The organism is Enterobacter cloacae complex sp. SHL001, assembly GCF_049236825.1.
Lineage (GTDB): Bacteria > Pseudomonadota > Gammaproteobacteria > Enterobacterales > Enterobacteriaceae > Enterobacter > Enterobacter hormaechei_C.
In genome coordinates this window covers 1-57,671 of record NZ_JBMKIP010000008.1, presented here as the reverse complement: position 1 = coordinate 57,671, position 57,671 = coordinate 1, and the positions used below count along the sequence as shown (strand labels likewise).

The 57,671-nt window shown below is 54.6% G+C and carries 53 protein-coding genes, 1 tRNA gene and 1 rRNA gene (1 of these 55 running past the window's edge); 28 read left to right on the top strand and 27 right to left on the bottom strand.

Annotated elements, in window-relative coordinates; genetic code table 11:
* The 4 genes from gltB to ACOTYH_RS18790 form a co-directional block, all read left to right on the top strand.
* Positions 1-235, top strand: partial view of a glutamate synthase large subunit gene (gene gltB, locus ACOTYH_RS18805; RefSeq protein ID WP_017382722.1) — the 3' end only. 4,226 nt of this gene lie to the left of the window's left edge; 235 of the gene's 4,461 nt are visible here — the last part of the coding sequence; its start codon lies off the left edge, out of view; the stop codon is at positions 233-235.
* 9 nt (positions 236-244) lie between these two features.
* Positions 245-1,663 (top strand): glutamate synthase subunit GltD, encoded by a 1,419-nt coding sequence (gene gltD / locus ACOTYH_RS18800; RefSeq protein WP_017382721.1) that lies wholly within the window; start codon positions 245-247, stop codon positions 1,661-1,663.
* A gap of 187 nt (positions 1,664-1,850) precedes the next feature.
* The gene (gene codB / locus ACOTYH_RS18795; RefSeq protein ID WP_047733894.1) at positions 1,851-3,101 is read left to right on the top strand and encodes a cytosine permease; all 1,251 of its coding nucleotides are present in this window, start codon (positions 1,851-1,853) and stop codon (positions 3,099-3,101) included.
* The gene (locus ACOTYH_RS18790; RefSeq protein WP_015571997.1) at positions 3,091-4,383 is read left to right on the top strand and encodes a cytosine deaminase; all 1,293 of its coding nucleotides are present in this window, start codon (positions 3,091-3,093) and stop codon (positions 4,381-4,383) included. Before codB ends, ACOTYH_RS18790 begins: the two co-directional genes overlap by 11 nt.
* Before the next feature lie 89 nt (positions 4,384-4,472).
* On the opposite strand, the gene nanQ is transcribed toward ACOTYH_RS18790, so the two are convergent.
* The 10 genes from nanQ to zapE form a co-directional block, all read right to left on the bottom strand.
* Complete coding sequence (nanQ, locus tag ACOTYH_RS18785; protein WP_023295505.1) at positions 4,473-4,940, bottom strand: N-acetylneuraminate anomerase; 468 nt, start codon at positions 4,938-4,940, stop codon at positions 4,473-4,475.
* The gene (gene nanK / locus ACOTYH_RS18780) at positions 4,940-5,812 is read right to left on the bottom strand and encodes an N-acetylmannosamine kinase (RefSeq protein WP_015571999.1); all 873 of its coding nucleotides are present in this window, start codon (positions 5,810-5,812) and stop codon (positions 4,940-4,942) included. The genes nanQ and nanK overlap by 1 nt, the downstream gene beginning before the upstream one ends.
* Positions 5,813-5,900: 88 nt before the next feature.
* Positions 5,901-7,391: an MFS transporter gene (locus tag ACOTYH_RS18775; protein WP_015572000.1), complete on the bottom strand. Its 1,491-nt coding sequence runs from the start codon at positions 7,389-7,391 to the stop codon at positions 5,901-5,903.
* A 62-nt stretch (positions 7,392-7,453) separates the two neighbouring features.
* The gene (gene nanA, locus ACOTYH_RS18770; RefSeq protein ID WP_047733892.1) at positions 7,454-8,347 is read right to left on the bottom strand and encodes an N-acetylneuraminate lyase; all 894 of its coding nucleotides are present in this window, start codon (positions 8,345-8,347) and stop codon (positions 7,454-7,456) included.
* Between the two features lie 122 nt (positions 8,348-8,469).
* Positions 8,470-9,252 (bottom strand): transcriptional regulator NanR, encoded by a 783-nt coding sequence (gene nanR, locus ACOTYH_RS18765; RefSeq protein WP_017382717.1) that lies wholly within the window; start codon positions 9,250-9,252, stop codon positions 8,470-8,472.
* A 102-nt stretch (positions 9,253-9,354) separates the two neighbouring features.
* Positions 9,355-9,852 (bottom strand): ClpXP protease specificity-enhancing factor, encoded by a 498-nt coding sequence (gene sspB, locus ACOTYH_RS18760; RefSeq protein ID WP_026080566.1) that lies wholly within the window; start codon positions 9,850-9,852, stop codon positions 9,355-9,357.
* A 5-nt stretch (positions 9,853-9,857) separates the two neighbouring features.
* Positions 9,858-10,496 (bottom strand): stringent starvation protein SspA, encoded by a 639-nt coding sequence (sspA, locus tag ACOTYH_RS18755; protein WP_003860438.1) that lies wholly within the window; start codon positions 10,494-10,496, stop codon positions 9,858-9,860.
* 307 nt (positions 10,497-10,803) lie between these two features.
* The gene (gene rpsI, locus ACOTYH_RS18750; RefSeq protein ID WP_003860436.1) at positions 10,804-11,196 is read right to left on the bottom strand and encodes a 30S ribosomal protein S9; all 393 of its coding nucleotides are present in this window, start codon (positions 11,194-11,196) and stop codon (positions 10,804-10,806) included.
* 15 nt (positions 11,197-11,211) lie between these two features.
* Complete coding sequence (rplM, locus tag ACOTYH_RS18745) at positions 11,212-11,640, bottom strand: 50S ribosomal protein L13 (protein WP_003860434.1); 429 nt, start codon at positions 11,638-11,640, stop codon at positions 11,212-11,214.
* Positions 11,641-11,932: 292 nt separating this feature from the next.
* The gene (gene zapE, locus ACOTYH_RS18740) at positions 11,933-13,057 is read right to left on the bottom strand and encodes a cell division protein ZapE (protein ID WP_017693899.1); all 1,125 of its coding nucleotides are present in this window, start codon (positions 13,055-13,057) and stop codon (positions 11,933-11,935) included.
* Positions 13,058-13,246: 189 nt separating this feature from the next.
* On the opposite strand from zapE, the gene zapG reads away from it, so the two are divergent.
* The 3 genes from zapG (at position 13,247) to degS (ending at position 16,343) form a co-directional block, all read left to right on the top strand.
* Positions 13,247-13,645, top strand: a complete 399-nt coding sequence (gene zapG / locus ACOTYH_RS18735; RefSeq protein WP_003860432.1) for a Z-ring associated protein ZapG — start codon at positions 13,247-13,249, stop codon at positions 13,643-13,645.
* A 170-nt stretch (positions 13,646-13,815) separates the two neighbouring features.
* Positions 13,816-15,183, top strand: coding sequence for a serine endoprotease DegQ (gene degQ / locus ACOTYH_RS18730; protein WP_015572006.1), 1,368 nt, complete (start codon positions 13,816-13,818; stop codon positions 15,181-15,183).
* Between the two features lie 92 nt (positions 15,184-15,275).
* Positions 15,276-16,343 (top strand): outer membrane-stress sensor serine endopeptidase DegS, encoded by a 1,068-nt coding sequence (degS, locus tag ACOTYH_RS18725; protein WP_003860430.1) that lies wholly within the window; start codon positions 15,276-15,278, stop codon positions 16,341-16,343.
* A 51-nt stretch (positions 16,344-16,394) separates the two neighbouring features.
* Here degS and mdh read toward each other — a convergent pair whose 3' ends face one another.
* Positions 16,395-17,333, bottom strand: coding sequence for a malate dehydrogenase (gene mdh, locus ACOTYH_RS18720; protein WP_003860429.1), 939 nt, complete (start codon positions 17,331-17,333; stop codon positions 16,395-16,397).
* Between the two features lie 397 nt (positions 17,334-17,730).
* Between mdh and argR the strand changes: the two genes are divergently transcribed.
* Both argR and yhcN read left to right on the top strand, forming a co-directional pair.
* Positions 17,731-18,201, top strand: a complete 471-nt coding sequence (gene argR / locus ACOTYH_RS18715) for a transcriptional regulator ArgR (protein ID WP_003860428.1) — start codon at positions 17,731-17,733, stop codon at positions 18,199-18,201.
* A 375-nt stretch (positions 18,202-18,576) separates the two neighbouring features.
* Positions 18,577-18,840, top strand: coding sequence for a peroxide/acid stress response protein YhcN (yhcN, locus tag ACOTYH_RS18710; RefSeq protein ID WP_006812160.1), 264 nt, complete (start codon positions 18,577-18,579; stop codon positions 18,838-18,840).
* A 59-nt stretch (positions 18,841-18,899) separates the two neighbouring features.
* Here yhcN and ACOTYH_RS18705 read toward each other — a convergent pair whose 3' ends face one another.
* The 5 genes from ACOTYH_RS18705 to aaeX form a co-directional block, all read right to left on the bottom strand.
* Complete coding sequence (locus ACOTYH_RS18705) at positions 18,900-19,172, bottom strand: barstar family protein (protein WP_003860424.1); 273 nt, start codon at positions 19,170-19,172, stop codon at positions 18,900-18,902.
* A 45-nt stretch (positions 19,173-19,217) separates the two neighbouring features.
* Positions 19,218-20,672 carry an NAD-dependent succinate-semialdehyde dehydrogenase gene (locus tag ACOTYH_RS18700; RefSeq protein WP_017382714.1) on the bottom strand — a complete coding sequence of 485 codons (1,455 nt, stop codon included), beginning with the start codon at positions 20,670-20,672 and terminating at the stop codon, positions 19,218-19,220.
* 86 nt (positions 20,673-20,758) lie between these two features.
* Positions 20,759-22,726 carry a p-hydroxybenzoic acid efflux pump subunit AaeB gene (gene aaeB / locus ACOTYH_RS18695; RefSeq protein WP_003860418.1) on the bottom strand — a complete coding sequence of 656 codons (1,968 nt, stop codon included), beginning with the start codon at positions 22,724-22,726 and terminating at the stop codon, positions 20,759-20,761.
* A gap of 5 nt (positions 22,727-22,731) precedes the next feature.
* Complete coding sequence (gene aaeA, locus ACOTYH_RS18690) at positions 22,732-23,664, bottom strand: p-hydroxybenzoic acid efflux pump subunit AaeA (protein WP_017382713.1); 933 nt, start codon at positions 23,662-23,664, stop codon at positions 22,732-22,734.
* 7 nt (positions 23,665-23,671) lie between these two features.
* A complete protein-coding gene (gene aaeX / locus ACOTYH_RS18685; RefSeq protein ID WP_003860416.1) occupies positions 23,672-23,875 on the bottom strand; it encodes a p-hydroxybenzoic acid efflux pump operon protein AaeX in 204 nt (67 codons plus the stop codon).
* Between the two features lie 179 nt (positions 23,876-24,054).
* On the opposite strand from aaeX, the gene aaeR reads away from it, so the two are divergent.
* Both aaeR and ACOTYH_RS18675 read left to right on the top strand, forming a co-directional pair.
* Positions 24,055-24,981 (top strand): HTH-type transcriptional activator AaeR, encoded by a 927-nt coding sequence (gene aaeR, locus ACOTYH_RS18680; protein ID WP_017382712.1) that lies wholly within the window; start codon positions 24,055-24,057, stop codon positions 24,979-24,981.
* Positions 24,982-25,200: 219 nt separating this feature from the next.
* Positions 25,201-25,815, top strand: coding sequence for a YagU family protein (locus ACOTYH_RS18675; protein ID WP_047741474.1), 615 nt, complete (start codon positions 25,201-25,203; stop codon positions 25,813-25,815).
* 45 nt (positions 25,816-25,860) lie between these two features.
* On the opposite strand, the gene tldD is transcribed toward ACOTYH_RS18675, so the two are convergent.
* The 8 genes from tldD to csrD all read right to left on the bottom strand — a co-directional run bounded on the left by tldD (position 25,861) and on the right by csrD (position 38,134).
* On the bottom strand, positions 25,861-27,306 hold the full coding sequence (gene tldD, locus ACOTYH_RS18670) for a metalloprotease TldD (protein ID WP_017382710.1): 1,446 nt from the start codon (positions 27,304-27,306) through the stop codon (positions 25,861-25,863).
* An 83-nt stretch (positions 27,307-27,389) separates the two neighbouring features.
* A complete protein-coding gene (gene yhdP / locus ACOTYH_RS18665; protein WP_058689659.1) occupies positions 27,390-31,196 on the bottom strand; it encodes an AsmA2 domain-containing protein YhdP in 3,807 nt (1,268 codons plus the stop codon).
* Between the two features lie 42 nt (positions 31,197-31,238).
* The gene (rng, locus tag ACOTYH_RS18660) at positions 31,239-32,708 is read right to left on the bottom strand and encodes a ribonuclease G (protein WP_003860405.1); all 1,470 of its coding nucleotides are present in this window, start codon (positions 32,706-32,708) and stop codon (positions 31,239-31,241) included.
* Positions 32,698-33,291, bottom strand: coding sequence for a Maf family protein (locus ACOTYH_RS18655; protein ID WP_003860403.1), 594 nt, complete (start codon positions 33,289-33,291; stop codon positions 32,698-32,700). Before ACOTYH_RS18655 ends, rng begins: the two co-directional genes overlap by 11 nt.
* Before the next feature lie 9 nt (positions 33,292-33,300).
* Positions 33,301-33,789 (bottom strand): rod shape-determining protein MreD, encoded by a 489-nt coding sequence (mreD, locus tag ACOTYH_RS18650; protein ID WP_003860402.1) that lies wholly within the window; start codon positions 33,787-33,789, stop codon positions 33,301-33,303.
* Positions 33,789-34,805 carry a rod shape-determining protein MreC gene (gene mreC, locus ACOTYH_RS18645; RefSeq protein WP_003860400.1) on the bottom strand — a complete coding sequence of 339 codons (1,017 nt, stop codon included), beginning with the start codon at positions 34,803-34,805 and terminating at the stop codon, positions 33,789-33,791. The genes mreD and mreC overlap by 1 nt, the downstream gene beginning before the upstream one ends.
* Before the next feature lie 62 nt (positions 34,806-34,867).
* Positions 34,868-35,911, bottom strand: coding sequence for a rod shape-determining protein MreB (gene mreB, locus ACOTYH_RS18640; protein ID WP_000913396.1), 1,044 nt, complete (start codon positions 35,909-35,911; stop codon positions 34,868-34,870).
* A gap of 282 nt (positions 35,912-36,193) precedes the next feature.
* The gene (gene csrD, locus ACOTYH_RS18635) at positions 36,194-38,134 is read right to left on the bottom strand and encodes an RNase E specificity factor CsrD (RefSeq protein WP_032655267.1); all 1,941 of its coding nucleotides are present in this window, start codon (positions 38,132-38,134) and stop codon (positions 36,194-36,196) included.
* Positions 38,135-38,318: 184 nt separating this feature from the next.
* On the opposite strand from csrD, the gene ACOTYH_RS18630 reads away from it, so the two are divergent.
* The 14 genes from ACOTYH_RS18630 (at position 38,319) to ACOTYH_RS18565 (ending at position 51,252) form a co-directional block, all read left to right on the top strand.
* A complete protein-coding gene (locus ACOTYH_RS18630; RefSeq protein WP_058689660.1) occupies positions 38,319-39,293 on the top strand; it encodes an MDR family oxidoreductase in 975 nt (324 codons plus the stop codon).
* Positions 39,294-39,370: 77 nt separating this feature from the next.
* Positions 39,371-40,372 (top strand): protein-methionine-sulfoxide reductase catalytic subunit MsrP, encoded by a 1,002-nt coding sequence (gene msrP, locus ACOTYH_RS18625; protein WP_015572016.1) that lies wholly within the window; start codon positions 39,371-39,373, stop codon positions 40,370-40,372.
* Positions 40,373-40,972 (top strand): protein-methionine-sulfoxide reductase heme-binding subunit MsrQ, encoded by a 600-nt coding sequence (gene msrQ / locus ACOTYH_RS18620; protein ID WP_003860393.1) that lies wholly within the window; start codon positions 40,373-40,375, stop codon positions 40,970-40,972.
* 234 nt (positions 40,973-41,206) lie between these two features.
* Positions 41,207-41,659 (top strand): type II 3-dehydroquinate dehydratase, encoded by a 453-nt coding sequence (aroQ, locus tag ACOTYH_RS18615; protein ID WP_015572017.1) that lies wholly within the window; start codon positions 41,207-41,209, stop codon positions 41,657-41,659.
* A 21-nt stretch (positions 41,660-41,680) separates the two neighbouring features.
* Positions 41,681-42,145: an acetyl-CoA carboxylase biotin carboxyl carrier protein gene (gene accB, locus ACOTYH_RS18610; protein WP_015572018.1), complete on the top strand. Its 465-nt coding sequence runs from the start codon at positions 41,681-41,683 to the stop codon at positions 42,143-42,145.
* 10 nt (positions 42,146-42,155) lie between these two features.
* Positions 42,156-43,505: an acetyl-CoA carboxylase biotin carboxylase subunit gene (accC, locus tag ACOTYH_RS18605; protein ID WP_003860388.1), complete on the top strand. Its 1,350-nt coding sequence runs from the start codon at positions 42,156-42,158 to the stop codon at positions 43,503-43,505.
* A gap of 108 nt (positions 43,506-43,613) precedes the next feature.
* Entirely contained in the window at positions 43,614-43,856 is a 243-nt protein-coding gene (locus ACOTYH_RS18600) for a YhdT family protein (RefSeq protein ID WP_003860385.1), read from the top strand.
* Positions 43,846-45,297: a sodium/pantothenate symporter gene (panF, locus tag ACOTYH_RS18595; RefSeq protein ID WP_017693892.1), complete on the top strand. Its 1,452-nt coding sequence runs from the start codon at positions 43,846-43,848 to the stop codon at positions 45,295-45,297. Before ACOTYH_RS18600 ends, panF begins: the two co-directional genes overlap by 11 nt.
* 11 nt (positions 45,298-45,308) lie before the next feature.
* Positions 45,309-46,190 carry a 50S ribosomal protein L11 methyltransferase gene (prmA, locus tag ACOTYH_RS18590; protein WP_015572021.1) on the top strand — a complete coding sequence of 294 codons (882 nt, stop codon included), beginning with the start codon at positions 45,309-45,311 and terminating at the stop codon, positions 46,188-46,190.
* A 137-nt stretch (positions 46,191-46,327) separates the two neighbouring features.
* Positions 46,328-47,068 (top strand): carbonic anhydrase, encoded by a 741-nt coding sequence (locus tag ACOTYH_RS18585; RefSeq protein WP_045340025.1) that lies wholly within the window; start codon positions 46,328-46,330, stop codon positions 47,066-47,068.
* 330 nt (positions 47,069-47,398) lie between these two features.
* A complete protein-coding gene (gene dusB / locus ACOTYH_RS18580; protein WP_006812176.1) occupies positions 47,399-48,364 on the top strand; it encodes a tRNA dihydrouridine synthase DusB in 966 nt (321 codons plus the stop codon).
* A 23-nt stretch (positions 48,365-48,387) separates the two neighbouring features.
* On the top strand, positions 48,388-48,684 hold the full coding sequence (gene fis / locus ACOTYH_RS18575; RefSeq protein WP_000462905.1) for a DNA-binding transcriptional regulator Fis: 297 nt from the start codon (positions 48,388-48,390) through the stop codon (positions 48,682-48,684).
* A gap of 178 nt (positions 48,685-48,862) precedes the next feature.
* Positions 48,863-49,027: a DUF2556 family protein gene (locus ACOTYH_RS18570; protein ID WP_003860373.1), complete on the top strand. Its 165-nt coding sequence runs from the start codon at positions 48,863-48,865 to the stop codon at positions 49,025-49,027.
* A gap of 140 nt (positions 49,028-49,167) precedes the next feature.
* Positions 49,168-51,252: a putative bifunctional diguanylate cyclase/phosphodiesterase gene (locus ACOTYH_RS18565; protein ID WP_058689661.1), complete on the top strand. Its 2,085-nt coding sequence runs from the start codon at positions 49,168-49,170 to the stop codon at positions 51,250-51,252.
* Here ACOTYH_RS18565 and envR read toward each other — a convergent pair.
* Positions 51,247-51,894: an acrEF/envCD operon transcriptional regulator gene (envR, locus tag ACOTYH_RS18560; RefSeq protein ID WP_015572025.1), complete on the bottom strand. Its 648-nt coding sequence runs from the start codon at positions 51,892-51,894 to the stop codon at positions 51,247-51,249. The two genes, ACOTYH_RS18565 and envR, sit on opposite strands and share 6 nt — an antisense overlap.
* Before the next feature lie 396 nt (positions 51,895-52,290).
* Between envR and ACOTYH_RS18555 the strand changes: the two genes are divergently transcribed.
* The 3 genes from ACOTYH_RS18555 (at position 52,291) to ACOTYH_RS18545 (ending at position 57,024) form a co-directional block, all read left to right on the top strand.
* Positions 52,291-53,430, top strand: coding sequence for an efflux RND transporter periplasmic adaptor subunit (locus tag ACOTYH_RS18555; protein WP_015572026.1), 1,140 nt, complete (start codon positions 52,291-52,293; stop codon positions 53,428-53,430).
* A gap of 11 nt (positions 53,431-53,441) precedes the next feature.
* On the top strand, positions 53,442-56,555 hold the full coding sequence (locus ACOTYH_RS18550) for an efflux RND transporter permease subunit (RefSeq protein ID WP_045327415.1): 3,114 nt from the start codon (positions 53,442-53,444) through the stop codon (positions 56,553-56,555).
* 247 nt (positions 56,556-56,802) lie between these two features.
* The gene (locus tag ACOTYH_RS18545; protein ID WP_003860364.1) at positions 56,803-57,024 is read left to right on the top strand and encodes a lipoprotein; all 222 of its coding nucleotides are present in this window, start codon (positions 56,803-56,805) and stop codon (positions 57,022-57,024) included.
* Positions 57,025-57,359: 335 nt separating this feature from the next.
* On the opposite strand, the gene rrf is transcribed toward ACOTYH_RS18545, so the two are convergent.
* Positions 57,360-57,475: ribosomal RNA gene (gene rrf / locus ACOTYH_RS18540) — 5S ribosomal RNA — on the bottom strand.
* Positions 57,476-57,518: 43 nt separating this feature from the next.
* Positions 57,519-57,594: transfer RNA gene (locus ACOTYH_RS18535), tRNA-Thr, on the bottom strand.
* Positions 57,595-57,671: the final 77 nt, after the last annotated feature.

Below are 57,671 nucleotides of genomic sequence, written 5' to 3'. Positions count from 1 at the left end.
GGAGCTGGTGGAAGTGCTGGACGTTGATACGCTGGCCATCCACGAAGAACACCTGCGCGGTTTAATTACCGAACACGTGCAGCATACCGGTTCTTCGCGCGGCGAAGAGATCCTGGCCAACTGGCCGGCGTTCTCTGCGAAATTCGCGCTGGTGAAGCCGAAGTCCAGCGATGTTAAAGCCCTGTTGGGTCACCGTAGTCGTAGCGCAGCAGAGCTGCGCGTGCAGGCGCAGTAAGGAATTCAGATGAGCCAGAACGTTTACCAGTTTATCGACCTTCAGCGTGTTGATCCGCCAAAGAAACCGCTGAAGATCCGTAAAATTGAATTTGTTGAAATCTATGAGCCGTTTTCAGAAGGCCAGGCCAAAGCACAGGCAGACCGCTGCCTGTCCTGCGGTAACCCTTACTGCGAATGGAAGTGTCCGGTCCATAACTACATCCCGAACTGGCTGAAGCTGGCCAACGAAGGGCGTATTTTTGAAGCCGCCGAGCTGTCTCATCAGACCAACACCCTGCCGGAAGTGTGCGGCCGCGTGTGCCCTCAGGATCGTCTGTGTGAAGGCTCCTGTACGCTGAACGACGAGTTTGGCGCGGTAACCATCGGCAACATCGAACGCTATATCAACGATAAAGCGTTCGAGATGGGCTGGCGCCCGGATATGACCGGTGTGCGTCAAACCGACAAGCGCGTAGCGATTATCGGCGCGGGCCCGGCAGGCCTGGCCTGTGCGGACGTGCTGACCCGTAACGGCGTGAAGGCGGTGGTCTTTGATCGCCACCCGGAGATTGGCGGCCTGCTGACCTTCGGTATCCCGGCCTTCAAGCTGGAGAAAGAGGTGATGACCCGCCGCCGCGAAATCTTCACCGGCATGGGCATTGAGTTCAAACTCAACACCGAAGTGGGCCGCGACGTGCAGCTCGACGACCTGCTGAAAGATTACGACGCCGTGTTCCTGGGCGTAGGCACTTATCAGTCCATGCGCGGTGGTCTGGAGAACGAAGATGCGCCAGGCGTGTACGACGCGCTGCCGTTCCTGATTGCGAATACCAAACAGCTAATGGGCTACGGCGAGACCGCCGATGAGCCGTTCGTCAGCATGGAAGGCAAACGCGTGGTGGTGCTGGGCGGCGGTGATACCGCGATGGACTGCGTGCGTACCTCCATTCGCCAGAATGCGGCGCATGTCATCTGTGCCTACCGTCGTGACGAAGAGAACATGCCGGGCTCTAAGCGCGAAGTGAAAAACGCACGTGAAGAGGGCGTCGAGTTCCAGTTCAACATCCAGCCTCTGGGTATTGAAGTGAATGCCAACGGTAAAGTGAGCGGCGTGAAGATGGCGCGCACGGAGATGGGTGCGCCAGATGCGAAAGGCCGTCGTCGCGCGGAGATCGTGGCCGGTTCTGAACACGTGATCCCGGCTGACGCCGTGGTGATGGCGTTTGGTTTTCGTCCTCACAGCATGGAGTGGCTGGCGAAGCACAGCGTAGAGCTGGACTCTCAAGGCCGCATCATTGCGCCAGAAGGCAGCGATAACGCGTTCCAGACCAGCAACCCGAAAATCTTCGCCGGTGGCGACATCGTTCGCGGCTCTGACCTGGTGGTCACGGCGATTGCTGAAGGCCGTAAAGCGGCTGACGGGATCATGAACTTCCTGGAAGTGTAAGCCCCTCTGACTCCCCGGCAGAAGCATAAAGCGGAACGCTGGGGAGCCTGTTTTCAGTAGCCTACCCTTAAGTTAATGGTGCCTTTTTAAGCAAAAAAGCAGCGTAAATCCCGACGTAAACGTTTGCTTTCATGAAAAAAATGTATATTATGCGGCGGATTTTTTGGCCAAAATTCAAGGAGGCGTTGTGTCGCAAGATAACAATTATAGCCAGGGCCCCGTCCCTCTGGCGGCGCGGAAAGGCGTGGTTCCACTCACTTTTGTGATGTTAGGGCTAACGTTTTTTTCCGCCAGCATGTGGACCGGAGGCACGCTCGGTACCGGTCTTTCCTATAATGATTTCTTCCTTGCAGTTCTCTTCGGCAATCTCCTCCTCGGTATTTACACTGCTTTTCTTGGCTACATTGGCGCAAAAACCGGCCTCTCAACCCATCTTCTTGCGCGTTACTCTTTCGGTATAAAAGGTTCCTGGCTTCCCTCCATGCTTTTAGGCGGTACGCAGGTAGGATGGTTTGGCGTCGGCGTAGCGATGTTTGCCATCCCGGTGAGTAAAGCCACGGGCATCGACGTGAACATCCTGATTGCGGTTTCCGGCCTGTTGATGACGTTAACCATTTTTTTTGGCATCTCGGCACTGACGATTTTATCCATCATCGCCGTACCCGCTATCGTCATCCTGGGTAGCTATTCCGTCTGGCTGGCGGTGGACGGCGTGGGAGGATTGGACCACCTCAAATCCATTGTGCCGCAGACGCCGCTCAACTTTTCCAGCGCGCTGGCGCTGGTCGTAGGCTCGTTTATCAGCGCAGGCACGCTGACCGCCGACTTCGTCCGCTTTGGCCGCAATGCCAAAGGTGCCGTTCTGGTGGCGATGGTGGCATTTTTCCTTGGCAACTCGCTGATGTTTATCTTCGGTGCGGCAGGCGCTGCCGCCGTAGGACAGGCCGATATTTCTGACGTGATGATCGCCCAGGGACTGCTGCTGCCGGCCATTGTCGTTCTTGGCCTGAATATCTGGACCACCAATGACAACGCGCTGTACGCCTCTGGTTTGGGTTTCGCCAATATTACTGGCCTTTCCAGCCGTACGCTGTCGGTGGTTAATGGCATTATCGGTACGCTGTGCGCGCTGTGGCTATACAACAACTTCGTTGGCTGGCTGACCTTTTTGTCGGCAGCGATTCCGCCGATTGGCGGGGTGATTATCGCCGACTACCTGATTAATCGCCGCCGCTATGCCAGCTTCGACCACGCAAAATTTGTGTCCGTTAACTGGATTGCCATTTTCTCGGCCGCCCTGGGTGTTGCTGCCGGGCACTACATTCCGGGAATTGTCCCCGTTAACGCAGTATTGGGTGGCGTCTTCAGCTATTTGGTGTTAAACCCATTCGCCAAACGTACCCTTGCTAATCCTTCGGAGGTTTCCCATGCAGAATAATTCCCTCACTATCCGTCAGGCCCGTTTGCAGGGGCAAGAGGGTTTATGGCAAATCACGATTGAGGATGGACGCTTCAGCCGTATCGATCCTCAGGAAACCGCCTCTGCGCCAGTCGGTCAGGTGCTGGACGCCGAATGCGGGCTGGTTATCCCTCCTTTCATCGAGCCGCATATCCATCTGGATACAACGCAAACGGCGGGTGAACCGAACTGGAACCAGTCCGGCACGCTTTTCGAGGGAATCGAGCGCTGGGCCGAACGCAAGGCGATGCTTACCCACGAAGACGTTAAAACTCGCGCGATGCAGACCCTGAAGTGGCAAATCGCCAACGGCATTCAGTACGTACGTACACACGTTGACGTCTCGGACCCCACCCTTACGGCACTGAAAGCCATGCTGGAGGTGAAGCAGGAAGTCGCCCCGTGGGTCGATATGCAAATTGTGGCATTCCCGCAGGAAGGCATTCTTTCTTATCCGAACGGTGAAGAACTGCTTGAGGAAGCCGTGCGTTTAGGGGCGGATGTCATCGGCGCAATCCCCCACTTTGAATTTACGCGTGAATATGGCGTTGAGTCGCTGCATAAAACGTTTTCCCTGGCCAGAAAGTACGACCGACTGATCGATGTCCACTGTGATGAAATTGATGATGAACAATCGCGCTTCGTTGAAACCGTTGCCGCACTGGCACATCGTGACGGAATGGGTTCACGCGTGACCGCCAGCCATACCACGGCGATGCACTCCTATAATGGCGCGTATACGTCCCGACTGTTCCGCCTGTTAAAAATGTCAGGCATTAACTTCGTGGCAAACCCGCTGGTTAACACGCATTTGCAGGGCCGTTTCGATACCTATCCCAAACGCCGAGGCATCACACGCGTCAAAGAAATGCTGGAAGCGGAGATCAACGTCTGCTTTGGTCATGACGACGTTTTCGATCCGTGGTATCCGCTGGGAACCGCGAATATGCTTCAGGTTCTGCATATGGGGCTGCACGTTTGCCAACTGATGGGTTACGGGCAAATAAATGATGGGCTTAACCTGATCACTACCCACAGCGCGAAAACGCTCGATTTGCAGGACTATGGCGTGCGCGTTGGGAATACAGCAAACCTGGTGATTCTCCCGGCAGAGAATGGGTTTGATGCAGTTCGTCGCCAGACGCCGGCACGATACTCTGTTCGCCACGGCAAGGTGATTGCCGAGACGGTGCCCAGCCAGACAACCTTGCACCTGACGCAGCCGGAAGCGGTGACGTTTAAGCGCCAGAATATCGAATAACATTGCCGGATGGCGGCTGCGCCTTATCCGGCCTGCAAATTACGTTATGCCCGCAGGCCTGATAAGCGAAGCGCCATCAGGCCTATAAACTACGTATCCAGCAAGCGGGCGCGTACCTTCACCACGACTTTCTTTATCTCGCCTGGCTCAAGGATTGCGCATCCTGGCTTATGTGGCTCTCCCGGCATAAATACGGCGCACATCCCCGGCCGGAGGGTGACACACTGTTCACCTGCAATCTCACTGCACAACTGATAATCTTCTTCAGGATGAAAATCTTCACGCTGGCGTGCCGAGCCCGTCACGCCAAAGAGGATGCGCTCTTCTCCCGTCAATAACACCTGGATATCAATATATTGCTCATGCAGTTCCGCTTTCTTCTGGTCTGGAAACTGCGTGGCAAACGTCATCACGTTCATGAAGATATCCTCACCGCGAAGCTCATAACGTCCTGCCGCTTTTTCCAGCGGACGGGCAGCCAGCGCGAGGGTTAGCGCCTCCAGAAGAACGGGATGCAACCCCGTGGAGGGAAGCGTCCGAATCTCACCAAAAAACATCATCTTTCTCCCTGAGCTAACAGCGCCGCGCCCAGTAAGCCCGCATCGTGTCGATAGTGCGCGGCGGTTAATTCAACGTGATAAACAGAAGGATGCTCCTCAAGATACGCGCGGACCCGCGCCAGATACCCTCCTGCCAGCCCGATGCTGCCGCCAATCACCACGCGCTGGCAGTCCATCACCGCTTTCGTGTCGGCAATAAGCCGCGCCAGTACCTGTGCAGAACGTTGGACCAGTTCCGCCGCCTGTTTATTTCCCTCTGCCGCGCGCGCAAAAATCGTTTTTGCATCGCATCCTGCAAGCTCTCCCCTGGCTGCGGCGGCAATACCGCGACCAGACGCGATGGCTTCCACGCACCCCACGCGACCACAGCCGCATTGCGGGCCGTTTGGATCGGCGAGCGTATGCCCAAGATGCCCTGCCAGTCCGCCGCTTCCGGTCACGAGTTTCCCGTTACTGACTACGCCGCCCCCCACGCCCGTTGAAACAGTCAGGAATACCATGTCTTTAATTTCCTTCGCACTAACGTGATATTCCGCCCATGCCGCAGCCTGAGCATCATTGATCGCCAGGGTCGGCAAACCAGCAATGTCTTCGAGCGTCTGCACCAGCGGAAAATGGTGCAATCCTCCGAGATTTTGCGGGTTAATCGCCAGCAGATTGCCGTCCTGAATGATTCCGGTTGAGGCAATGGCCGCACGCGTTGCCTGGGTCTGTAACGGCTTGACCAGCTCAGCCAGCGCCTCACGCAGCGCGTCAGGCGTCTTACTGGCGGGCGTAGGGCATTCGCGTCGCGCGTGGATCTGTAAACCGTCATCCACCAGGGCGGCGGCAAGTTTAGTTCCACCTATGTCTATCGCCAGTGTCGTCATAGCACCGCCCCGCTCGGAAATGTTTTTATCCCGTTGTGACATACCTCATCCCTTACGAATGTGCCCGGTACAGGTCCGGGCAAGCGGATTAACTTTTGCTTTTCGCTAAAGCGCTTTTATCGCCGCCAAACGGGACGGCTCCGCTGAAAGGTTTACCGTCAATAGCGTCATGCGTACGCAGGGCTTCTGGCCTGATCCAGCGCTGAACGCGGGAGGGCATATCCAGACCAATAAGCAAGATCACCACAAACGTCAGGCCAAAAGAGAGCGATCCCAGGGCCGTGCCCAGCGCCATATCCTGCGACAGCAGCGCGCCAATCACCGGGGCAATCGCGCCGCCCAACGCGCCAACGTTGTAGGTAAAGCCCAGACCCGCCGCACGCTGGTCGGTATCGAAATAGCCACCGATGAGTTTGGGTAAGATCCCGGAGATCCCCTGCCCCAGCATCTGCTGGAAAAAGAGTAACAAGCCCAACACCCAGACATTGGCGCCGCCGATCGCAAAGACGGGAACAATCAGGAGCTGTGAGGCCAACAGGCTACAGACATAGGCCTTGCGGGTGCCAAGCCAGTCACCGAGAAAACCACCCACGCAGCAGCCTACTGCCGCGCCGAAGCCGCTAAAGAACAGCACCTTCGCCACCGTTGAGGGATCATAGGCCAGGTCGGTTTTCAGATAAGTGGGTAATAGCGCCTGAATCGGCCAGGAGTAGAGAAAGGCGAAGAGCACGACAACCATCAACGTGACGCCCGTCGGCCAGCGTTTACCGCTGCTTTGCACCATAAAGCTGATAAAGACGATGGCGCAAAGCAGGCCGAGAATAACGACCAGCCCCGCGTTGTTGAGTTCGCCTGCAAAACAGAACCACAGCGCCGTACCGGCAAACAGCGTCATCGCCATATTGATGACGCGGTATTTGCCGCGATACAGAATATCAACCATGGTGCGCACCGGGGCTTTGCCTTCGTGCTTCGCTTTCCAGTCCTCAGCTTCCGGAATATTTTTCCGCAGCCACAGGGCAAAGACGATGGGCAGAATGCCAATAAAGAACAGCGCCCGCCAGCCCCAGACGGGCACGACAAGGCTGTAGACCTGGGCCGCAACCACGGCGCCGACGGAGAAACCGGAAATCAGAAAACCACTCGCCTTGTTGCGCAGGTGCTTTGGCCAGCTTTCAATTACATAGGTTGCGCTGGAGCCATATTCCCCCGCCATCCCCATGCCTATCACCATGCGGGCGATAAACAGGGTGACGTAACCCGGCGCAAAACCGCAGGCCAGCGTACCGCAGGAAAAGAGCACGATGCTGGTGATCATCGCCAGCTTGCGGCCATAGCGGTCGCCCATGGCGCCCAGCAGCAGGCCGCCGAACCAGCGCGATATAAAGGCCGCCGAAATCAGGCTCGCCGCTTCCACTGTCGTCAGGGCAAACTCGCTTTTTATTTCTGTCAGGACTAAGGCTATCAATACAAAATCGAAGCCATCAAGCAGATATCCCAGCCAGGCGGCGGAGAAGGCGCGCCACTGAGGACGGGTAAGATGGCGGTACCACGGGATGCTTTGGGTAGACTTACTCATTTCACTCTCCCGACGATTTCTCTGTCGTTTTGCCGGATGGCGGCTGCGCCCCCGGCGATGTGTTAGCGTTTTTCCGCCATTAGCTGCTCCGCCAGCGCTTTCAGCGCTGGCACGAATTTTTCATCCACAGGGGCAAACGGCTTACGGCACAGCGGCCCGGATACCACGTCCATATAGTGCAGAACCGTTTTCAGACCACGGAACACCCCGGCTTTAATCAGCAGATCGATCACCGTGTTGCATTCGCTTTGCAGGCGCTGTGCGGTGGCGTTATCCCCTTCACGAACCGCTTTAGCGATCGCCTGGTAGCGCCAGCCCATAATGTTGTAGGTGCTGCCGATCCCCCCGTCCGCGCCGGCCAGCAGGCCGGAGGCGAAGATCTCGTCATAGCCGTTGTAGAGCACCAGATCCGGATGTTCGCGACGGATCTGCTCCATCTGGAAGAGATCGCCGGAGGTTTGCTTCAGCGCGCCGACGCCGGGCAGCGTTACCAGCGTGTTGATCTGATCCAGCGTTAACTTAACGCCGCTTAGCGCAGGGATGTTATAAACCACCATCGGCAACCCCTCCGCGGAGTCAATAATTGCACGGTAATGATCGCAATGTTCTTCAAAGCTAAAGGGATAGTAAAACGGTGTGACGGCGGACACAGCGTCAAAACCGACGCGGGCGGCGGCCATGGCTAACTGCTGGCTTTCCGCCGTGCTGACGCAGCCAACATGGGCGATGAGCGTGATTTTCCCCTTCGCCTCTTCCGCCACAATCTCCATCACCTGCTCTCGTTCCGAAAGGCTCTGTACAAAGGCCTCTCCCGTTGAACCGCCGACGTACAGCCCATCGATACCCTGTTCAATATTGAACCGCACCAGACGGCGCAGGCTTTCTTTATCCAGCATCTGCTCAGAGTTAAACGGGGTCAGGAGTGCGGCCATTACGCCGCGTAATTGCGTTGCCATAGTTACCTCAATCGATCGTGTGTTTGTTATAACGACATACCTTTATACCTGTTATACCAGATCAATTAAGCAGCAGTAGAATACAGAACGCTTATATTGCGATCTGCTTCACTAAAGGATCGTTATTTTTTGGCTTTTGAATGCTGGCCGAAAGCGTGCCAGGTGGCGGAGACGCTGTTAAGGTGAGTTTGCAACGCCCGATCCGCTTCATCGGGATCGCGGCGGCGGATCGCATCCACAATTGCGATATGCTGGCGATAGCTGACTTCATTATGCTGATAAAGCTCTGCGTCCGGCACTTTAGGACGCGCCGCAATTAACCAGTCAAGCAGCGCAACGTGGATCGCATTGAAGATCGGATTGCCGGGGATCTCCGCCAGCACGCGGTGAAAATCGACATCGGAACGAATAAATAGCGTGTTGTCATCCAGGGACTGGCTGTTGATCTCCAGGGCTTTTGTGAGCTGCGCAATCTGATCGTCAGTGGCATATTCTGCGGCATAACGAACAAGGCTGGATTCAAAGAACAGGCGAAGCTGCTCGAAATGGGCAATACCGCCGGGCTGGGTCAGAAAGTCTTTCGCCATTCCCGACAATTCACTGATGATGGTATCGGCAGACGGCATGGTTACGCGGGCACGTTCACCGTTGTTAATCTGCACCAGCCCTTTACGCTTTAGCGCCGCCAGCGCTTCGCGCACCGAGGGGCGACCCACGTTGAAGAACTCCATCAGTTCGCGCTCGGAGGGTAACTGCTCTCCCTGGGCAAATTCCTTCCGACGGATCATCTGCTCCAGCTCTTCTTCCACCATATCAGACAGTTTTTTGCGCGCCAGCGGCCGACGGCGCAGGCTGCGACCAATGGTTTCATCAGAGTTTTCAGCTTTAAGATCAGTCGGTTTCATTGCAGTCCGGTGCCATTGAAGGAAAACAGTTCATCATAACACAGGAAATTAGAGGGGGCGAAAAGGGACCGAAAGCAAAACAGGCCCGTCGGGCCTGTTTGTTTATTTCACAACGCGCAGTGCGGGACGACCACCGCGTGGTGGTGGCTCGTCATCCGGATCGGTGTCGTCATTATGATCGGGTTTATCGCCATCGATGACAGACATTACCGTGTCGCTTTCGCGTTCATCGGATGCCTCATCATCATTCAGGCTGGCAACCTCTTCATCATAAGCCGCTTCCGGCTCAAACATGGTGCCCGCACCGTTTTCACGGGCGTAGATAGCCAGCACAGCTGCCAGCGGCACGGAAACCTGACGCGGCACGCCGCCGAAGCGCGCATTAAAGCGCACTTCGTCGTTCGCCAGCTCCAGGTTACCCACTGCGCGTGGCGCAATATTCAGTACAATCTGTCCGTCGCGCGCGTATTCCATTGGAACCAGCACGCCCGGCAACGTCACATCCACAACCAGGTGCGGCGTGAGCTGGTTATCCAGCAGCCATTCATAGAAGGCGCGCAGCAGATACGGACGGCGTGGTGAAAGTTGTGACATTTCCACAGTCATTAGCCTCGGCCGAGACGCATTTCACGTTCCGGTTCAGTTAAAGATGCCAGGAAAGAGTCGCGTTCAAAGACGCGAGTCATATAGCCTTTCAGCTCTTTCGCGCCAGGGCCGCTGAACTCTACGCCCAGGGTTGGCAGACGCCACAGCAACGGAGCCAGGTAGCAATCCACCAGGCTGAACTCGTCGCTCAGGAAGAAAGGCTTTTGACCAAAGACTGGCGCGATTGCCAGCAGCTCTTCACGCAGCTGTTTACGTGCAGCATCCGCTTCAGAAGAGGAACCGTTGACGATAACGTTCATCAGCGAGTACCAGTCTTTCTCGATACGCTGCATGTACAGGCGGCTTTCACCACGCGCAACAGGATAAACAGGCATCAGCGGCGGATGCGGGAAACGCTCATCCAAGTATTCCATAATGATACGGGATTCCCACAGGGTCAGCTCGCGATCCACCAGCGTCGGTACGCTTTGGCTCGGGTTGAGATCGATCAGATCCTGAGGCGGGTTATCCTTTTCCACATGCTCGATCTCAAAACTGACACCCTTCTCGGCCAGCACGATACGAACCTGATGGCTATAAATGTCAGTAGGACCAGAAAACAGCGTCATTACCGAACGTTTGTTGGCAGCGACAGCCATGAAAACCTCCAGGTATATTCAGAATTTTTACTGCTACCAGCCCAACGGGGCCAGCCAGATGATGTATCGCCCATCCCAGAGAAGACACATTGTTCAAGAATCGAACAAAAATCGAGTATTCACCGATATTTGGGCAGAAAATTGGATGATAGTTTACCAGATTTTGATGGCTTTGTGGTGAGGGGATTCCGGAAATGTGGAAAAAGAGAAGATATATGAAATGTTACTGTGGATAACCTGCGCATTATCCATAAAAAAACCCGCCGAAGCGGGTTTTTCGCCAATCGTTCTGCGTAAGCAGAATGGATTAACGTTTGGAGAACTGTGGACGACGACGTGCTTTACGCAGACCCACTTTCTTACGTTCAACCTGACGAGCGTCACGAGTAACGAAGCCAGCTTTACGCAGTTCAGAACGCAGGGATTCGTCGTACTCCATCAGCGCGCGGGTGATACCGTGACGGATCGCACCTGCCTGACCGGAGATACCACCACCTTTAACGGTGATGTACAGATCCAGTTTTTCTACCATATCAACCAGTTCCAGCGGCTGGCGAACTACCATGCGGGCAGTTTCGCGACCGAAGTATTGTTCCAGAGAACGCTGGTTGATTACGATTTTACCACTGCCCGGTTTGATGAAAACGCGAGCTGCGGAACTTTTGCGGCGACCAGTGCCGTAGTATTGATTTTCAGCCATTGCCTATAATCCCGATTAGATGTCAAGAACTTGCGGTTGCTGTGCCGCGTGGTTGTGCTCGTTGCCTGCGTAAACTTTCAGTTTACGGAACATAGCACGACCCAGCGGGCCTTTTGGCAGCATGCCTTTAACCGCGATTTCAATCACACGCTCAGGACGGCGGGCAATCATCTCTTCAAAGGTCGCTTCTTTGATACCACCGATGTGGCCGGTGTGGTGGTAGTACATTTTGTCAGTACGCTTGTTGCCGGTAACAGCAACTTTGTCAGCGTTCAGAACGATGATGTAATCACCGGTATCAACGTGCGGAGTGTATTCCGCTTTATGCTTACCGCGCAGGCGACGAGCCAGTTCAGTAGCCAGACGGCCCAGAGTTTTACCGGTCGCGTCAACAACATACCAGTCGCGCTGTACGGTTTCTGGTTTAGCTGTAAAAGTTTTCATTAAAAGCTTACCCAAATAATAAGTTACACGTTGGTGAACACCCAAACGTTTAGTCAGTTGAGGTTCACACGACAAAGTCCGGCAAACCTACCCCTTCGAATAGCACATGCCGACACATAGAAAGTTTCGGGAAAAAAACCTTCTCGTAACGTGGGGTCGCAAGATTATAGAGAAGTTGAGGTCAAAGATCGACCCTTAAATGTGATTTGGAATGGGTTTTTCGGGGTCAGGTATTGTGCGGTCTGGTGCCCTCACCCCCAGCCCCTCTCCCACGGGGAGAGGGGAGCGTTTATTATGGCATATGCTCACGCTTGAGGTACTCTTCGCTCTGCATCTCTTGCAGGCGCGACAGGCAGCGCTGGAACTCAAACTTCAGGCGCTCGCCCTGATAAACCTCATATAAAGGCACTTCGGCGCTGACCACCAGCTTAACGTGGCGCTCGTAAAACTCATCTACCAGCGCGATGAAGCGGCGCGCTTCGCTCTCCATGAGTGGGGTCATAACGGGCACATCCCACAACATAACGGTATGGAACAGACGCGAAAGTGCAATGTAGTCATGCTGGCTGCGGGCGTCCACGCAGAGCGTTGCAAACGAGACGGCCAGCGTCTGGTTTTCTACGCCAAGCGTCGGCAACGGACGATGATTAATCTCCAGCGCTGGCGCGTTATCCCGCGGCGCTCCCGCCAGCGCCAGCCACAGTTTATCCATCTCGCGGGCTGTGTCGGCGTTCAACGGCGAAAGCCACAGGTGTGCCTGCGTTAATGTGCGCAGTCGATAATCGACGCCGGCATCGACGTTCATGATGTCGCAGTGCTGTTTGATAGCATCAATGGCCGGCAGGAAACGCGCCCGCTGGAGACCATTGCGATAAAGCTCATCCGGCGGGATATTGGAGGTCGCCACCAGAGTGATCCCACGCGCAAACAGCGCTTTCATGAGGCCCCCCAACAGCATGGCATCCGTAATATCGGAAACGAAGAACTCGTCGAAGCAGAGCACGTCCGTTTCCGCCTTAAAGCGATCGGCCACAATGTCCAGCGGGTCGGTTTCGCCCTGGAGCGCCGTCAGCTCTTCATGGACCCGCAGCATAAAACGGTGAAAGTGCAGGCGCTGCTTACGCGTGCCGGGCAGGCTCTGGTAGAACATGTCCATCAGCCAGGTCTTACCCCGCCCAACGCCGCCCCACATATATAAGCCACGAACCGGTGCGTTTACCGTGGGCTCTTTTTTGCCCAGTAAACGGCCGAATGCCGCCTTCAGCCCACTGCTCTGCACCGCATCGGCGGGTTTCGCCAGAAGTTCCTGATAAATCGTGTCCAGGCGGTTAACCGCTTCACGCTGGACATCATCCGGCTGGTGTGTGCCCTCGCTCAGGGCCAGTTGGTAACGCGATGAAGGGGACAGGTTTTGCATGATGTTGTTGTTATTCCTTTAGTTAAACCTCACCAGCGCGCGTGGCTGATGAAAAAAAGGCCGCTCTACACTACGCGATGATACGTCAGGATTCCACTTCTGCGGAAATAGCGGTTATAGTGGCATAATCAGGCACAGGCAGGAGCCGAGCCAACACCCTACGGAACAACAAGACAACGGGAGAAGTTCATGACCTGGGAATATGCGCTAATCGGTTTAGTCGTCGGCATCATCATTGGTGCTGTGGCCATGCGTTTCGGTAACCGCAAATTGCGTCAGCAGCAGTCACTGCAATACGAACTGGAAAAGAACAAAGCTGAACTGGAAGAATATCGCGAAGAGCTGGTCAGCCACTTTGCCCGTAGCGCTGAGCTGCTGGACAACATGGCGACAGATTATCGCCAGCTCTACCAGCACATGGCGAAAAGCTCCAGCAGCCTGCTGCCGGAAATGACCGCGGAGACCAACCCCTTCCGCAATCGTCTGGCTGATTCTGAAGCCGGTAACGATCAGGCTCCGGTTCAGATGCCACGCGACTATTCAGACGGCGCGTCCGGCCTGCTGCGCGGTGGCGTAAAACGCGATTAATCGCACAACCTGAATAAATTTTACGGGCGTACCTTATGCGCCCGTCCTTTCTTCCCGTCCCCAGCTATTATTTAGTCAAACACCTCATTGTTCAGCGGTTGAAAATTCAATAACATCAAGATGTTTTTGGGGCCGTTCTTTTTCATTCCAGGATACGAGAGTCAGCATCAATGAAGAAAAAAAACCAGCTGTTGAGCGCCTTAGCGTTAAGTGTCGGGTTATCTCTCTCGGCGTCCTTCCCCGCCAGTGCGGCACTGCCTTCGCAGGTGCCTGGACAAGAAGCCATTCCCAGCCTTGCGCCGATGCTTGAAAAAGTCCTGCCTGCGGTAGTCAGCGTTCAGGTGGAAGGGACGGCACGCCAAAGCCAGCGTATTCCTGAAGAGCTGAAGAAATATTTTGGCGAAGATGCGCCGGATCAGCAGGCTCAGCCGTTTGAAGGCCTGGGCTCAGGGGTGATTATCGACGCGGCTAAGGGCTATATCCTGACCAATAACCACGTGATCAGCCAGGCCGATAAAATCAGCGTTCAGCTGAACGATGGTCGGGAGTTTGACGCCAAACTGATCGGCGGTGACGATCAGAGTGATATCGCCCTGCTACAGGTGCAAAACCCCAGCAACCTGACCCAGATCGCCATTGCAGATTCCGATAAGCTGCGCGTCGGTGATTTTGCCGTCGCGGTCGGTAACCCGTTCGGTTTAGGCCAGACCGCCACCTCCGGAATTGTCTCCGCCCTGGGGCGCAGCGGCCTGAATCTCGAAGGGCTGGAAAACTTCATCCAGACCGATGCCTCCATCAACCGGGGCAACTCCGGCGGTGCGCTGCTTAATCTGAACGGTGAGCTGATCGGCATCAACACCGCTATCCTCGCGCCAGGCGGCGGTAGCATCGGGATTGGTTTTGCCATTCCGAGTAACATGGCGAAAACCCTGTCTCAACAGCTGATTCAGTTTGGCGAGGTTAAGCGCGGTCTGCTGGGCATCAAAGGCATGGAGATGAGCGCCGATATCGCCAAAGCCTTTAAGCTCAACGTCCAGCGCGGGGCGTTTGTCAGCGAAGTGCTTCCCAACTCAGGCTCTGCGAAAGCGGGCGTGAAATCCGGCGACATTATTGTCAGCCTGAACGATAAACCGCTGAGCAGCTTCGCTGAATTACGATCACGTATTGCCACCACGGAGCCGGGCGCTAAAGTGAAGCTGGGCCTGATCCGTGAGGGCAAACCGCTGACCGTGGAAGTGACGCTGGACAAGAGCACCTCCTCTTCCGCCAGCGCAGAACAGATCTCCCCGGCTCTTCAGGGCGCTACGCTGAGCGACGGTCAGCTTAAAAACGGCACGAAAGGCATTACCGTCACTACCGTTGAGAAGAGCAGCCCGGCCGCGCAGGCAGGTTTACATCAGGACGACGTGATCGTGGGCGTGAACCGCACTCGCGTGCAGTCTATTGCCGAAATGCGTAAGGTGCTGGAGAGTAAACCGGCGGTCATTGCCCTGCAAATTATCCGAGGCAACGACACCCTCTACATTTTACTGCGTTAACCATTTGCGACTCCGGACATCGCCGCTGCGTGTGATGTCCGGATAACTCATGTTATGCTGCAAACCGTTCCTTTTTTAACGACACACGCATCATGCTTTTAAAGCTCTTTCGTTCAATTGTCATTGGTTTGATCGTTGCCGGTCTGCTGCTGGTGGCTATGCCATCTTTACGCCAGTTCAACAAACTGTCGGCTCCTCAGTTCGACAGCACGGATGAAACGCCTGCGACGTACAATCAGGCGGTACGCCGTGCCGCCCCCGCCGTGGTTAACGTCTATAACCGCGGGCTTAACAGTTCCGCTCATAACCAGCTGGAGATCCGCACGCTCGGTTCCGGTGTGATCATGGATGACCGGGGCTACATCATCACCAATAAACACGTCATTAACGATGCCGACCAGATTATCGTCGCCTTACAGGATGGCCGCGTGTTTGAAGCCCTGCTGGTGGGGTCGGACAGCCTTACCGACCTGGCGGTGCTGAAGATCAACGCCACGGGCGGTCTGCCGACAATCCCGATTAATCGCAAACGCACCCCGCACATCGGCGATGTGGTGCTGGCGATCGGTAACCCGTACAACCTGGGCCAGACCATCACTCAGGGGATCATCAGCGCGACCGGTCGTATCGGCCTGAACCCGTCAGGGCGGCAGAACTTCCTGCAAACCGATGCCTCAATCAACCACGGTAACTCCGGCGGTGCTCTGGTGAACTCTCTGGGCGAACTGATGGGCATTAACACCCTCTCATTCGACAAGAGCAACGACGGCGAAACGCCGGAAGGGATTGGCTTTGCCATTCCGTTCCAGCTGGCGACCAAGATCATGGACAAGCTGATCCGCGATGGCCGCGTGATCCGTGGCTACATCGGTATTGGCGGGCGTGAAATCGCGCCGATGCATACGCAGGGCGGTGGTATCGATCAGATCCAGGGGATTGTGGTCAACGAAGTGGCGCCTGGCGGCCCGGCGGCCAACGCAGGTATCCAGGTGAACGACGTTATCCTTTCCGTCAACGGTACGCCAGCGGTCTCTGCGCTGGAAACCATGGACCAGGTGGCTGAGATTCGCCCGGGCTCCATCATCCCTGTTGAAGTCATGCGTAATGACAAGAAGCTGACGATTCAGGTCACCATCCAGGAATACCCGGCCACTAACTGACGGGCATAAAAAAACGGAGCTTAACGCTCCGTTTTTTTTACCGGGATAAGATCACTTGTTAACGAATTCTTCGCCCAGCGTAATGTCTTTCTTCAGCGTATCCAGCATGCCTTCCATCGCGTTTTGCTCAAACGCGCTCAGCGTGCCGATAGACTTACGCTCTTCAACACCGTTTTTACCCAGCAGCAGCGGCTGAGAGAAGAAGCGCGCGTGTTCACCGTCGCCTTCAACATAGGCGCATTCAACAACGCCTTTTTCGCCCTGCAACGCGCGAACCAGAGACAGGCCGAAACGTGCCGCCGCCTGGCCCATAGACAGGGTTGCAGAACCGCCACCCGCCTTCGCTTCCACCACTTCGGTGCCTGCGTTCTGAATACGTTTGGTCAGATCAGCCACTTCCTGCTCGGTGAAGCTCACGCCCGGGATCTGCGACAGCAGAGGCAGGATGGTCACGCCAGAGTGACCGCCGATAACCGGCACTTCCACTTCCGTTGGCTGCTTGCCTTTCAGCTCAGCCACGAAGGTATTGGAGCGGATGATATCCAGCGTAGTTACGCCGAACAGTTTGTTCTTGTCGTAAACGCCCGCTTTCTTCAGCACTTCTGCTGCGATAGCAACGGTGGTGTTCACCGGGTTGGTGATGATCCCGATGCACGCTTTCGGGCAGGTTTCAGCAATCTGCTGAACCAGGTTTTTCACGATGCCCGCGTTGACGTTGAACAGGTCTGAACGATCCATACCCGGTTTACGCGCAACACCCGCGGAGATCAGCACCACGTCGGCACCCTGCAACGCAGGACGCGCATCTTCACCGGAGAAGCCTTTGATTTTCACAGCTGTCGGGATGTGGCTCAGGTCAACCGCCACACCTGGGGTTACCGGAGCAATATCGTACAGGGAGAGTTCTGAGCCTGAAGGCAGTTGGGTTTTCAGTAGTAGGGCAAGCGCCTGGCCGATACCACCAGCAGCGCCGAGGACTGCGACTTTCATCCTAAACTCCTTATTATGGTTAACTTAAGTATCTGTAACTCCGTTGCGGCGACCATAATTCAGCACGTCATTAATTACAATTTTCATCGCTAAAGAATTTGAGGTCGCACGTCTTTCGCCTTCACCTGAATACTATCGGGATGCAGGCAACAACGAATTAAGAGGGGGTTACAATACACCCTGCCACGCCACCAAAACAACATCATTTTGATAACATTTAATTTACTTTTAAGCTTATTTGCGCGGCGTGACCCAGGCATGTTTTCCGATAACGAAATCTGATAAAATCTCTCCCTTTCATAACATTATTTCAGCCTGGTGCCAGGTAGATAATTTGCATAAAAATTCATCCACATGCATAATAATGTTGTTTCTATCGTCATATTCCGGGTGACTTATGCGAAGCTCGTCTAAGCAAGAAGAATTAGTGAAGGCGTTTAAAGCGCTACTCAAAGAAGAGAAATTCAGTTCTCAGGGAGAAATTGTTCAGGCGTTGCAGGAACAAGGCTTCGACAACATCAACCAGTCGAAGGTCTCTCGCATGTTAACCAAGTTTGGTGCGGTGCGTACGCGCAACGCCAAAATGGAAATGGTTTATTGCCTGCCTGCTGAACTTGGCGTGCCAACGACCTCCAGCCCGCTGAAAAACCTGGTTCTGGACATCGACTATAACGATGCCGTGGTCGTGATCCACACCAGCCCGGGCGCAGCCCAGCTGATTGCCCGCCTGCTGGACTCGCTGGGTAAAGCAGAGGGGATCCTCGGGACCATCGCCGGCGATGACACCATTTTTACCACCCCGGCAAATGGTTTCTCGGTGAAAGACCTCTACGAAGCGATTCTGGTCCTGTTCGAACAGGAGCTGTAATTGTCTGCCCCGTAGCGCCTGGCTGCGGGGATCATTCTGCTTTTACCGCGTTTTACCCTGCTTTTCTCTGCCTGCTACTTTTGCAAATAGTGCTTTTTACCGCCTGTTAACATTCATTCAGTGAATGATCTGCCGCAAAATCGCACAAAAAATCAAATTACCATACCCCTTTGATTTAAATAATAAAAAACCACAAACCTCGCATTGTGCCTTTTTTTATGCATTCTCGTTATAAAAAATGAATTTTTTAACGCGTAATAACAGACGAAACCATTAGTCTGGTATTAATTTTTTGCGTGATTAGTGTATACTTGATTTTGTGATGAGGGTCACAGAACAAAGACCCCAGTAAAATAATTGACGAGGTAAATAATCATGAAAATTAAAACCACTGTAGCTGCCCTGAGCGTACTGTCAGTCCTGTCATTCGGTGCGTTTGCAGCCGACACCATCAATGCTGAACAGGCACAATCCCGTCAGGCTATCGGGACTGTTTCTGTTGGCGCCATCGGTACGTCTCCGATGGACATGCACGAAATGCTGAACAAAAAAGCGGAAGAACAGGGTGCGTCATCCTATCGCATCATCGAAGCGCGCAGTGGCGACCACTGGCACGCTACCGCAGAACTGTACAAATAAACCCTCGTCGTATCTCATCATACGACTTGCCCCTGACCTCCCGGTCAGGGGCTTTTTTATCACTGGCGCACGTTGAAACGCAGTTGCCCTTCCAGCTCCTCCTCCGCTTCATCAAACAATAAAATCAATGCACCAAAGCGTCTGCGTAGTTTTTCAGGCAGATGGGTAAATTCGATTTCCAGCGGTAACGGCAGACGATCGCCGGTAACCACATCCCACAGCATATCAAGATTGCTTACGCTGCCCCGCTCCAGGTCGAACGCCCGAATAAACTCGCGATAGAAGTCTTCCTGACTCTCAATTTCGTCAAAATCAAAGGTATAAATTTTCATTGCCAGCCACCCGGTACAGGCGGGCGGCAAATGCCGCCCTGTCTATTATAATCCCCCGATATGCAGGGTTTTGACTTCCAGAAACTCCTCCAGCCCCAGCACGGACCCTTCGCGGCCCAGCCCGGACTCTTTTACGCCCCCAAACGGACCCAGTTCGGTCGAGACAGCACATTCGTTAATTCCGATCATGCCGCTCTCAATGGCCTGCGAGACGCGGAACACGCGCGAGAGATTCTGGGTATAAAAGTAGGCTGCCAGCCCGTAAGGCGTATTGTTAGCGCGCATAACCACTTCGTCTTCCGACGTGAAGCGGAAGCAAGCGGCAACGGGACCAAAGGTCTCCTCTTCTGCCAGCTTCATGCCTTCATGGCAGTCACCGAGTACGGTTGGCATCCAGAAGTTGCCGCCAAGTTCGTGCGGTTTACCCCCAGCCAGCACCGTGGCGCCCTTCGCTACCGCATCTTCGACGTGCTCACGGACTTTTTCGACAGCCGAAGGCTCAATCAGCGGGCCGACAACGACGCCCTCGTCCAGACCGTTACCCACCTTCAGCGCCTTCACCGCATCGGCAAGTTGATTGACAAACTTGTCATAGACCGTCTCCTGAATATAGAAACGGTTTACGCTGACGCAGACCTGCCCGGCGTTACGGAACTTATTGGCAATGGCACCTTTGACGGCGGCCTCAATATCCGCGTCCTCGAAAACGATATATGGCGCATTACCACCCAGCTCCATCGATACCTTTTTCATGGTCTCTGCGGAATTGCGAACCAGTGTTTTCCCGACGGCGGTTGATCCGGTAAACGAGATTTTGCGCACGTCATGGCTGGCCATAATGGCGTCACTAATTTCTGAGGTGCTCCCCGCGACCGCATTCAGCACACCATCCGGCACACCGGCCTGCTTCGCCAGCGTCAGCAGCGCAAAGGCGCTCAGCGGCGTGTTGTTTGCAGGCTTGATGACGCCGGTACATCCTGCTGCCAACGCCGGGCCGAGCTTACGGGTGAGCATGGCCATCGGGAAATTCCATGGCGTGATAGCAGCAACCACCCCGACAGGTTCACGAGTGGCCAGAATACGGGAGCCGGGTTTAACCGGAGGAATGATTTCACCGTTGGCGCGCTTGGCCTGCTCGGCAAACCACTGAATGAAGCTGGCAGCGTAGTCCACCTCACCTTCAGCCTCTTTCAGCGGCTTGCCCTGCTCGGTAGTCATCAGTCGCCCGAGCCAGCTTTTATTCTCGATAATCAGTTCATACCAGCGATAGAGGATCGTGGAGCGCTCTTTTGCCGTTTTTGCGCGCCATGCGGGAAAGGCCTTCGTCGCGGCCGCAATGGCCTCTTCGGTTTCGGCTTTCCCTGCTTTCGCCACTTTCGCGACCACCTCGCCCGTGGCCGGGTTTAGCACATCAAACGTGGTGTCGAGTGTTTTCCAGATACCGTTAACCAGATACCCGGTCTGAAAAAGAATACTGTCCTGAAGAGCCTGGGTTGTCATGTGTCCTCCCTTCCTGAATGTTTGAACCTGCAAGAATAAGTATAGCCACAAAAAAACCGACGCTTTTGGCGTCGGTTTTCTCTTCGTTAGCTGTCTGTCAGCGCATTCTGGTAGCGGTGCAGCATAAACACCAGCCGCTCTACCGGCTCGGTAACCTGCGGCGGCGCTTCCCAGATCCGCAGTTTCTCCTGGTAGATATCCAGTTCCTCCAGCAGTTGCTTAAAGTAGCGGCGACGTTTGTCATCACTCGATGCCGATATCACATGGTCCGCCGTTCGCCGTAGCTGGCGGTGGAAAGCGGACAAATCATCGTTGATCGGCACTGGCGCGTTCCGCAGACGCTGGTGCGCGATAATCATGGTTAACGCCAGGCGGAAGCGGGCGACATCGCCCGGGAATTTATTCAACAACAGGAACAGCTGCTGATAGAGCGCCGGCAGGTGGTTCTCCTTACGCCGCGCGGTGTTGGTAGTCAATGACGATACGGCGGCCGACACAAACTGATTCAGCAGCACACGCCCTGTCCGCGCCTGAGAGTTATCCCGCACCAGCAGGATCACCATCATCGCCAGGAAACAGCCCACCAGCTGACCTAATGCGCTATCCAGGAACTGGCTGAAATGGAAGGTCATCGGGTTATCCAGCACGATGATGTTAATCGTGCTCGCCAGCGCACCCAACGATCCCAGACGGCGTTTTTGTACCTCAATCCCGATAAAGAACGCCATCACCGCCAGGCTGATGCAGAGCAAAAGCATGCTTTGCTGCGTCGAGGGAATAATCACCAGGAAGTAGAGCGCACCAATGGGTAACGCCGCAATGGTGCCGTACAGAAAATCGATCGCGACCATGCGCGGGTTGGGCAGACGCATCGCCAGCGCGGTGACGACGGCAATCATCACCATCGCGCCGCTGCCGGACGTCCAGCCGGTCCACAGCCAGAACAGCGTGCCGAGTATACAGGCCAGGGTGGTACGCCAGAAATTAACCATCGCATGGTGGCGCTCGGCGGACTCCGGTTTGATCACCACTTCGCCCTGCAATACCTCTTCTTCCGCCGCACTGATTTTGGTGTTGCTAATCACGCCGCGTTTCAGGAGCAGGTAGCGCGTTGCGGCGCCAACCCAGGTATAAATGGTGACTGGCGTATCCCGTTCTCCTGTCCAGGCAATCACACGACGCATGCGTTTAAGCTGTCGATGCACGTCCTGCACCGTCTCCACGGGCTCATCAAACAGTTCGCGGAAAGTATCCGTTACCACTTCGGGGCGGGTGTTCTGAATCAGGTAGGTTTCACACGCCTGGGTGATCAGCGTTAACGAGACGGTATTGATCGCTTTCAGACGACGATTGGCCCGCTCCCAGCGGGAAGACTCCATGTTGAGATTACTGCGCATCCCTTCCAGCGCCTGCGTGCGGCGCACCAGCGCGCTCCAGGCCTTGTCGACCTCTTCGCTGTCGCCGTGCTTAATGCACAGCTGCATAAGCTGGTACTGAGCAACAATCAGCGCGTCCAGCTCACGATCGACTTCCTGCTTGATGGATCGCGGAGAGAAGAGCAGATCTGCGACAATCGCGCAGACGATACCAATGACAATCTCGCTACAACGTTCGACGGCGAACTGCGGAGCAAGCAGCGGTTCACTCTGAATGGTGATGATAATAATCAGCGCGGTATACCCCGCCAGACCCCAGGCGTACGAGTTCTCCACCTTCACCAGCGAAGAGACCCAGGTGCAAAAACCCGCCCAGATACAGCACACAATCAGCATCAGCAGCGGCGTACGGATCATCAGGATGATAATGGTCAGAGCGGCGATACAGCCGATAAAGGTGCCGATAATACGCAGCATCCCGCGATAGCGAATTGCCCCGGAGTAAGGTTCGCCACCCGCCGCGAAGGCTGGACCGGCGGCGACGATCGCGGCGGTCAGAACGGCCCAGCGCGGCGTTTCAAGCTGGAAATGGAAGCCAACAAACAGCGCCAGCACAATGGCGCATGCCAGCTTCACGGCGAAGCGGATGTGCTGGCTGGCGATGGAAAAAATGCCCATAGCGATCAACCAAACTCGCGCAGGCGATGGGCGATTTGACGGAAGATAGAATCCTGGCTGGCATCACGGTCTTTTTCACCCGTGATCACCACCGTCGCGGTGGTGCCTGCGGGCCAGAGGTTGCTCTGCTGCTCATCCAGACGAATGCGTACCGGTACGCGCTGCGCCAGGCGAACCCACTCGAGGTTAGAATCGACGGTCGCCATCCCTTTTGTATCATTGGTACTGCTGGAGTTGGTCACCCCCGCGGCCACGCTGTCCACGGTTCCCTTCAGGACCCGGTTGCTGCCGAGCGGCGTGATTTCGGCGCGATAGCCCGGACGCACGCCTTCCAGCTTGGTCTCTTCCATATAGGCGAGGACGTAGAAGGAGTTCTGTTTCACCAGCGCCACGGCAGTTGAGCCGCGCGTGATAAACTCACCCGCATAGACGTTGAGGTTGGTCACCCAGCCATCGGACGGGGCGCGGATAACGGTACGTTCCAGATCGAGCTTCGCCAGATCGCGCGTCGCCTGCGCTTTTGCCAGCTGATGCAGCACGGTTTGCAGCACGTTATTAGACTGGTCAATCTCTTCCCGGGACATAGCCTGGATGCCCAGCTTGTTACGGCGACCTGCTTCACGGCGTTTTTCAGCGGCCAGCGCGTTGTAATACGCCACGTCGGCTTCCGCTTCTTCCAGCGCTTTTTGATAGCGCGGTTGGTCGATGGTGAACAGCACCTGATCTTTTTTCACCAGTTGGTTATCGTGGACGTTGACCGCCGTAATGAGACCGGCGACATCGGGCGCTATCGCGACCACCTCCGCGCTGAAACGCGCATCGCGCGTCCACGGGGATTCGGTGTAATAAACCCAGGCGCGAAAAATAGCGATGAACGCCAGGATGACCAGCGCCATAGTGATGGCAGTGCGGGAGATTTTTCTTGTTAGCGTTTTCACATCAACCTCAGACAAACATGCGCGATATTAAATAGAACAGGCAGCAATACAGCGCGGTATTGAACAATGCAGGATGCCAGACGAAATCATAAATCCCGGTAGGGACCAGCACCTTGCGCACCAGCCAGAAGATCGCCAGTGATAAAAGAAGCTCGAAAAATATCGGTGGGAACGACAAACCGAACACCACGATAACGGGAAACAGACTCATGTTGACCTTGATTAAAGAGAGTGCAGGTTACTGGATTTTTAAGCTCGCGCCGCCGCAGGAGAGCAAGAATTGCCGGGCGAGAGTGGCGCAGCCGTTATGTAATTAATAATATATTAACGTAACTGTTATGCTGTTATCTATCATATGTGATCTAAATCACTTTTAAGCCAGAGTGAATAATGGAACGTCTAAAACGCATGTCCGTCTTTGCGAAAGTGGTTGAGCAAGGCTCTTTTACCGCCGCAGCACGTCAGCTACAAATGAGCGTCTCATCCATTAGCCAGACAGTGTCAAAACTGGAAGATGAGCTCCAGGTGAAGCTGCTCAACCGCAGCACCCGCAGCATCGGGCTGACGGAAGCGGGTAAAATTTACTATCAGGGCTGCCGTCGAATGCTGCATGAGGTGCAGGATGTTCACGAGCAGCTCTATGCCTTTAACAACACGCCTATCGGCACGCTGCGTATCGGTTGTTCTTCAACTATGGCACAAAATGTTCTCGCTGCCATGACGGCGGAAATGCTGAAAGAGTATCCCGGTTTAACCGTTAATCTGGTAACGGGCATTCCGGCACCGGACCTGATTGCCGATGGGTTAGACGTGGTGATCCGCGTTGGCGCGTTGCAGGACTCGAGCCTGTTCTCGCGTCGACTGGGCAGCATGCCGATGGTGGTCTGCGCGTCGAAAAGCTATCTGGCACAGTATGGCGTGCCGGAAAAACCTGCCGACCTGAGCAACCACTCGTGGCTGGAATACAGCGTTCGGCCAGATAACGAATTTGAACTGATCGCGCCGGAAGGGCTTTCCACTAAACTGCTGCCTGAAGGCCGCTTCGTGACCAACGATCCGATGACCATCTCACGCTGGCTGGTGGCCGGAGCCGGGATCGCCTACGTACCGCTGATGTGGGTGATCAATGAGATCAACAGCGGCGTACTGGAGATCCTCTTCCCGCGTTACCAGTCCGATCCACGTCCGGTCTACGCTCTGTATACCGAGAAGGACAAACTGCCTCTCAAAGTACAGGTGTGTATTAACTATCTGACCGAGTATTTTGTCGAAGTGGCGGAGCTGTTTCAGGGGATGCGCGGCAGAAGAAAGGAGTAATAAAGTAATCGCTATAATCATATCTGGCATGAATATTCCCCGGATGGCACTCACATTCATCCAGGAATATTTCCGCCCTCCTCTCAGGAATGGCTAATTGACACTCCCGCCACCCGCCATTTACCTTATAAGCAGTCTGAACATCAGACTGTTATATATTTGTTACCAATATGAATAATAAAATGTATTTCGCAGGATGACGTTAAACAAGGAAAAGAGATGAATATATTCGAACAAACACCGCCTTCACGCAGGCGCTATGGACTCGCCGCGTTCATCGGTTTAATTGCAGGGATCGTCTCCGCTTTTGTCAAATGGGGAGCCGAAGTGCCACTTCCGCCACGCAGTCCCACCGATTTATTCACCGGCGCATGCGGACCTGAGCAATTAATAAGAGCCGCAAGCCAGATTGACTGCTCCCGCAATTTTTTAAACCCTCCCTATGTATTTTTACGCGACTGGCTGGGCGTTACTGATCCTAACGCAGCCGTTTATACATTTGCCGGACATATATTTAACTGGGTCGGTGTGACCCATATTATTTTCTCAATCGTCTTCGCTGTGGGGTATTGCGTTGTTGCGGAAGTCTTTCCGAAAATTAAACTCTGGCAGGGTTTGCTGGCGGGTGCGTTAGCCCAGCTTTTTGTGCATATGATCTCCTTCCCGCTGATGGGTCTGACGCCACCGCTGCTTGAGTTGCCGTGGTATGAACACGTGTCAGAGATCGTGGGGCATCTGGTCTGGTTCTGGTCGATCGAAATCATTCGTCGTGACTTGCGTAACCGCATTACTCACGAGCCTGATCCAGAGATACCGCTGGGTAACTTACGTTAAAAAAAAGGCGCTACATCTGTAGCGCCTTTTTTAAGCATCCTAAGATCAGGCCGTGCCGCCCACCGTCAGATTATCCACTTTCAGCGTAGGCTGACCGACGCCCACAGGCAGGCTCTGGCCCTCTTTGCCGCAAACGCCCACGCCGTTATCCAGTTTCAGGTCGTTACCGACCATGGAAATCTGCTGCATGGCCTCAATGCCGGAGCCAATCAGGGTTGCGCCCTTCACCGCTTTGGTCACTTTGCCCTTCTCAATCAGATACGCCTCTGAGGTAGAGAAGACAAATTTGCCGGAGGTGATATCCACCTGACCGCCGCCAAAGTTTGGCGCGAAGATACCGTAATCAACGGATTCGATAATCTCCTGCGGCGTGGACTGGCCCGGCAGCATGTAAGTATTGGTCATGCGGGGCATCGGCAGATGTGCGTAGGATTCACGACGGCCGTTACCCGTCGGCGCAACGCCCATCAGGCGCGCGTTAAGCTTGTCCTGCATGTAGCCTTTCAGTACGCCGTTTTCGATCAGCACGTTGTACTGACCCGGCGTACCTTCATCGTCGATAGAAATCGAGCCGCGACGGTCGAGCATGGTGCCATCATCCACCACGGTACACAGCTCTGAGGAGACAAGCTGCCCCATCTGACCGCTGAATACGGACGTCCCGCGACGGTTGAAATCACCTTCCAGGCCGTGACCGACCGCTTCGTGCAGCAGCACGCCCGGCCAGCCTGCGCCCAGTACCACCGGCAACGTACCGGCTGGTGCAGCCACGGCAGACAGGTTGACCAGCGCCATGCGCACGGCTTCTTTTGCCCATGCATCCGCACGGGCTTCGCCGTCGACATCACCCAGGAACCAGTCATAACCAAAACGACCACCGCCACCGCTGGAGCCGCGCTCGCGCTTACCGTCGTCTTCAACCTGCACGCTGATAGAGAGACGCACCAGCGGGCGAACATCCGCCGCCAGGGTACCGTCCGTCGCTGCCACCAGGATCAGTTCATAAACCCCGGTCAGGCTGGCAGAGACTTCCTGCACGCGTTTATCCGCCGCGCGAGCCACTTTGTCCACGCGACGCAGGATGTCCAGCTTCTCCTCGCGGCTCATGCTTTGCAGCGGGTCGATGCTGGTATAGAGCGCAGCGTGCTGCACTTCACCCAGCGTTTTCACCCGTCCGTCGCCCGTATCGCGCACAATGGTTCGCGCCGCCTGCGCGCTCTGCTCCAGCGCGGCCAGGCTTATCTGGTCTGCATAGGCAAAACCGGTTTTTTCGCCGCTGACGGCGCGCACGCCGACGCCCTGGTCAATGTTATAAGAGCCATCTTTAATGATGCTGTCTTCTAAAACCCAGGATTCGTGATAGCTCGACTGGAAATAGAGATCGCCGTAGTCGAGGCGGCGTTCGGTCAGTTGACCAAGAATGGAGAACAGGTCCTGATGGCTCAGGCCGTTCGCTGCGAGCAAATGTTCACTTACCAGGTTCAGACTCATCTATTGCTACTCGTTCGTTGCCGCCAGTGGCGGTATAAAGATCGTATTTATTGAGAGTGAGGCAATTACCTGCCCACGTCAAATCATTGCTGTGCTTCTTTGCGCGGCTGGCGCAGCACCTCATTAATCTGTGGTTTATCAACCGGCCCGGTAATGCGATAGCGCAGAATCGAGACTTTGCTCCAGAGCGGCCCCAGCACTTTACTGGCCGCAAACACCGCCGCCCCGACAATAGGATTGACCACAAAGGCTGCCGCAACGCCCACGCTTGCGGAAATCTCCGGCGCCACCACGGCTTCCATATCCAGCTCGCGGCGCACGAGATCCACTGACCCTTTCATCGCGATATCCGCTTCCAGGCCGTCCACCAGCGTGTCGTCGGTGTGCAGAACGCCGTCTTTGATCCACGCCGTGCTGCGAATGGAATCGTAGTAGAAACCTTCGCTGAAGGTGTCGCTAAAGTCGAAGCGCAGCTTGCGCAGCAGCGCGTCAAAACTCAGCAGACGCAGGATCTGCCCGGCGCGCCCCGTGCTCACATCGGCAATCTCCCCCTTACCGAAGTGGGTTTTCAGGATGCCGTTAAGCGAAGCTTCATCGGGTGTCCACGGCGCTGCGCGCCAGTGCAGATCGTAATTCACATCGAAGGACGATCCGCGAAGCGGCGTGCTAATGCCGAAGAAGTTAGCTGCGGCGTCCAGCTTGTTGCCTTTAATATCGCCTTTCAGCGAGGTGCGCTGTTCACCCGGTTTGTTCACCCATTCGCCAGCGGCAGTCATGCGGCCAAAGCCGGTATCCACCAGCCCACCAGAGAGGCTCAGCGTATTGCCCTGAATAGCAAAATCACCGTCGATACGGCCATATTTTTGCCCCCACAGCCAGCACTCCGCACAGCGCAACTGGAGATCGGGCCAGCCGCTGAAATCCACGCGCGACCTCCCACTGCCACTGACAGGAGAAGCGCTTGTCGACTCTGCTTTAGACGCCGTAAAGGTCGGATTGTAATAGAGATAACGGATAGCCGCCTGCCATGGCGCGTGATCGCGCATGGTCAACGAACCGTTGATCTCACGCCCCTGCGCCTCGACCTTTGAGCCGTTTACCGTCGGCCGGGAGACAATACTCAGGTTGTTCCACTGCTGCCCGCCCAGCGTCAGCGCAGGCGTTCGCAAGGTAATGGACTGCGGGAACTGCGCCGTTTGGTCGACGTTTTGCCCGACACCTTTCTGGAACAGTGCCAGCCACTCTGCGCCATCCATCGGCGGGAGATTCAGTTCAACGCCCGCCTGCTCCGGCAGCGGCGGCGTGGTACGGCTGTCCGTCGTCCAGATCGCTCTGTCCAGCGTCAGCTTGCGGTTAAGCAGCCAGCGGCTGTTGAAGTGGTTTGTTCCACCAGCGTTTCCGGTTAAATCGAAGCTGTTAAGGTTGCCCGCAACCTTAACATTGACGGGCAATGCTTCACCGCTTTTCTTATTCAGCGGCGTGGGAAGTTGGCTGCTGAGGTTTTTCAGATCGCCCGTAATGTCGACGTTATAGCGCGCACCGGCATGATAAGGCAGGTCGATGGCGACCTTGCCATTCCATGACACCGCGCCGTCCACCGCATTCTCAATCGGCTTCGGCAGAACATCCATGCGTGACGGCTGCCAGTTCGCGTCCATATTGACCGCCACCTGGTAGGCTTTATCGCCCTCGGTGGTGGAGAAATCGATATTGACGGGTTGATTGAACCAGGTCGCTTTCAGCGGCTCACTTTTCAGCGTGCCGTTAACAAAGCTGAACTGACCGCTGAGGTTTTTCAGCGTGCTGTCCAGCGGCTTGATATAGAGGCTGTTGTTATTAAGGCTAACGTCGCCTTTGGCGGTGGTCATTTCACCGTCCAGTGGGATATCCAGATGTAAGCGAGCATTCACATCGCCATCTAACTGCAACTGCTGAAGGGTGGCTGCCAGGGAGTCATTCAGCGGCGTATCTTCAAAGTACGGGCCAACCGCTTTACCTGGCCCCTTAATATCCGCATCAATCAGCAGTTTCTCTTTGGAGTAATCCGGGATGTTTGCCGTCAGGTTGCTTGCCGTTACGCCGCCCAGCGCAACGCTGTCCGTCTTCATCCACAGGCCGTCATTCAGGAAGTTGAGTTCAATATCCAGATTCTTCAGCGCCGGCCAGTCCGGCTGGAAGGCATAGGTGGCGTTGCGTAGAGGCACCAGAACCTGGAACTGGCCTTCGTTGTGCTTATACGGGAACAGGTGCGGGTTGCCGCCGTAGACCAGCGTGGCGTTATCCGCCTGGCCGCCCTGAATAGCGCCGCTGAGATAGTCCACCAACGCTTTCCCCATCAGGTTTTCCGGGAAGTAGCGCCACGCCTGCGAACCGTCATCCGTGCTGATGCCCGCCAGAATACCCAACCACGGCTCATCGCCTTCAGGCTGTAGATAACGGAAATTACCGCGGGCATGTACCGCTTTGGCTTTCACATCGATATCGCGGCCATCGAGCTGAAAACCTTTGTCATTCTTCAGCCAGTTGAGGGTGGCATTTCCCTTTTCGATCTCCAGTGGCGCACGGAAGACCGTTTCGTACGGCATTTTCGCGTCCTGCATTTCTGCCGTCAGCCTGCCGTTTTCCACGCTTCCTTCCAGTTTACCGCTGAAGTGCTCGGCACCCGGCAGCAGTTTCCACTGTTTCCATGCGAGATTTTTCCATGCCGCCTGAAAACGCGTCTTTTCCGTAGCCTGGAGCGGAATATCCAGCGCCAGCCGGTTTATCTGCCCGCTCGGCTGCGTCGCCAGCCAGATTTCGCCCAGCTCCGGGGAGAGTTTTGCGGCCATTGAACGCAGCCCTTCGATCGCCGTCAGATCCAGGTTACTGGCGCGGATACGCAGCTCGTCGCTGCGTTTACCGTTTATCCCGCCGACGTCCTGCTCCGGCATCCACGCCAGCGTCAGCGCGCCGCGCGGCCAGGGTTTGTTATCCATGGAGATGCGCGTATCCGGTATAGCGAACTGCCAGCCGCCTTTATCCTGCGTCACGTGTGCGGTGAGGTTATCGACGGAAAGTTGATGCTGATGGTTTTCCCCTTTCCAGCTCGCGCCCCCCTGCTTAAGCCAGATATCGCCGCTGGCGAACGTCCCGTTCGTCAGGGTCATCCAGCCTTCCAGGCTGAAGCGCGCGGTCTCCAGCTGCATGTTCTGCTGTAGCCACTCACCGAGCCACGGCTTCACGTCCACGTCGTCCGCCTGTAGCCACACCCTGCCGTTGTTCAGCAAGCCATTGTCGTCACGCAGATCCATCCGCACCTGCATAACGCCGTGCTGCCCGTTCAGGCTGGAGAGATTCACCTGCCCCTCGGCGCGGTGGCGATCTTTCCCGTTTAACCAGGTCAGCTGTGGGATCGCCAGCTCAGCGCGCTGGCCGGAAAGAGTAATAAAGCTCACTTCGCTGTCGCGCAGATCGAAATGATCGAACTGCCGCAGGAACAGATCGCTGATACGGCTGGTTTCCAGCCCCCGATCGCTGTCGCCGCTTCGCAGCGGCGTGTTAGTCATCAGCTGAAGTTGCCAGAAGGTGAGATCGCGAAACTGCCAGCGCAGATGCAGCAGGCTTTGCCAGATATCCAGCGCCAGGGTGACGCGTTTGATTTTGAGGTGGCCGCCATCTTTCAGGCCAGCGCTGATATCCCGGGCATCTAGCGTCGGGCCAAAGTTCTGCCAGCTTGCCTCGATATGACTCACGTCCACCGGCAGGCCGGTGGCGGATTCGATTTTTGCCAGGATCTGCGGACGCCAGCTGTCCAGATGCGGCAAGGCGAGACGCAGCCCGCTCACGAGCAACGCGACAATCACGACCAGCGTTGCCCCTGTAAGCAGTAAAATCCCCGGCAATCGCCTCACGCGTCTCTCCTTGTCAGCCTTAAATCTCGCAGCGAACTGCGTTTACATCATGACGACGTCAAACTGCTCCTGATTATAGAGCGGCTCAATTTGCACTTTTACCTGTTTGCCGACAAAGATTTCCACTTCTGCCAGCGCGTGCGACTCTTCCCCTTTCAGGGCCTCCGCCACCGCAGGGGAAGCATAGACCAGAAAACGGTCTGAGTCGTAGGCATGATGGACACGGACAATCTCACGCATGATCTCGTAGCAGACCGTCTCCACCGTCTTTACCGTTCCGCGTCCATGGCAGGTTGGACACTCATTACACAGGACATGTTCCACGCTTTCGCGGGTCCGTTTCCGGGTCATTTCCACCAGACCGAGCTGCGAGAAGCCATTGATGCTGGTTTTCACGCGGTCCTTACTCAGCGCCTGCTCCAGTGAGTGCAGCACGCGACGGCGGTGATCTTCATTGTTCATATCGATAAAGTCGATGATGATAATGCCGCCCAGATTACGCAGACGAAGCTGACGCGCGATGGCCTGCGTCGCTTCTATGTTGGTGTTGAAGATGGTGTCATCGAGGTTGCGATGGCCGACAAACGCGCCGGTGTTGATGTCGACGGTGGTCATCGCTTCGGTTTGATCGATGATCAGATAGCCACCCGATTTCAGCTCAACCTTACGCTCCAGCGCACGCTGGATTTCGTTTTCAACGTCATAGAGGTCAAATATTGGCTGGCGTCCGGTGTAATGCTCCAGCAGACCCGGCATTTCCGGGATGTACTCGGCGGTGAACTCCAGTAAGGCTTCGTACGTCAGACGGGAATCCACGCGGATGCGGTCAAGCTGGGCGTCGGCGAAATCGCGTAATACGCGCTGAGCGAGCGCCAGCTCACCGTACAGCCTGTAGCGGGTCTGGTTGCGTTTTTTACGCTCCATCACTTTGGTCCAGACGCGCTTCAGATAGGCCGCATCCGAGGCCAGATCTTCTTCGCTGATCCCTTCCGCCGCGGTACGGATAATAAACCCGCCCTGCTCGTCGCAGTAGGCGCTGACCACCTTTTTCAGGCGCTCACGCTCGCTTTCGCTCTCAATGCGCTGTGACACGCCGACGTGCGACGCCCCCGGCATAAAGACCAGATAGCGTGAAGGCAGGGTGATGTCGGTGGTCAGACGCGCGCCTTTGGTGCCAAGCGGATCTTTTACCACCTGTACCATCAGATCCTGGCCCTGACGCACCAGCTCAGAGATGTCGCGCACGGCAAATTGCTTTTGCTCTTCGCCTGCCACACATTCGGTGTGCGGCATGATATCGGAGGCATGTAAAAACGCCGCCTTATCGAGCCCAATATCTACAAAAGCCGCCTGCATACCCGGCAGGACACGACTGACACGACCTTTGTAGATATTGCCTACGATTCCGCGTCGCGCTTCACGCTCAATATGAATTTCCTGGAGAATGCCACCATCAATGTAGGCCACACGGGTTTCCGATGGCGTTACGTTTACCAACAATTCAGCCGTCATAATTATCCCTTCCCTCACGCAGTGAGTTAAAATTGCTCAGCAACTCATACGTTTCCACCAGCGGTAAGCCGACTACGGCGTGATAGCTGCCATTTATCTTCCTGACAAAACAGCCACCCAACCCTTGAATACCGTATGCACCTGCTTTATCCATAGGTTCACCGCTGGCGATATAGCCGGCGATCTCCTCGTCGGTGAGGACTCTGAACGTCACTTCCGTTACCACAAGGCAATCCAGAACGTACTGGCTATCTGCCAGCGCTACCGCCGTCATCACCTGATGGGTTTGTCCGGACATATTACGCAGCATCCGCGCCGCATGGTCTGCGTCGCGGGGTTTCTCAAGCACCTCACCATTGAGAATAACGATGGTATCCGCACCCAGCACCGGTAAGTCACGCGGCACGCATGCCACGCCCGCCTGCGCTTTTTCACGCGCCAGACGAGAGACATACTGCTGAGCGCTTTCACCCTCAGCACGTTTTTCTTCGATACCGGTAACGATGCGTTCGAAGGAGACACCCAACTGCGCGAGCAGTTCCTGGCGACGCGGAGAACCGGAGGCAAGATACAAAGACGTCATAGAAACCTTTTATTGCACGGCAAACTGCTGGCGAATTTTACGCATCAGCAGGAACAGCCACGGCCAGAGCACACCGTTTACTACACTACTCCAGAACACTTCCGGTCGGAAAGAGACGTTGATCACTAAAAACTCTGCCCAGAAAACAACGATATCCGCAGCGAGCGACAACAACATCACTACCAGCGCCTGTTGCCAGAGCGCAAGGTTACGAAAGAGCTGGAATTTGAGTGCGACGAGATACGCAATAATGCTCATGGATAAGGCGCGGACGCCAAGCGTAGAGCCACTGATAAGATCCAGTATGGCACCCATCACAAAACCTGTGCCGACATTTACGCGGTGCGGCAGGGCAAGGATCCAGTAGAGCAAAATGAGCAATACCCAGTTTGGCCGGAAAACAAGAATGTCGTCCGGCCAGGGCATAATTTGCAGCAACAGTGCAACGAGGAATGAGAGCCAGATTACCCAGCGCCCCTGGCTACGATAACTGGCCACTACTGCCCTCCACCCGAGACTTGCGGCGGTGGGGGCGCATCCGGCAGCGGCTGCGTTAACCCCGTCGCCGGAGCCGGTACGGGTGCAGGTGGTCCCATCGCATCCGGCGCAGGCAGCACCTGCGGCATCATCTGCATCAGGCGTTCGTTGGCCACGCGATGCACATCTTCCGGGGTCATCGGGTTAGCGCCGTTACGATCGGCGCCCCACAGCAGCAACAGGTAGCGCAAACGCTGCAAGCCGGCCGTTGGACGCGCCTGAATCACGGTGTAGGCACGCTGAGTGTCGAGCTTCACGGAAGAGACAACCGCAACCGGGTAGCCCTCAGGGAAACGACCGCCCAGACCGGACGTCACCAGCACGTCGCCCACGCGGATATCCGTGTTGGCAGGCAGGTGTTCCAGTTGCAGATCGTCCGTGCAGCCATTACCGGCGGCAATCACGCGAATATCGTTACGCAGCACCTGAATCGGCAGTGCATGGGTGGCATCGCAAATCAGCAACACGCGGCTGGTCAGTTTGGCAACCGCCACAACCTGGCCCACGACCCCCTTATCGCTGATGACAGGCTGACCTTCGTATACGCCGTTCACGCTGCCTTTATCAATCACCACCTGATCGCTGTACGGATCGTTTACGGTGGAGATTACCTGGGTGACCATTTTCTGTTCATCCTGGCGCAGCGGCGAGCCGAGCAGTTCGCGCAGACGGGCGTTTTCCTGCTTATATTGCCCCAGCATCAGCAGCTCGCTATTTTTCAGCAGCAGTTCCTGGCGTAACGCACGGTTTTCGAGTTCGAGCTGGTCACGCGATGAGAGCGTTTGCGACACGGAGTCGAGCAGTTCACGGGGACCATTTGAAATAAAGTAGAAAGGACTGACGGCGGTATCCATGTACGTTCGGATCTGGCTGAACGTACCGAGGCGGCTATCGGCAATAATGACCCCGAGCGCAACCAGAACCGCCAGGATCAGGCGAAACTGTAGCGACGGGCCACGGCTAAAAATTGGCTTCATAGGCTATGCGTATTCTCGCGTCAGAGAGAAAGGGTAGCGAATTGCTACCCTCTCACACCCGACTACTCTTCGCTAAACAAGTCGCCGCCGTGCATGTCGATCATTTCCAGCGCCTTGCCACCACCACGGGCGACGCAAGTCAGTGGATCTTCTGCAACTACGACAGGAATACCTGTCTCTTCCATTAACAGGCGGTCGAGGTTACGCAGCAGCGCACCACCACCGGTCAGAACCATACCGCGCTCGGAGATATCGGAAGCCAGCTCTGGCGGGCACTGTTCCAGCGCAACCATCACCGCGCTCACGATGCCGGTCAGCGGCTCCTGCAACGCTTCCAGGATTTCGTTGGAGTTCAGGGTGAATCCGCGTGGCACGCCTTCAGCCAGGTTACGACCGCGAACTTCGATCTCGCGTACTTCATCACCCGGATAGGCAGAACCGATTTCATGCTTGATGCGCTCTGCGGTTGCTTCACCGATCAGAGAGCCGTAGTTACGGCGAACGTAATTGATGATGGCTTCGTCGAAACGGTCGCCGCCGATACGCACGGAAGAGGAGTAGACCACACCGTTCAGGGAGATAACGGCCACTTCAGTGGTACCGCCACCGATATCCACCACCATAGAACCGGTAGCTTCAGAAACCGGCAGACCCGCACCAATTGCCGCAGCCATCGGTTCTTCAATCAGGAACACTTCACGCGCACCTGCGCCCTGAGCGGATTCACGGATCGCACGGCGTTCAACCTGGGTTGCGCCAACCGGCACACACACCAGCACGCGCGGGCTTGGGCGCATGAAGCTGTTGCTGTGAACCTGCTTGATGAAGTGCTGAAGCATTTTTTCGGTCACGAAGAAGTCAGCAATAACGCCGTCTTTCATAGGGCGGATCGCGGCGATGTTGCCCGGCGTACGGCCCAGCATCTGCTTCGCATCATGACCTACTGCGGCCACGCTTTTTGGCGAGCCGGCACGATCCTGACGAATGGCCACAACGGAAGGCTCATTCAATACGATGCCTTGTCCTTTTACATAAATAAGGGTATTCGCGGTACCCAGGTCAATGGACAGGTCATTGGAAAACATGCCACGAAATTTTTTCAACATACTAAGGGATAATCCTGAAAGCTGGGGCGGAAAACAAAATCCGCTTACTTTACCAACCACACGCAGCAGCGACAAGGCGCAAAAATCGTCTGCTACGGTGAAAATTAGTGCAGCACGTTTCCTTTGTTACAAATTCATCCCCTGAATCCCTCAGGGCTGAGTAAACAGCAGCGTCCCTCACTTTCACTTGTAACCCACTAAAGGTCGTTCACTGGCTTTTATGCTCGTCTTACTCAAAGCTACAGGCGCGATATTCTACGTGAAAACAAAGTAAACGGCAGGTCAAACAGAGTATCTTTGCAAATATTTTTTCACATTGGTGTCAAGCGGCTGAGAGGCGGCAAAAAAATCCCCCTGACCGCCCGTCACGCCGCGCTCTGTCAACATCTGCCATTCACTACGTGAACGTACGCCTGTGGCAAATACTTGCGTTTGCGTTCCTTTGCACGCTTCCACCAGGCTTTGTACCAGCAGCTGGTTTTCCGTGCGTTTTTCAATATTCCTTACCAGACCCGGATGCAGCTTCAATAATTCAACATCCAGCTCTTTGATCCAGCGGGTGCTCACCAGCGTCAAACCCGCCTGGGTTACCGCCACGCGAGCCCCAAGCGCATTGATTAAACGCACTACCGGGCGCAACCGGCTGATGTGTTGACCTACATCTGCCTCTGCAAGTTCAAAAATAATGCGTTTGCGTTGCGATTTTTCGCATTGCATTAACGTGTCACGTAACCAGCGCTGGAAACGCGGACGGATCAGCGATTCGACGGTCACCTGTAAAGCCAGATTTTCTTCAGGCCAGTACGATAAAAACGGAATGAGACGGGTGATTTGCTGACGGTCATACTCTTCGGACAATCCGAATTGCAACACCATGGGCAGATATTCCGCGGAGATAACCTCTTCAGTGCCATCAAAAATACGGCACATCAGCTCACGATGATGAACATGACCATTCTTCATGACCGCCGGTTTTTGATAGATGCGCGGTCCGCCCCGGCTCAGCATCTGTTCAATCAGGGTTCGCCAGCGCACGTTGCCGCGCCCTTTCTCCGGCAGCGTATCATCATAGACTGCCCAGCCGTTCGCCCCCTGCAATACGGCGTTACGCGTGGCCGCTTCCGCATGTTCCATCACCTGCTCCGTCGACTGACCGCCGCGCCAGGCACAGATGCCCATATGCACCATATCGTCTCTGTCGAGCATTTTGCTCTGGGGCAGCGCATCGACGGCTTTCAGCAGCTGGCTGGCGATACTCTCGGACTCCTTTAAGGTGCGATGCGGCAGCAAGACGGCAAAATCGCTGCGGTGGTAGCGTGCCAGTAACGCGCCGGGGTAGCGCATAATAAAGGTGGACAGCAGGTTAATCAGCGTAAAGAGGTTCTCTTCCGCCACGCGCTGACCCCAGGTATCACGGAGCAGATCGAAGTCGGGCAGGCGAATCATCATTACCACGCCATGCGTACCCACCTTTTCGGGGTCATCAAGAAGGGTAGCCAGCTGATTATCAAAGAAGAGACGGTTGTTGAGGCCCGTTTTGTTATCCTGCGCGGCGTAAGAGCGAATCAACGTGTCCATACGGCTACGCTGATCGCTGGCAAACTGGATTTCGGAGAGCAGCACGTCCAGGGCGCTACTGGTGCGTGATGGCCATTCATAAACCGATCCCCGCACCTGTGGACCCCGTTCGCCATTCAGTATCCGCACGGAGCGTGTTTCCAGCAGCTCCTGGCCGGAAAGTTGACGACGCTGCCAGCGAACGGCGAGGAAAATCAGCAGTACGATAAAGGCAACGGCGATGGTTAAGGGCGCGGTGGTCATAAGCGAGCGTAAATAGTTGCTCATCGGATCCTGGTACATCAGATGAATTGTCATACCCGGATGTTTAAGTGAATTAACCGTGACGTCCCGATACTGTTCTACCGTGCCGGCAGGACGATAGCTGCCCTGGCGGGTATGGCTGAAAACGGTCTGCTTCCCCTGTTTAATGTCGATCTGCACGATATCCACAGGCACCATTAACTCATCCAGCTCACGCGAAAGCGCCGGGAAGGAGGTTGCAATCAGGCGAGTGTCGATAACCGATGCAACCGATTCAACCCGGTTAACCAGCTTATCCTGGATGGCATTGTAAAAGCTCAGCGAGCAGCCGATTAGCGTGACAAATATGGTCAGCCCCGTCAGCAAGGTGATAAAAGCTGAGAACTTCGTCGTTAATCGCATCCTTGAGATTACTCCGTGGGTTGAAGGGGGGTGCAAGTGAGCACTAACTTGCATTTCAAATGCGGCATACTACCAAACCTGGCGTATCTGGCAATTTATTGCGTTAAATCGGCACTGCGTTTCATTGAGCGAGTATAGTCATCAGAACATATTTTCCCATCATCAAACCTAGTGAGGACCCAGTATGCAGGCTTTGATCTTAGAACAGCAGGACGGCAAAACCATTGCCTCAGTGCAAGCCATCGAGGAGAGCCGCCTGCCGGAGGGCGACGTGACCGTAGATATCGACTGGTCCAGCCTGAACTATAAGGATGCGCTGGCCATTACGGGAAAAGGTAAAATCATCCGAAATTTCCCGATGGTGCCAGGAATCGACTTTGCAGGCCGCGTACATACCAGTGAAGATCCACGTTTTCACGCCGGACAGCAGGTGCTGCTCACCGGCTGGGGCGTAGGTGAAAACCACTGGGGCGGACTGGCAGCGCAGGCGCGCGTAAAAGGTGACTGGCTGGTCCCGATGCCGAAAGGCCTGGACGGTCGTAAGGCGATGATCATCGGCACGGCAGGTTTCACCGCCATGCTGTGCGTGATGGCGCTGGAAGAGGCCGGGATCCGCCCTGACTCTGGCGAAATTGTCGTCACCGGCGCCAGCGGCGGCGTGGGCAGCACGGCCGTCACGCTGCTGCACAAGCTGGGGTATCAGGTTGCTGCCGTCTCAGGCCGCGAAAGTACGCATGATTATCTACGTCAGCTGGGCGCAAGCCGCATTCTGAGCCGCGACGAATTCGCCGAGACCCGCCCGCTGGAAAAACAGGTCTGGGCTGGCGCAGTAGATACCGTCGGCGACAAAGTGCTGGCGAAGGTGCTGGCGCAAATGAATTACGGCGGCTGCGTGGCGGCCTGTGGTCTGGCGGGCGGTTTTGCCCTGCCGACGACGGTGATGCCATTTATTCTGCGTAACGTGCGTCTTCAGGGTGTCGATTCGGTCATGACCCCAGCCGAGCGGCGAGCTGAGGCCTGGGAACGTCTGGTGCAGGATCTGCCAGCCTCATTCTTTGACCAGAGCGCCACTGAGATTACCCTGAGCCAGGCGCCAGAGTTCGCCAGTAAAATCATGGACAATCAGTTCCACGGTCGTGCGCTGGTTAAAATCGCCTAATCTTCAAATTTTCGTGACATATTCGCGCTAACCCTCCTCCTCCGTCATGCTTAGAAAAACGCCTGACGGAGGATGCCATGAAAACCCGAAAACTGACGGAAGCCGACGTAACGTCTGAATCTGTCTTTATGCTACAGCGCCGCCAGATCCTGAAAATGCTTGGCATCAGCGCCACCGCCCTGACGCTCACCCCTGCGGCCCATGCCGATCTGCTCGACTGGTTTAAGGGCAACGATCGCCCGAAAGCCCCCTCCGGCGCACCGCTTAACTTCACCAAACCGGCGCAGTGGCAGAATAAACTGGCGCTGACGCCGGAAGATAAAGTCACCGGCTATAACAACTTCTATGAGTTTGGTCTCGATAAGGCCGATCCTGCCGCCAACGCCGGGAGCATGAAAACCGATCCCTGGACGCTGAAGATAGATGGCGAGGTGGCAAAACCGCTGACGCTGGATCATCATGACCTCACCACCCGCTTCCCACTTGAAGAACGCATTTACCGTATGCGCTGTGTGGAAGCCTGGTCGATGGTGGTGCCGTGGGTAGGTTTCCCTTTGCATAAACTGCTGGCGCTGGTTGAGCCCACCAGCAACGCGAAGTATGTTTCCTTCCAGACGCGCTACGCCCCGGACGAGATGCCAGGCCAGAAGGATCGGTTTATCGGCGGCGGGCTGGAGTATCCCTACGTTGAAGGTTTACGTCTCGACGAAGCCATGCATCCGCTTACGCTGCTTACCGTTGGGGTTTACGGCAAAGCGCTGCCGCCGCAAAACGGGGCGCCCATTCGCCTGACCGTACCGTGGAAATACGGTTTCAAGGGCATCAAATCGATCGTCAGCATTAAGCTCACCCGTGAACGCCCCCCCACCACCTGGAACCTGGCAGCGCCTGACGAGTATGGTTTTTTTGCCAACGTTAACCCGCACGTTGACCATCCGCGCTGGTCGCAGGCAACGGAACGTTTTATCGGCTCCGGCGGCGCGCTGGATGTTAAACGCCAGCCAACGCTGCTGTTTAACGGCTATGCGGATGAGGTGGCATCCCTCTACCGTGGGCTGAATTTACGGGAGAACTTCTAAGTGCGTTTAACGGCAAAGCAGATAACCTGGCTGAAGGTACTCCTGCATTTAGCAGGATTGCTCCCCTTTATCTGGCTCTTCTGGGCAGCCAGCCAGGGACAGTTCAGTGCCGATCCGGCGAAAGATATTCAGCATTTTACGGGTCGGATGGCTCTGAAATTTTTGCTGGCGACCTTGCTCGTCTCACCGCTGGCGCGCTACGCTAAACAGCCATTATTGATACGCACCCGTCGGCTTTTAGGGCTATGGTGTTTTGCTTGGGCGACGCTGCATCTCACCAGCTACGCCCTGCTGGAACTGGGCATTAACAACCTGGCACTCCTTGGCAGCGAACTGGTGACGCGTCCCTATCTGACGCTGGGTATCGTAAGCTGGCTGGTTTTACTGGCGCTGACGCTGACATCCACGCAGTATGCGCAGCGAAAACTAGGTCGACGCTGGCAACTGCTGCACAACTTCGTCTATCTTGTCGCGATCCTCGCCCCGATTCATTACCTGTGGTCGGTGAAGATTTTATCCCCTCAGCCGGTCATCTACGCGCTGCTGGCCCTGGCCCTTTTAGCGTGGCGTTACAAGAAGTTCCGCCAGTGGTTGCGATAGTTCACGAAACTGTGCGTTTTCCCGCAGATTATTTATCAACCGCGAATCTTTTTCGGATAGCGGTTGATAATCTTCCCTGATAAGACCAGTATTTAGCTGCCAAATGCTACGAAATCGTTATAATGTGCGACTTCGGTTTTCCGGACAGGGGTTTTAGGCCTCTGAAAGGGTGACAATTGCGCTTTGAGGGTATATGTTGTTTTTTACCCGAAAATCGCAGGAGATAGCGGCACAATGGCTGACAAATTCCAAATTTTAGTATTGAACGGTCCGAACCTGAACATGCTCGGCACCCGTGAGCCAGAGAAGTACGGCACGCTGACATTGAGCGAAATTGTTAACCGTCTGAGTACGGAAGCAGCCCCGCTGAATGTGGATTTGGACCATTTTCAGTCAAACGCGGAGTACGCAATCATCGACCGTATTCATCAGGCTAAAGACACTGTGGACTATATCCTGATCAATCCGGCCGCGTTTACGCACACCAGTGTTGCTATACGCGACGCACTGCTCGCGGTGAGTATCCCGTTTATCGAGATCCACCTGAGTAACGTGCACGCCCGAGAGCCGTTCCGCCACCATTCCTACCTGTCAGATATCGCCGCTGGCGTGATTTGTGGGCTGGGTGCAGACGGCTATTCATACGCTTTACAGACAGCGGTAAAACGCTTGTCACAATCACACTAAACAAGAGTACGGAACCCACTCATGGATATTCGTAAGATTAAAAAACTGATCGAGCTGGTTGAAGAATCAGGCATCTCCGAACTGGAAATTTCTGAAGGCGAAGAGTCTGTACGCATCAGCCGTGCAGCCCCGGCCGCTAGCTTCCCGGTAATGCAGCAAGCTTACGCTGCGCCAGTGCAGCAGCCTGCGCTCTCCGCAGCCGTTGCACCAGTGGCAGCAGAAGCGGCACCTGCGGCTGCAACAGAAATCAGTGGTCACATCGTACGTTCCCCAATGGTTGGTACTTTCTACCGCACCCCGAGCCCGGACGCGAAGGCGTTCATCGAAGTGGGTCAGAAAGTCAACGTAGGCGATACCCTGTGCATCGTTGAAGCCATGAAAATGATGAACCAGATCGAAGCAGACAAATCAGGTACTGTGAAAGCGATCCTGGTCGAAAGTGGTCAGCCGGTAGAATTTGACGAGCCGCTGGTCGTCATCGAGTAACGAGGCGAACATGCTGGATAAAATTGTTATCGCCAACCGTGGCGAGATTGCACTGCGTATTCTTCGTGCCTGTAAAGAACTGGGCATCAAGACCGTGGCCGTGCACTCAAGCGCGGATCGCGATTTAAAACACGTATTGCTGGCGGATGAGACGGTCTGTATCGGTCCGGCTCCGTCCGTAAAAAGCTATCTGAACATCCCGGCGATCATCAGCGCCGCCGAAATCACTGGCGCGGTCGCGATTCATCCGGGTTATGGTTTCCTCTCTGAGAACGCCAACTTTGCTGAGCAGGTTGAACGCTCTGGCTTTATCTTCATTGGCCCGAAAGCCGACACCATTCGCCTGATGGGTGACAAAGTGTCTGCCATCACCGCGATGAAAAAAGCCGGCGTGCCAACCGTACCGGGCTCTGACGGCCCGCTGACCGACGATATGGATGCTAACCGCGCCCATGCTAAACGCATTGGCTATCCGGTGATCATCAAAGCGTCCGGCGGCGGCGGCGGTCGCGGTATGCGCGTTGTACGCAGCGATGCTGAACTGGCGCAGTCCATCTCCATGACCAAAGCGGAAGCGAAAGCGGCTTTCAGCAATGACATGGTGTATATGGAAAAATACCTGGAAAACCCACGCCACATCGAAATTCAGGTGCTGGCTGACGGTCAGGGCAACGCGATCTATCTGGCAGAACGTGACTGCTCCATGCAGCGTCGTCACCAGAAAGTGGTCGAAGAAGCGCCAGCGCCGGGCATTACGCCGGAACTGCGTCGCTACATCGGCGAGCGTTGCGCCAAAGCGTGTGTCGATATCGGCTATCGCGGGGCGGGTACTTTCGAGTTCCTGTTCGAAAACGGCGAGTTCTACTTCATCGAGATGAACACCCGTATTCAGGTTGAACACCCGGTTACCGAAATGATCACCGGCGTTGACCTGATCAAAGAACAGCTGCGTATCGCAGCCGGTCAGCCGCTGTCCATCAAACAGGAAGAAGTTGTGGTTAAAGGCCATGCGGTAGAGTGCCGTATCAACGCCGAAGACCCGAACACCTTCCTGCCAAGCCCGGGTAAAATTACGCGTTTCCACGCGCCGGGTGGCTTTGGTGTGCGCTGGGAGTCCCATATCTACGCCGGTTACACCGTACCGCCGTATTATGACTCAATGATTGGTAAGCTGATCTGCTACGGCGAAAACCGTGACGTGGCCATTGCCCGCATGAAGAACGCCCTTCAGGAGCTGATCATCGACGGGATCAAAACCAACGTTGATCTCCAGATGCGCATTATGAGCGACGAGCACTTCCAGAATGGTGGGACTAACATCCACTACCTGGAGAAAAAACTCGGTCTGAACGAGAAGTAAGAGACCAGTGTTGCTAAAAGGCCGGATTATCCGGCCTTTTTTATTTCTGGGGATCGCTAAGCCCCATCATGTACAATCCCCGCTTTCTTCATCCACAAGGGACAAAAAATGGACAAACGTTTTGTTCAGGCCCATAAAGAAGCGCGCTGGGCGCTGTGGCTGACCCTTCTTTATCTCGCCGCGTGGTTAGTAACTGCTTACTTACCTGATTCGGCGATTGGCATTACCGGCCTCCCGCACTGGTTTGAAATGGCCTGCCTGCTGCTGCCGCTGGTGTTTATCCTGCTGTGCTGGGCGATGGTGAAATTCATCTATCGCGATATTTCACTGGAGGACGATGATGCAGCTTGAAGTCATTCTGCCCCTTATCGCTTACCTGTTCCTGGTGTTTGGCCTGTCGGTTTATGCGATGCGTAAACGTTCGACCGGCACCTTTCTGAACGAGTATTTCCTCGGGAGCCGCTCAATGGGTGGCGTCGTGCTGGCCATGACGCTGACCGCCACGTACATCAGCGCCAGCTCGTTTATCGGTGGCCCCGGCGCCGCTTATAAGTACGGGCTGGGCTGGGTACTGCTGGCCATGATCCAGCTGCCTGCCATCTGGCTCTCTCTGGGCATACTGGGTAAAAAGTTTGCCATTCTGGCCCGTCGCTACAATGCCGTAACGCTGAACGATATGCTGTTTGCCCGCTATCAGAGTCGCTTGCTGGTATGGCTGGCAAGCCTGAGTCTGCTGGTGGCGTTTATTGGCGCAATGACGGTGCAGTTTATCGGCGGCGCACGTCTGCTGGAGACGGCAGCCGGTATCCCCTATGAAACAGGTCTGGTCATTTTCGGTGTGAGTATCGCGCTGTATACCGCGTTTGGCGGGTTCCGCGCCAGCGTACTCAACGACACGATGCAGGGGATGGTGATGCTCATTGGCACCCTCGTTCTGCTGGTAGGTATCGTGCATGCCGCAGGAGGCCTGAGCCATGCGGTTGAAACCCTGGAAGCGATCGATCCGAAACTGGTCTCACCGCAGGGGGCGGATGACATCCTCTCTCCAGCCTTTATGACCTCGTTCTGGGTACTGGTGTGCTTTGGCGTGATTGGCCTGCCCCATACTGCCGTGCGCTGCATCTCATATAAAGACAGCAAAGCGGTGCACCGCGGGATCATTATCGGGACAATTGTGGTGGCGATCCTGATGTTCGGTATGCATCTGGCGGGCGCGCTGGGACGCGCGGTGATCCCTGACCTTACCGTACCGGATCTGGTCATTCCAACCCTGATGGTGAAAGTGCTTCCGCCGTTTGCCGCCGGGATTTTCCTCGCCGCCCCCATGGCGGCCATTATGTCGACCATCAACGCTCAGTTGCTGCAAAGTTCCGCTACGATCATTAAAGATCTCTATCTGAATTTGCGCCCTGAACAGGTCGAAAATGAGCGACGCCTCAAGCGCATGTCGGCGGTGATTACCCTGGTGCTGGGGGCGTTGCTGCTGCTGGCCGCGTGGCGTCCACCGGAGATGATCATCTGGTTGAACCTGCTCGCCTTTGGTGGGCTGGAGGCCGTTTTCCTGTGGCCGCTGGTGCTGGGGCTCTACTGGGAACGCGCGAATGCCGCGGGTGCATTAAGCGGCATGATTGTCGGGGGCGTCCTGTATGCTGTTCTCGCCACGTTTAAAATTCAGTATCTGGGCTTCCATCCGATCGTGCCTTCGTTACTGGTAAGTTTACTGGCGTTTGTGGTGGGAAACCGTTTTGGTCGACCGGTGCCACAAACTGTCCTGATTTCTACTGACAAATAAAGAGTTTTGCCATGCCGTGGATCCAATTAAAACTGAACACAACCGGCGCGAACGCCGAAGAACTGAGTGATGCGCTGATGGAGGCCGGTTCGGTCTCTATCACCTTCCAGGACACGCATGACACGCCGGTCTTTGAGCCGCTGCCAGGCGAAACGCGCCTGTGGGGTGATACGGACGTTATCGGCCTGTTCGATGCAGAAACCGACATGAAAGAGGTCGTGGCGATTCTGGAAAACCATCCGCTGCTGGGCGTGGGTTTCGCGCATAAAATTGAACAGCTGGAAGACAAAGACTGGGAACGCGAGTGGATGGACAACTTCCATCCGATGCAGTTTGGTCAGCGTCTGTGGATCTGCCCAAGCTGGCGTGAAGTTCCCGATAAAAACGCCGTCAACGTGATGCTGGATCCGGGTCTGGCGTTCGGCACCGGCACCCACCCGACAACCTCCCTGTGCCTGCAATGGCTGGATGGCCTGGATCTGGAAGGCAAAACCGTGATCGACTTCGGTTGCGGATCCGGGATCCTTGCTATCGCGGCGCTGAAACTGGGCGCGGCAAAAGCCATCGGGATCGACATCGATCCGCAGGCGATTCAGGCCAGCCGTGATAACGCCGAGCGTAATGGCGTTTCCGATCGCCTTGAACTGTATTTGCCCGATGCACAGCCAGAGGCGATGAAAGCCGATGTTGTGGTCGCGAATATCCTGGCTGGCCCGTTACGCGAGCTGGCGCCGTTAATCAGCGTGCTGCCGGTTGAAGGCGGTCTGCTGGGCCTGTCCGGTATCCTTGCCAGCCAGGCAGACAGCGTCTGTGAAGCCTACGCCGATCTCTTCGCGCTCGACCCGGTGGTCGAAAAAGAAGAGTGGTGTCGCATCACCGGCCGTAAAAAATAAGCGTTTGGCGTGGTCGTCTGACCACGCCTTTTCCCTTCGGTTTTTTCTCCCGCCTTCTTCCTTTCTTCGATAAAATAACCGCACAAATCATAATGTTAATTGTTGATTTGGATAATAAAATTCACAGGAAGAATATGATGAAACACATTTCAGGCAAGGCAGCGCTGCTGGCGCTGAGCATGATTTCGGCTACGGCTTACGCATCACACTGGAGTTATCAGGGAGAAGGCGCACCGGAACATTGGGGCGAACTGGACGAGGCGTACAAGACGTGTAAAAGCGGAATGTATCAGTCGCCGGTCAACATAGATAACACGGTCAAAGCCCACATCTCTCCGCTGGAAACGCACTATATCGACGGCCCGGTCATTCTGACAAACAACGGCCATACTATCCAGGCAAGTGAAAATGCCGATACACGCGACAGCATCACGCTTGATAAACAGCGCTGGACGTTACAGCAGTTCCATTTCCATGCGCCATCCGAAAACACGGTGCACGGTAATAAATACGCAATGGAAATGCATCTGGTCCATAAAAACGCTGACGGCGAACTGACGGTCGTTGCCGTTATGTTCGATCAGGGCGCGGCAAACACTGAACTGGATAAACTCTGGGGCGTGATGCCTGGACAGGTTGACCAGAACGTCACGATTAAGCCAACCCTCGATATGAATAAATTACTGCCCACGGATAAAACCTACTGGCGTTTTAGCGGCTCTCTGACCACGCCACCGTGTTCAGAAGGGGTGACATGGCTGGTGCTCAAGCACCCGCTGACCGTCTCTGCTGAACAGCTGCAAAAATTCACTCACACCATGCACCATGAAAACAGCCGCCCGGTTCAACCGCTTCATGGCCGTCTGGTTGTTGAATAAGTCGATTTTTTTACGCTGATATCCTGTGCTGAAATGCGACGCAGATCGCAAAGAAGCGCCATAATCTGCTGCTTATAGCAGCAGATTATCCCGGACAATTGATTCATTTATTCAGAAATGATGAGAAGTTACGGGAAATTGTAAGCGCCCACAAAATGTTCATTTATTCATAACACAATGATTTAAATAGCGAATAATCTTATCCAAAAAGAATGACTGGCGATTCCTTGATCTACAACAGAGGATTGTTCAAAGTTTGGCCTTTCATCTCGTGCAAAAAATGCGTAATATACGCCGCCTTGCAGTCACAGTATGGTCATTTCTTAACTCATGCGCATCGGACACCACCAGCTCAGAAATCGCCTGATCGCAGCCCCAATGGCAGGTATTACCGACCGGCCGTTCAGGACGCTGTGCTACGAGATGGGAGCAGGATTAACCGTTTCCGAGATGATGTCGTCTAACCCGCAGGTTTGGGAAAGCGATAAGTCCCGCCTTCGGATGGTGCACGTGGATGAACCAGGTATCCGCACCGTGCAAATTGCCGGAAGCGTGCCTGAAGAGATGGCAGATGCCGCGCGTATTAACGTGGAAAGTGGCGCCCAGATTATTGATATCAATATGGGTTGCCCGGCCAAAAAGGTGAATCGCAAGCTTGCAGGTTCAGCCCTTCTGCAATACCCCGACCAGGTGAAGTCAATCCTGACGGCGGTTGTCAGCGCAGTGGACGTTCCTGTTACGTTGAAGATTCGCACGGGTTGGTCGCCGGAACACCGTAACTGCGTAGAGATTGCCCAACTGGCCGAAGACTGTGGCATTCAGGCCCTGACCATTCATGGACGCACTCGCGCCTGTTTGTTCAACGGTGAAGCTGAATACGACAGCATTCGGGCAGTTAAGCAGAAAGTTTCCATTCCGATTATCGCGAATGGCGACATTACTGACCCGCTTAAAGCCAGAGCTGTGCTCGACTATACGGGAGCTGATGCTCTGATGATAGGACGTGCCGCTCAGGGAAGACCCTGGATCTTTCGGGAAATCCAGCATTATCTGGACACTGGGGAGCTGCTTGCCCCGCTGCCTCTGGCAGAGGTCAAGCGCTTGCTTTGTTCGCATGTTCGGGAATTGCATGACCACTACGGCCAGGCAAAAGGGTACCGAATTGCGCGTAAACACGTCTCCTGGTATCTCCAGGAGCACGCTCCAAATGACCAGTTTCGGCGCACATTCAACGCCATTGAGGATGCCAGCGAACAGCTGGAGGCGTTGGAGGCATACTTCGAAAATCTTGCGTAATGAAATAAAGAGCTGACAGAACTATGTTCGAACAACGCGTAAATTCTGACGTACTGACCGTTTCTACCGTTAACTCTCAGGATCAGGTGACTCAAAAGCCCCTGCGTGACTCGGTTAAACAGGCACTGAAGAACTATTTTGCTCAACTGAACGGTCAGGATGTTAATGACCTGTATGAGCTGGTACTGGCTGAAGTTGAACAGCCACTGTTGGACATGGTGATGCAATACACCCGTGGTAATCAAACCCGCGCTGCCCTGATGATGGGCATCAACCGTGGTACCCTGCGTAAGAAACTGAAAAAATACGGCATGAACTAATTTCGATTAGCTAACTGCTTGTTTAAAAAGGCGCTCTTCGGCATGGGGAAGCGCCTTTTTTATCGTCCGGACGGGCAACCGTCAATGCTTTGTAAACCTTCTCTTTCCCCACTTTTCAACGCCCGCTTTTCGTGTATATTTCCAGCAACTTACAGGCTCTCTTTTCACGGAATGACACATGATTCGTAAATACTGGTGGCTGGTCGTTTTTGCTGTCTCTGTTTTCATTTTTGATGCGCTGCTGATGCAGTGGATTGAACTGATGAGCACCGAAACCGATAAATGTCGCAATATGAATTCCGTGAACCCGCTTAAACTGGTCAACTGCTCAGAGCTGGACTAACCGCTTCCATCCTGTAAAACCCCTGTTAACACCTAATAAAAACAGGGATTTAAATCACTTTTCGTCATTTCCTGACGATGATAATGTCTGTGCCCTTTCCAACCGCTCTTGCTTAACGTCTCACAACGAGTGAACAGACCATGCTGGTTAGCCAATACAACCAAATCCTCGTAGTCATCTCCTTTATCGTTGCCATTCTTGCCGCCTACACCGCGCTGAATATGGCTGCGCGCGTTGCCGGAAGCCAGGGCGTCGCTGCACGCGTCTGGCTGGCAGGTGGCGGTGTTTCGATGGGGATTGGCGTGTGGGCGATGCATTTCATCGGTATGCTGGCGATGGATCTTTCCATGAGCATGAGTTACAACGCGGCCCTGACCGTGCTTTCGATGGTTATCTCCATCAGCTCGTCAATGTTCGCCCTGTGGCTCGTTAGCGGCGAGCAGCTACGTTTGCGTCGGTTACTGCCTGGCGCCGTCGTGATGGGAACGGGCATTGTTGCCATGCACTACACCGGTATGGCTGCCCTGGAGGTCACACCGGGTATTGTCTGGGATAAAACGTGGGTGGCTATCTCTGTGGTCATTGCCCTTGCCGCTTCACTGGCCGCTCTTTGGCTGACGTTCCGTTTACGTCAGGAAGCTGCACGAATGGCGTTGATGCGGCTGGGGGCGGCGATCACCATGGGCATCGCTATCGCTGGCATGCATTACGCTGGCATGGAAGCAGCACAATTTCCGATGTCGACGATGGTCCACCATCATGGCATTAACGGGAGCTGGCTGGCGATACTGGTTAGCGTGGTCGCGCTCGCTATTCTGGGGATTACGCTGCTGGTGTCGATGTTCGATGCCCGCCTTCAGGCTCGTACCTCGCTGCTGGCCTCATCACTGGCAGAAGCGAACCGTGAACTCGCACAGCTGGCGTTGCATGATACGCTGACGCGATTACCCAATCGTATTCTGCTTGAGGATCGCCTCGATCAGGCCATCAGCAAGGCCGATCGCGAAGGAAGCCCTTTCGCGCTGATGTTTATGGATCTCGACGGCTTTAAAACCGTCAACGATGCCTATGGTCATGATGTCGGTGACAAGCTTCTGGTAGCGGTGACTCAGCGTTTGCTGTTGCAGTTGAAAGGCCAGTACACGCTGGCGCGTATCGGTGGGGATGAATTCGTCCTGCTGGCCGAAACCGCCACTCCGGATGATGCTGCCTCACTGGCAAATTCACTGGTGCGCGTCATTGATAGCCCGTTCCATCTCGATCCTTATGAACTGATGGTCACCCTGAGCATTGGCATTGCGCTCTATCCACACGATGGAAAAACCGATCGTGAACTGATGTTTAACGCTGATGCTGCGATGTACCACACGAAACATATGGGTCGTAACGGCTATCACTTCTTCCAGCCGTCAATGAATACGCTGGCGCAGACGCATCTTCAGCTGATGAATGATCTGTGGCAAGCCATCGACCGTAATGAGTTACGCCTGCTTTATCAACCTAAATTCCACGCTCCTGCCGGGCCAGTCCTCGGGTTCGAAGCGCTGTTACGCTGGCAGCATCCCAAACAGGGGTTACTCTCCCCTGACCTGTTTCTACCGCTGGCAGAGAAAACGGGGCTGATTATTCCGATTGGAAACTGGGTAATCGACGAGGCCTGCCGCCAGCTGCATGAATGGCATCTTCAGGGCCACACGGACTGGTCAATGGCGGTGAATCTTTCTACATTGCAGTTCGAACAGCCGTCGCTGGTTAAAACAGTTCTCGATTGTCTGACGCGCCATAGCGTACCGCCCGGCATGTTGATCCTGGAGGTGACCGAAACCACGGCAATGAACAATCCGGACGAAAGCGTGCGTGTCCTGACAGCGCTGACGGATGCGGGAGTAAAAGCCTCGATAGACGATTTTGGCACCGGTTACTCAAGCCTTCTGTATCTTAAGCGACTCCCCGCCTGCGAGTTGAAAATCGATCGTGCTTTTGTGAAAGAGTTAAGTGGTGAGAGCGAAGATGCGACGATTGTCTCGGCGATTGTCGCCCTGGCAAAAACGCTGAATCTGAAGGTCGTGGCGGAAGGGGTCGAAACCGCAGCGCAGCAAACCTTTCTGACAGAACTGGGATGCAATACGCTACAGGGTTACCTGCTGGGCAAACCGATTACCGCGCAAGCTATTATGGAACAGTGCCAGCACGGGGAGATGTCGCTACCCCGGACGCGGTCATGAGGCTGTATCGTAAACCACTGGCGCCACTCGGGTGATATTTAGTGTCGCCAGAATATTATCCACCAGCGCCGGTGCTTGTTTGTACAGATTAAAATTGTTGCTATCCATTAACCAGTTTTTAATGACACCGCTAAAAAAGGCGTGGAAAACAATCAGCGCCAGTTCAATATTGGTTTGCGAAGAGATAACGTTACGAGCAATGCATCGCTTTAGCGTCTTGCGAAGATAATCATCGTTTAAACCGATCCGCTTTCGTATTTCACATTCTGAAATCACATCGTCATGAAATTCACACTTATGATACAAAATTTGTAAAAGCGCATATTGCCGCGGCTCGCTCGCAATATATTGCAGTGCGACAATAAATTGTTCACGAAGCATTAACAAAGGGTCGTCATTTTCGGAAAGTATTAACCTGTCACGAATCATCTCACGCATCGGCAATTGCTGATCCCATATTGCATTAAATATTTCCGCTTTACTCGAGAAATGCCAGTAAACCGCCCCGCGAGTGAGTTGAGCAGCATCGGCGATGTCGGTAAGCGTGGTGCTGGATACGCCACGCGTCGCGAATAGCCCGATAGCGGCTTCAATCAGCTGCTGGCGGGTCTTTTGAGCCTCTTCTTTTTTTTTGCGCGCCATAACCTGCTACTCATTACTCATAAAATTGATACGTTATCAAAGGATATTGCCGTGGTCGTGTAGTCAAAGTATTAACCAAAACCCGTGTTGATTTTGCACAAAAAAAGTCAATTCATTTAATTTATAATTCACGTGAATAAATCGAATACATAAAATTCATAAAATATATGAATAGCATTCACCGAAAACATTTCGTTGATTATCCTGACAGAAAAAGAATACCGAATGCACTGTGTCAGATTCCGATTTTTACTTTTAAAAGCTCCATCAGCACTTATAAATTAAAAAACATTAAACACCCTCATTATTATACGCGGCTACATTTCTATTTTTTGCCTCACACCCTTTCACCGATTCATGGCAAATATCGGCTCAAGGGTAGTTTAAGGAACAGTAATGACGAATCACTTCAGATGCTTACCCTTATCCGGTTTCATTGTCTGTGCCGCGCTGCTCACCGGGTGCGATGGGCAAGAAAACCCACAGCAGCATGCGCAAGCTCCTCAGGTCAGTGTTCATATTGTTAAAAGCGCGCCACTGGCCGTAACGACAGAATTGCCCGGCAGAACTGACGCGTATCGTGTTGCGGAGGTTCGTCCTCAGGTAAGTGGTATCATTCTGCACCGTAATTTTACCGAAGGCAGCGACGTTAAAGCGGGTGAATCCCTTTATCAGATCGATCCGGCCACCTATCAGGCAGCCTACGACAATGCGAAAGGTGAACTGGTAAAAGCACAGGCGGCGGCGAATATCGCCCATCTGACGGTGAAACGTTACGTTCCGCTGGTTGGTACGCAATATGTGAGCAAGCAGGAGTACGATCAGGCGGTGGCAACTGCCCAGCAGGCGGATGCGAGCGTGGTTGCCGCGAAGGCTGGCGTTGAAAGCGCGCGGATCAACCTGGCCTATACGAAAGTCACATCCCCAATCAACGGGCGTATAGGTAAATCCAGCGTTACCGAAGGGGCGTTAGTCACTAATGGCCAGGCAACTGCACTGGCGACGGTTCAGCAACTCGATCCCATTTATGTCGATGTGACGCAATCCAGCAGCGATTTTATGCGCCTGAAGCAGCAGACGAGCCTGCAAAAGGGAGACACCAGCAGCGTCGAGTTGCTGATGGAAAATGGCCAGCCTTATCCGCTGAAAGGAACGCTCCAGTTCTCTGATGTCACGGTAGATGAAAGTACCGGCTCAATCACCCTTCGCGCCCTCTTCCCTAACCCACAGCATATGCTGTTACCGGGTATGTTTGTCCGTGCGCGCATCGATGAAGGTACGCAACCTGATGCCATACTGGTTCCCCAGCAGGGAGTAACCCGTACACCACGCGGAGATGCCACCGTGCTTGTGGTAAATGAGAAAAACCAGGTGGAATCACGCACTGTCGTTGCACCGCAGGCGATTGGCGATCGCTGGCTGATCACGGAAGGCCTCAAAAACGGCGACCGCGTCATTATCAGCGGCCTGCAAAAAGTTCGCCCTGGCGTCACCGTCGTGGCTATTCCTGATACCGCAGCGACTCCAGCCAGTTAAGGAATAACGACATGGCTAATTTCTTTATTCAACGGCCTGTTTTCGCCTGGGTACTCGCCATCATTCTGATGATTGCGGGCGGGCTGGCCATTTTAAAACTACCGGTCGCGCAATATCCGACCATTGCGCCGCCGGCGGTTGCGGTGACAGCAACCTACCCGGGCGCTGATGCCCAGACGGTACAGGACACCGTCACTCAGGTTATCGAACAGAACATGAACGGTATCGATAATTTGATGTACATGTCGTCCACCAGTGATTCCGCTGGTAACGTCACCATTACGCTGACGTTCGAGTCGGGTACAGATCCTGATATTGCGCAGGTGCAGGTTCAGAACAAACTCCAGCTCGCCATGCCGCTGCTGCCACAAGAAGTGCAGCAGCAGGGGATCGGCGTGGAGAAATCCAGCAGCAGCTTCCTGCTGGTTGCAGGCTTTGTGTCGGACAATAAAAACCTCACGCAGGATGATATCTCCGACTATGTCGCTTCTAATGTAAAAGATGCGATCAGCCGTACTTCCGGCGTCGGTGACGTGCAGCTGTTCGGTGCCCAGTATGCAATGCGCATCTGGCTGGACAGCAACGCGATGAACAAATATCAGCTCACGCCGCTGGATATCATTAACCAGCTAAAAACGCAGAACGACCAGATTGCTGCGGGCCAGTTGGGCGGAACACCGTCCGTACCTGGGCAGCAACTGAACGCCTCAATTATTGCTCAAACGCGTCTGAAATCGCCGGAGGAGTTTGGTCGTGTGACGCTGAAGGTGAACCAGGACGGTTCGATGGTCCACCTGAAAGATGTGGCCCGCATTGAGCTGGGTGGCGAAAACTACAACATGGTCACCAAAATCAATGGCCAGGCAGCAACGGGGCTGGGGATCAAGCTGGCGACTGGCGCAAACGCGCTGGATACCGCTGCCGCCATCAAGAGTAAACTGGCGCAGTTGCAGCCCTTCTTCCCTCAGGGCCTGAAAGTCGTGTATCCGTACGACACCACACCTTTCGTGAAGATCTCAATCCATGAAGTGGTGAAGACGCTGTTTGAAGCGATTGTTCTCGTGTTCCTGGTGATGTACTTGTTCCTGCAAAACCTGCGGGCAACACTTATTCCGACTATCGCCGTGCCCGTGGTGTTACTGGGCACCTTTGCGGTACTGGCTGCGTTCGGGTTCTCCATTAACACCCTGACGATGTTCGGGATGGTATTGGCGATAGGTCTGCTCGTCGATGACGCCATCGTGGTGGTCGAGAACGTAGAACGCGTCATGGTTGAGGACAAGCTGCCGCCAAAAGAGGCGACGCAGAAGTCGATGGAGCAAATCCAGGGCGCCCTGGTGGGCATTGCCATGGTGCTTTCGGCGGTATTTATCCCGATGGCATTCTTTGGTGGTTCAACCGGGGCTATCTATCGCCAGTTCTCGCTGACCATTGTCTCCGCGATGGCCTTGTCGGTACTGGTGGCGTTGATATTAACGCCTGCTCTTTGTGCAACGCTGCTCAAACCGGTTTCCAGCGAACATCATGAAAAGAAAGGTGGTTTCTTCGGCTGGTTTAACGCGCTCTTTGATAAAAGTGTGGAGCATTACAGCAACAGCGTGAGCGGCATTTTACGTAAGACCGGCCGCTATCTGCTGGTTTACGTCGTCATCGTCGGCGGCATGGCAGTTCTGTTCCTGCGCCTGCCTTCCTCCTTCCTGCCGGAAGAGGATCAGGGGGTGTTTATGACGATGGTTCAGTTGCCGGCAGGGGCGACGCAAATGCGTACTCAGCAGGTACTCGATCAGGTTCAGGATTATTACCTGACGAAAGAGAAAGCGAACGTTGAATCGGTCTTTACCGTAAACGGTTTTAGCTTTAGCGGACAGGGGCAGAACTCCGGTATCGCTTTCGTCAGCCTGAAGCCATGGGAAGAACGTCCGGGCAAGGAAAACGGCGTTGAGGCGATTGTCAGCCGCGCGACGAAAGCGTTCAGCCAGATCAAAGACGGTCTTGTATTTCCGTTTAACCTGCCTGCCATTATTGAACTGGGTACCGCAACAGGCTTTGACTTTGAATTGATTGACCAGGCAAACCTGGGGCATACGCAGTTAACCCAGGCGCGTAACCAGCTGCTGGGCATGGTGAGAGAACATCCTGACTTACTGGTTCGCGTGCGTCCTAACGGACTGGAAGATACGCCACAGTTCAAGCTGGACGTCGATCAGGAGAAGGCACAGGCGCTGGGTGTGAGCGTGTCTGACGTCAATCAGACGATTTCAACAGCGCTGGGTGGCACCTATGTGAACGACTTTATCGATCACGGACGGGTGAAAAAAGTTTATGTCCAGGCTGATGCTCGCTTCCGTATGCTACCAGGAGACATTAACGGCCTGTATGTGCGTAGCGCTAACGGCGAAATGGTGCCTTTCTCTGCCTTTAGCAGCTCTCACTGGGTGTACGGTTCACCACGTCTGGAACGTTACAATGGGATGCCATCAATGGAGATCCTCGGTGAGTCTGCCCCTGGCAAAAGTACCGGTGAGGCAATGGCGTTGATGGAAAGCCTTGCGTCAAAACTGCCTTCCGGCATCGGCTACGACTGGACGGGGATGTCTTATCAGGAACGACTTTCCGGGAATCAGGCTCCGGCGCTGTACGCCATTTCACTGATTGTGGTGTTCCTGTGTCTGGCGGCCCTCTATGAAAGTTGGTCAATTCCCTTCTCGGTCATGCTGGTTGTGCCGCTGGGGGTGATCGGCGCGCTTCTGGCTGCATCAATGCGAGGGCTGAACAATGACGTTTACTTCCAGGTTGGTCTACTTACGACAATTGGTTTATCAGCCAAGAACGCCATACTGATCGTTGAGTTCGCCAAGGATCTCATGGATAAAGAAGGCAAAGGGATTATCGAAGCCACGCTTGAAGCCTCGCGTATGCGTCTGCGTCCTATCCTGATGACTTCCCTGGCATTCATCCTTGGTGTTATGCCTCTGGTCATCAGCAGCGGTGCAGGTAGTGGGGCACAAAATGCGGTCGGGACGGGCGTGATGGGCGGGATGCTGTCAGCCACCCTGTTGGCCATTTTCTTTGTTCCTGTTTTCTTTGTGGTTGTCCGGAGACGGTTTACAAAGCACAAGGATTAATGAAAATCATAAAGGCACCTCTGGTGCCTTTTTTATTTCCTGAAAACAATGTAAAAACACATCCCCTCTTCACATTTCCTCCATTAATAATCAGTGCCCGCGCTTTTTCTTCATAATTTTTACAATCCACACAAATTGAGATTATTCCCCGTGCTGCATGGTATTAGTGCGGTGGTAAAATAATCATCAGTTCGTTAATTGCTGTATCGGCTCTTTAGCGAATAAGCGATCATATTGAGGTAACATCATGAAAAGATTCCTTTCCGTTGCACTTCTCGCTGCGCTGCTTGCTGGTTGCGCGCACGACTCTCCATGTGTACCGGTATACGACGATCAGGGGCGACTGGTTCACACCAATACCTGTATGAAGGGCACTACCCAGGATAACTGGGAAACAGCAGGTGCGATTGCTGGTGGCGCCGCGGCAATCGCTGGCCTGACACTCGGTATTGTCGCCCTGACTAAATAAGGCTTCTAAAAGCGCGGCCATCGCCGCGCTTTTATTTTTCCCTGATATAAGGAACGTATATTCCTCATCACGAATAGCATCAGATATTAATTAAATTCAATACGCTACCTTACTCCCCGCTATACCCCATACCTGTACATAACATTTAATTGATTTAACGCTGCTGCGAGCCAGCATAATGCATTCCACAACTTCAGTTTCAGTAGGGTAAAACGCTTTAATACGTCCGTAAGGTATTAATGGCGACAGTAGGAATATCGAATGAGGGAATTGGTTTGGCTAGAGCGATAACGCAAAAAGGCCATCCTTTCGGATGGCCTTTCTACTTGTTTGATGTCTGGCAGTTCCCTACTCTCACATGGGGAGACCCCACACTACCATCGGCGCTACGGCGTTTCACTTCTGAGTTCGGCATGGGGTCAGGTGGGACCACCGCGCTAAAGCCGCCAGACAAATTCTTTTACTTCTTGCCGAACTTTAACCTAAGTATAAAGTGGTGCTGATACCCAGAGTCGAACTGGGGACCTCACCCTTACCAAGGGTGCGCTCTACCAACTGAGCCATATCAGCACGCTAAATTTGATGCCTGGCAGTTCCCTACTCTCACATGGGGAGACCCCACACTACCATCGGCGCTACGGCGTTTC

What these genes read in the sequence shown, in the direction of transcription:
- aaeR (WP_017382712.1), top strand. Translation starts at nt 24,055, where the DNA reads ATGGAACGTCTAAAACGCATGTCCGTCTTTGCGAAAGTGGTTGAGCAA.
- mdh (WP_003860429.1), bottom strand. Translation starts at nt 17,333, where the DNA reads ATGAAAGTCGCAGTCCTCGGCGCTGCTGGTGGTATCGGCCAGGCGCTT.
- rng (WP_003860405.1), bottom strand. Translation starts at nt 32,708, where the DNA reads ATGACGGCTGAATTGTTGGTAAACGTAACGCCATCGGAAACCCGTGTG.
- ACOTYH_RS18630 (WP_058689660.1), top strand. Translation starts at nt 38,319, where the DNA reads ATGCAGGCTTTGATCTTAGAACAGCAGGACGGCAAAACCATTGCCTCA.
- zapG (WP_003860432.1), top strand. Translation starts at nt 13,247, where the DNA reads ATGACCTGGGAATATGCGCTAATCGGTTTAGTCGTCGGCATCATCATT.
- ACOTYH_RS18600 (WP_003860385.1), top strand. Translation starts at nt 43,614, where the DNA reads ATGGACAAACGTTTTGTTCAGGCCCATAAAGAAGCGCGCTGGGCGCTG.
- ACOTYH_RS18655 (WP_003860403.1), bottom strand. Translation starts at nt 33,291, where the DNA reads ATGACGTCTTTGTATCTTGCCTCCGGTTCTCCGCGTCGCCAGGAACTG.
- ACOTYH_RS18570 (WP_003860373.1), top strand. Translation starts at nt 48,863, where the DNA reads ATGATTCGTAAATACTGGTGGCTGGTCGTTTTTGCTGTCTCTGTTTTC.
- argR (WP_003860428.1), top strand. Translation starts at nt 17,731, where the DNA reads ATGCGAAGCTCGTCTAAGCAAGAAGAATTAGTGAAGGCGTTTAAAGCG.
- panF (WP_017693892.1), top strand. Translation starts at nt 43,846, where the DNA reads ATGCAGCTTGAAGTCATTCTGCCCCTTATCGCTTACCTGTTCCTGGTG.
- prmA (WP_015572021.1), top strand. Translation starts at nt 45,309, where the DNA reads ATGCCGTGGATCCAATTAAAACTGAACACAACCGGCGCGAACGCCGAA.
- dusB (WP_006812176.1), top strand. Translation starts at nt 47,399, where the DNA reads ATGCGCATCGGACACCACCAGCTCAGAAATCGCCTGATCGCAGCCCCA.
- degS (WP_003860430.1), top strand. Translation starts at nt 15,276, where the DNA reads ATGCTTTTAAAGCTCTTTCGTTCAATTGTCATTGGTTTGATCGTTGCC.
- ACOTYH_RS18555 (WP_015572026.1), top strand. Translation starts at nt 52,291, where the DNA reads ATGACGAATCACTTCAGATGCTTACCCTTATCCGGTTTCATTGTCTGT.
- ACOTYH_RS18545 (WP_003860364.1), top strand. Translation starts at nt 56,803, where the DNA reads ATGAAAAGATTCCTTTCCGTTGCACTTCTCGCTGCGCTGCTTGCTGGT.
- ACOTYH_RS18585 (WP_045340025.1), top strand. Translation starts at nt 46,328, where the DNA reads ATGAAACACATTTCAGGCAAGGCAGCGCTGCTGGCGCTGAGCATGATT.
- aroQ (WP_015572017.1), top strand. Translation starts at nt 41,207, where the DNA reads ATGGCTGACAAATTCCAAATTTTAGTATTGAACGGTCCGAACCTGAAC.
- aaeX (WP_003860416.1), bottom strand. Translation starts at nt 23,875, where the DNA reads ATGAGTCTGTTTCCCGTTATCGTGGTGTTCGGTTTGTCGTTCCCACCG.
- zapE (WP_017693899.1), bottom strand. Translation starts at nt 13,057, where the DNA reads ATGCAAAACCTGTCCCCTTCATCGCGTTACCAACTGGCCCTGAGCGAG.
- nanQ (WP_023295505.1), bottom strand. Translation starts at nt 4,940, where the DNA reads ATGTTTTTTGGTGAGATTCGGACGCTTCCCTCCACGGGGTTGCATCCC.
- aaeB (WP_003860418.1), bottom strand. Translation starts at nt 22,726, where the DNA reads ATGGGCATTTTTTCCATCGCCAGCCAGCACATCCGCTTCGCCGTGAAG.
- accC (WP_003860388.1), top strand. Translation starts at nt 42,156, where the DNA reads ATGCTGGATAAAATTGTTATCGCCAACCGTGGCGAGATTGCACTGCGT.
- msrP (WP_015572016.1), top strand. Translation starts at nt 39,371, where the DNA reads ATGAAAACCCGAAAACTGACGGAAGCCGACGTAACGTCTGAATCTGTC.
- csrD (WP_032655267.1), bottom strand. Translation starts at nt 38,134, where the DNA reads ATGCGATTAACGACGAAGTTCTCAGCTTTTATCACCTTGCTGACGGGG.
- mreB (WP_000913396.1), bottom strand. Translation starts at nt 35,911, where the DNA reads ATGTTGAAAAAATTTCGTGGCATGTTTTCCAATGACCTGTCCATTGAC.
- envR (WP_015572025.1), bottom strand. Translation starts at nt 51,894, where the DNA reads ATGGCGCGCAAAAAAAAAGAAGAGGCTCAAAAGACCCGCCAGCAGCTG.
- degQ (WP_015572006.1), top strand. Translation starts at nt 13,816, where the DNA reads ATGAAGAAAAAAAACCAGCTGTTGAGCGCCTTAGCGTTAAGTGTCGGG.
- ACOTYH_RS18775 (WP_015572000.1), bottom strand. Translation starts at nt 7,391, where the DNA reads ATGAGTAAGTCTACCCAAAGCATCCCGTGGTACCGCCATCTTACCCGT.
- ACOTYH_RS18705 (WP_003860424.1), bottom strand. Translation starts at nt 19,172, where the DNA reads ATGAAAATTTATACCTTTGATTTTGACGAAATTGAGAGTCAGGAAGAC.
- fis (WP_000462905.1), top strand. Translation starts at nt 48,388, where the DNA reads ATGTTCGAACAACGCGTAAATTCTGACGTACTGACCGTTTCTACCGTT.
- ACOTYH_RS18790 (WP_015571997.1), top strand. Translation starts at nt 3,091, where the DNA reads ATGCAGAATAATTCCCTCACTATCCGTCAGGCCCGTTTGCAGGGGCAA.
- ACOTYH_RS18550 (WP_045327415.1), top strand. Translation starts at nt 53,442, where the DNA reads ATGGCTAATTTCTTTATTCAACGGCCTGTTTTCGCCTGGGTACTCGCC.
- tldD (WP_017382710.1), bottom strand. Translation starts at nt 27,306, where the DNA reads ATGAGTCTGAACCTGGTAAGTGAACATTTGCTCGCAGCGAACGGCCTG.
- mreC (WP_003860400.1), bottom strand. Translation starts at nt 34,805, where the DNA reads ATGAAGCCAATTTTTAGCCGTGGCCCGTCGCTACAGTTTCGCCTGATC.
- nanA (WP_047733892.1), bottom strand. Translation starts at nt 8,347, where the DNA reads ATGGCAACGCAATTACGCGGCGTAATGGCCGCACTCCTGACCCCGTTT.
- ACOTYH_RS18675 (WP_047741474.1), top strand. Translation starts at nt 25,201, where the DNA reads ATGAATATATTCGAACAAACACCGCCTTCACGCAGGCGCTATGGACTC.
- gltD (WP_017382721.1), top strand. Translation starts at nt 245, where the DNA reads ATGAGCCAGAACGTTTACCAGTTTATCGACCTTCAGCGTGTTGATCCG.
- rplM (WP_003860434.1), bottom strand. Translation starts at nt 11,640, where the DNA reads ATGAAAACTTTTACAGCTAAACCAGAAACCGTACAGCGCGACTGGTAT.
- nanR (WP_017382717.1), bottom strand. Translation starts at nt 9,252, where the DNA reads ATGAAACCGACTGATCTTAAAGCTGAAAACTCTGATGAAACCATTGGT.
- nanK (WP_015571999.1), bottom strand. Translation starts at nt 5,812, where the DNA reads ATGACGACACTGGCGATAGACATAGGTGGAACTAAACTTGCCGCCGCC.
- yhcN (WP_006812160.1), top strand. Translation starts at nt 18,577, where the DNA reads ATGAAAATTAAAACCACTGTAGCTGCCCTGAGCGTACTGTCAGTCCTG.
- ACOTYH_RS18700 (WP_017382714.1), bottom strand. Translation starts at nt 20,672, where the DNA reads ATGACAACCCAGGCTCTTCAGGACAGTATTCTTTTTCAGACCGGGTAT.
- accB (WP_015572018.1), top strand. Translation starts at nt 41,681, where the DNA reads ATGGATATTCGTAAGATTAAAAAACTGATCGAGCTGGTTGAAGAATCA.
- sspA (WP_003860438.1), bottom strand. Translation starts at nt 10,496, where the DNA reads ATGGCTGTCGCTGCCAACAAACGTTCGGTAATGACGCTGTTTTCTGGT.
- ACOTYH_RS18565 (WP_058689661.1), top strand. Translation starts at nt 49,168, where the DNA reads ATGCTGGTTAGCCAATACAACCAAATCCTCGTAGTCATCTCCTTTATC.
- rpsI (WP_003860436.1), bottom strand. Translation starts at nt 11,196, where the DNA reads ATGGCTGAAAATCAATACTACGGCACTGGTCGCCGCAAAAGTTCCGCA.